The organism is Bacteroidales bacterium, assembly GCA_013314715.1.
Classification (GTDB): domain Bacteria; phylum Bacteroidota; class Bacteroidia; order Bacteroidales; family GWA2-32-17; genus Ch61.
Genome location: JABUFC010000003.1, coordinates 1 through 57,671, shown reverse-complemented (window position 1 = coordinate 57,671; position 57,671 = coordinate 1). Strand labels below are relative to the sequence as shown.

Sequence of the window (57,671 nt, the reverse complement as noted above, 5' to 3'; positions counted from 1 at the left end):
GTATTTATGCACCTTGCGCCTGCATATGGTGGAAGTATCGACGTCCCTCGTCATATAATGCTTTCACACTTTGACGAAAAAACAAAGGGCAGAATTCCCATCATCGTCGGCAATTATCTTCCACAAGCCAGGGTTGAAAAAATGGTAACTATGCTTAATGATGAATATAGCAAAATATTTGTTGGATCGTTAAGCGATGAGGGTGTATTTTTTAATAATGAATATTTTTACAAAAACCCTGAACACGATCAAAACGTTAAAATTATTTTACGTAACCCCGAAGTAAACATTGCCATTTTCCAACATACTAAAGACGACATTTACGACTACGGTATTCTACATCAAGGAGCCGATATTGTTATTCTCGACGAACCTAGTTATTCCGAAGAAAAGGTTTTACAAGAACAACTACTAAAAGATGGTTTACTGATTGTTCTCGAAGAAGATAAGGGTATTGTTTATAGAAACGATGATGAAATAGACCGCTTTACATTTTATTCTGAAGACGAAAAAGATAAAGTATTAGCACAATTGGTTACTGACGAAATGGAAAAACTTTTAAAGAAATACGATGTTTAACTATAAAACGATGAACTATGTTTACATTATTTAAAAATGCCGATGTTTATGCACCCGAATTTATTGGCAGAAAAGACATTTTAGTAGGCGGCGGCAAAATTTTAGCCGTAGGCGATAATTTAGAAGCTCCTACTGGTTATGATTGCGAAGTAATTTCAGCTGAGGGTTTAAAAGCTGTTCCCGGATTTATAGATGCTCACGTACACATTGCAGGTGCGGGTGGCGAAGGCGGACCATCTACACGCACCCCCGAATTGCAATTGAGTATGTTGGTCGAAGCTGGTGTTACTACCGTTATTGGTTGCCTTGGTACCGATGGCATGACCCGCACCGTTGAATCGGTATTGATGAAAGCTAAAGGCTTACGTGCCGAAGGAGTTTCGAGCTGGATTTATACCGGTTCGTACCAAATACCTACACCAACCATTACCGGCGATGTAGGTCGCGATATTGCCCTTATCGACGAAGTGATTGGCGTTGGCGAAATCGCACTTAGCGACCATCGGTCATCGTGGCCCAATACCGACGAATTGCTCCGCTTAGTAGAACATGCACGCGTTGGCGGCATGTTAGGAAGTAAAGCCGGTATTGTAAATATTCACTTAGGCGACCAGCAAGAACCTTTTCAACCCATGTACGAGGTTATTGAACGTAGCCATGGAATGCTTAAATTAACCCAATTCTTCCCAACACATTGCAACCGCAACGATTACACCCTCGAATCGGCAAAAGAATTTGCAAAACGCGGTGGATATATCGATATTACAACCAGTTCGTATCCGTACTTCCCCGAATACGAAGTAAAACCATCGAAATGTATCCCTATGCTTCTAGAAGCAGGAATCCCCATCGAAAAAATAACCTTTACTTCGGATGCTTGCGGTTCGCTTCCGGGATTCGACGAAAACGGCAACTTGATAAAACTCGAAATGGGCTTGCCATCTGCCAATTTCCGCGAATTGATGGATGCCGTTAACCAAGAAGGTGTACCTCTCGAAATAGCTCTTAAGGTGCTGACTTCTAACCCTGCCGACATTCTTAAATTGCATCAGAAAGGCCGCATAGCAGTTGGTAAAGATGCCGATTTGGTTTTCATCGACAACCAACGCATTTACCACGTAATGGCAATGGGCAAATTTATGATGAAAGACGCTCAAATACTAAAAAAAGGTAGCTACGAAAAATAATATATAATAATGTATCACAAAAAAAGAGGCTATCTCCTATTTGAGTTAGCCTCTTTTATTTTTAAATTAGGGTTAGCATTTATTTCAATATTCGCAGAAATTTGAATTTACTACTCATTAGCCTTAATTTTTTTAAATGTAAACCATGTTATTATCTACGTCTTTTATGACCTTTACCACCACTTTCGCCGAGCCAAAAACCTAATTTGAAATCAAAAACTTCGCCATGTCCAAATGAGTATTGAATATTTTCGTATCGGAATGAAAAATCTGTATTACCAAATTTAACTCCAGCACCTAAAGCAAAAGCAAAATTTGTAGTTGACAGTTTAATTTCTATTAATCCCTTTGTTTTACTTTCTTCATGTACAAAGCCTAGATTGGCAAGCGGATAAAATCCATCTGTTCCTCCACTTACAAAATATCTTGCTTCTGCCATAACTGGAATTCTAAATGAAGATATGCCAGAACCCGTATAAAATTGTAATCCCAATAAACCACCTGCACAAAAACCATTATCAATTTCTTTCATTAATACTCCAGATAAGCCAATGTTGGGCGAACCTTTAAACTTAGTTCCTATAACAAAGTCACCATTTAATGAAAATTGTGAAAATGAACTAACATAAATACCAATAAAACCAAGTAAAAGAATAATTTTTTTCATAACATTTGATTTTTAAAATTAAACATTTACTACTAATACAAATATAACAAATTACGATAAAAATAAACTATGACTTTTGTCATACTTTTGCAATATTTTTTGATTAATTACAAAAGTTTATTTTTATTATTTTTGATTGAAGCTGAAAACATTCTTTTTGTTTTGGGTGAGCAAAACAAAATGAAATAGCTAAGCTTGTAGTAAATATTTTCAAATATAACCATTATCTTTGGGCAATCGTCTATCATAAATTATTATGGAAACATATGCCATCTATGCGGGAGGAGATTTTGTTCGTACCTCCGAACCATTAACTATTAGAAATTCATATACAAACGAAGTAGTTGCAACAACTTTTTTAGCTTCTAAAAACGAACTTGAAAAAGCCATTCGGCAAGCTATGGTTGCCCGCGAAGTGATGAAACAATTACCTTCGTTTAAGCGATACGAAATTTTGATGCAAATAGCCCACGAGCTAAAACAAGAGCGCAGCCGTTTAGCCGAGCTTTTGGCATTAGAAGCATGTAAACCCATTAAATATGCTTTAGGCGAAATAGACCGAGGAATTCAAACCTTCATTATAGCAGCCGAAGAAAGTAAACGTTTACCTTCCGAATATTTGTCGATAGATTGGACTGCTGCGGGTTTAGGCAAAGAAGCTATTGTCCGTTATTTTCCGTTGGGAATCATTGCTGGCATTGTGCCTTTTAATTTCCCACTCAATTTGGCTGCCCATAAAATAGCTCCTGCCATCGCCTCAGGCAACTGCATTATTATTAAGCCAGCCCGCTCTACGCCCATTTCTACGTTAGAATTAGCTAAAATCATCGACAAAACCGAACTCCCCAAAGGAGCATTTTCGGTACTACCTATGGATCGAATTGCCGGTCAGCAGTTGGTCGAAGACCCACGCATACAAATGCTCACTTTTACAGGTTCGCCTGAAGTAGGATGGAAAATGAAAAGCCAAGCCGGTAAAAAGAAAATCACCCTTGAACTGGGAGGCAATGCCGGTGTCATAGTAACCCCCACCGCCCCCATTGATTTAGCTTTGCAGAAATGCTTAACAGGTGCATTTTCATATTCAGGACAAATTTGTATTCACACTCAACGCATTTATGTTCATCGCTCTATTTTTAATTCATTTTTAGAACCATTCTGTACAGCAGCTTCTAAATTAAAAATTGGTCATGTTTTAGACCCCGATACCGATATTTCGGCCATGATAGACGAAGAAAATGCTATACGAGTTGAGGCTTGGATAAACGAAGCTGTTTCACAAGGAGCTCGCATTGCTTGCGGTGGCAAACGCCATGGAAGTGTGGTAGAACCAACCGTATTAACTAACACTCAAAGTAGCATGAAAGTATGCGGCTTAGAAGTATTTGGACCTATTGTAAACATAGAACCCTACGATAATTTTAAACAAGCCATCGAACAAATTAACGACAGCCCTTATGGTCTCCAGGCAGGAGTGTTTACCAATGCCATCGACGAAATGAATTATGCCTTTGAACATATCGAAGCAGGTGGAGTGATAATCAACGATGTACCCACTTTTAGAGTAGATCATATGCCCTATGGAGGCATTAAAGACAGTGGTTTTGGACGCGAAGGAGTAAAATATGCCATTTACGAAATGATGGAACCCAAAATATTAGTAAAACCTAAATAATGATAGACGAATACATTCACAATCCTAAAAGTCCAAAGTATTATGTAAAAAAATACTTTGATTCTATTAAAGACAGCTTTAAAGACAAAGTGGTAGTTGATTTACCAGCCGGCAATGGCGTTACATCAAAAATTCTTTATGAATACGGTGCAAAAGTCATGGCCTTTGACCTTTTTCCCGAGTATTTTATGTTTGACCGTGTAAAATGTAGCCGTGCCGATATTGACCACCCCCTACCCATCGAAAATGCGACTGCCGATATGGTAATTTGCCAAGAAGGAATTGAACATTTTAGCGATCAACTAAAATCGCTTAAAGAATTTAACCGTATTCTTAAACCCAACGGGCAATTAATTATTACAACTCCCTCATACTCGAATCTTGCAGCCCGCTGGAGCTATTTACTATTCGAAAGCGAAACCAGCAAACAAATGCCTCCCAATGAAATAGACGATATTTGGATGTCGGACCAATCGCTAACAAAAAATATTTATTACGGACATATTTTTTTAATAGGGAATCAGAAATTACGAATATTAGCAAAACTTGCCGGTTTTGACATTAAAGAAATGAAATATATGCGTTTGAGCAAAGGTTCGTTAGTACTTTTTCCTTTTCTCTACCCATTTATTTGGATAAGTTCGTATTTACGCTACTTCCGTAATTTAAAGAAACACAAAAACATCGATCTTAGTATGAAAAAGAAAGTATATCAAGAACAATTGAACATGAATATTGCGGTTAAAAATCTATTAAACAAACATACTTTCGTCATTTTACAAAAAAAATCGGAACTAAACGAGATAGACTTCAGACAAGACTCGATTATAAAACCCTTCGATAAACTCATGTAATCTTTTTGCTATTATCAAAAGTTTATAAAATCGAGCATTTTATCGAACTTAACTACTTGGGACAAACACAAAAATGTTATGGGATATTCGATTTAAATTGTTTTACATAATTTTCCCACGACATTTTTTTAAAAGCTTCTTCGTTGAAGAAGTGAATTAACATTTCGAAATTTTTTGTTGGAAAAAAACCTGGAACAAGCGATAATAATTGATTTTGTTCGTTAAGAAAAACCATTTGAGGCAAGTTAATTTGTCCGTTGGTAAGTGCAACCGCTAATTGATGAAATGGATATTGATTTGAATTGAAATAATATTTTGTGCCATTAAAATCAATTGTATCGTTCGTTAAAATATTAAACTGTATGCATGAAAAATTATGATTCAAATAATTTGCAATTGTATCGTGTTGCAATGATGCTTTTAGCATTATATTGCAATCAATACAACCATAATGAGTTAAAAAAATAATTTTCTTTTTATTGCTTTTCAGTCCTTCTGCAAATGTTTTCCATTGAACATGTTCTTTAAAGGTAGAGTCTTTAAAAGTTTTATTAAAATCGGCTTTAAAATTTTCGAAAGGGTAAATTTTGTATAAATTTCGAGAGAAAAAAATTAATACAGGTTCAATATCAGCGGCATTCATATAACCAGGTACGGCACTAATAAGATTTAATTCTTCGTCTAAATATACTATCGTTGGATACGACATTTTGTTATTCATAAGCTCAATTGCCAAACTATGAGGTGAACGATAAGTGGTACCCGAATTAGTATATTTTTTCCCTTTAAACTCAATTGTATCATGAGTTTCGGCATTAAATTTTACAGGATAAAAATTATTTTGTATATAATTGGCTATGGCAGGGTGCTGAAAAGTTTCGGCTTCCATTTTTTTGCACCAACCACACCAGTCGGTGTACATGTCAATAATAAATTTACGGGGTTGTTTTTTGTTTAATTCAATCGCTTCTTTTAACGAATACCATTTTAAATGCTCGTTTTGAGCAAATAAGTTTAATGTTAATAGAATACTTAATAGTACTGAAAATAGTTTATTGTTCATCATTGGTAAATAGACTTATGAGTTCATTAAAATCGAGTGTTTTTTGTTCGCCGTTAAGCATATTTTTCAATGTATATAGCTTTTGTTTTATTTCGTTATCCCCCACAATAAGTGCAAAAGGAATCTTTTTTTGACTTGCAATGGTAAGTTGTTTTTTTAGTTTCACAGAACTATCGGGGAACAACTCAAGTGCAATTTGTTTTTTTCGCAATTCGAGGCAAAGTTGCAACAGTTCGTTTTCAATTTCGGGGATGAAGTTTGTTACGAATAATTTTACTGTTTGTAATAAATTCTTTGGAAAACGTTGAAGATTTTCAAGTACATCGTAAATACGGTCAGCGCCAAACGACATACCCACTCCCGAAACATCGGGCATCCCAAAAATGCCCGTCAGATTATCATAGCGCCCTCCACCGCATATACTTCCCATAGGAACTTCGGTTGACTTAACTTCAAGTATTGTACCGGTATAATAATTTAATCCACGAGCTAATAAAAAGTCGAAATGAATTTCAGTTTTTAAATCTAAAACTGAAGCCTTCTCAAGCAAAAATCGCATCTCTTGAATTCCCTTCTGTCCTATCTCACTTTGAATGAATTGTTCAGCCAAATTTAATTTATCTATAGCCGACAAAGCTTGATCGCTTTGATTTAAAAATAAATGTAGAGCATTCAAATTATTTTCAGAAATTCCCAATATCCTTAATTCTTCGAATACTTTCTCAACTCCAACTTTATCTAGTTTATCTAGTATTGCCGAAAACTCAAAAAAACGTTCCGTCATTTGTAAGCGATCAGCAATACCCAACAATATTTTTCGATTATTGAGTAATACTTTAACTTTTAAATTTAATTGTTCAAAGGCTTCATTAATTATAAGCAACAATTCTACTTCATTCATCAATGAAGGGCTTCCAATAATATCCACATCGCATTGGTAAAATTCACGATAACGACCTTTTTGTGGCCGATCGGCTCGCCAAACTGGTTGTATCTGAAAACGTTTAAACGGGAATGTAATTTCGTTGCGATGCATTACGACAAAACGAGCAAATGGTACTGTTAAATCGTAGCGTAAGCCCTTTTCGCAAATTTTGGCTGCTAACGACGGTAAATTTTTATTTAGAATATCTTGCTCAGAAACATCTGATAAAAAGTCGCCCGAATTCAAAATTTTAAACAACAACTTATCGCCTTCTTCGCCATATTTTCCCATTAAAGTAGAAAGCTGTTCCATTGCAGGTGTTTCGATTGGCACAAATCCATATCGAATGAAAATTGATTGAAGGGTATTGAAAATATAATTTCGTTTTAATACTTGTTCGGGTAAAAAGTCTCTTGTCCCTTTGGGTATTGCTATTGACTCTGCCATAAATATCACTGTTTCAATAAATCACTACTAGTTTTTGCTCCTTTTGATATTAAATATTTACGAATGGATTCATCGGTAGCAAGATCTAATACCGAACGTCCATTCTGATTTACATCATTTACTTTAGCTCCATACTTCACTAAAAATTCAACCATTTTTAATTGATTTGCCTTAACCGCCCACATAAGAGGACTCATACCCATTAAATCGGGTATATTTACATCAGCCTTATTTTCAATTAAATAAGAAGCTATATCGAAATGACCTTCGAGTAATGCTACCGCTAAAGGGGTAGAACCCGTATTTATTTGCTCATTAACATTGGCTCCTTTTTGAACCAAAAATTTTACAACATCGATGTGTCCATATTTACAAGCATAGCCCAAGGCATTCCAACGAGCTCTGTTTTTGGCATTAATATCGACACCTTTTTTTAATATAGTCGATACTTTAGAAATATCGCCATTAGCTGCTGCTGTTACTAACTTATCAACAAGCTCAGGAGGCGATTGCAACAATAATATTGTAAATATCAAAATAACTGTTTTCATCTGTAATTATTTTTAATTTTTTAATTAAGCTTCATATAAAAATAACGGAATAAAAATTCTATCATGGTTATTTTACTTTATCAACTTTTTATATTTAATTCTTTTTGGACCTTCATCGCCAAGTCTTTTTTTCTTATTTTCGAGATATTCGGAATAAGTTCCTTCGAAATAATATACCTGCGAATCGCCTTCGAATGCTAAAATATGCGTAGCTACTCTATCTAAAAACCATCGGTCGTGGGAAATAATAACAGCGCAGCCGGCAAAATTTTCCAAGCCTTCTTCTAATGCACGTAAGGTATTAATGTCAATATCGTTGGTAGGTTCGTCAAGTAACAACACATTTGCTTCTGATTTTAATGTTAAGGCTAAATGTAATCGATTTCGCTCACCTCCTGAAAGAACCCCACATTTTTTTTCTTGGTCTGCCCCACTAAAATTAAAGCGAGCTACATAAGCTCTTGCATTTATTTGTTTACCCGAAACATTAATCCATTCGCTATCGCCCGAAATTACCTGAAATACTGTTTTATCTGGATCAATAGCTTGGTGCGTTTGGTCGACATAGCCCACTTTAACCGTGTCGCCAATAATAATTTCGCCGGTTGTTGGTTTTTCTAATCCCATTATCATTCTAAACAATGTAGTTTTACCGGCACCATTGGGTCCAATAACTCCAACTATACCCGCTGGTGGCAAATCGAATGATAAATTCTCGAATAATATTGTATCATTAAAAGCTTTCGAAACATTTTTAAATTCAATAACTTTTGAGCCTAATCGAGGTCCATTGGGTATAAATATTTCAAGACGTTCTTCGCGTTGTTTAATATCTTCGTCCATGAGTTTTTCGTAGGCGGCCAAACGGGCTTTGGGTTTTGCTTGGCGTGCCTTGGGCGACATTCGCACCCATTCTAACTCACGTTCTAGTGTTTTCATGCGTTTACTTGCTGCCTTTTCTTCTTGTTCAAGGCGTCGAGCCTTCTGCTCTAACCATGATGAATAATTTCCTTTCCATGGTATTCCTTCGCCTCTATCGAGTTCAAGAATCCACCCCGCCACATTGTCGAGAAAATAACGATCGTGTGTTACTGCTATTACCGTTCCTTTGTACTGTTGCAAATGCATTTCGAGCCATTGTACAGATTCTGCATCGAGGTGATTAGTAGGCTCATCGAGCAGAAGCACATCGGGTTCTTTAAGTAATAAACGGCACAATGCAACTCTACGTGCCTCGCCACCACTTAAAACCGATACGGGTGTATCGGGGGCTGGACATCGTAAGGCATCCATAGCACGTTCGAGCTTGCTATCTAATTCCCAACCTTCGTGCTGCTCTATAAGCTCTGTTAGCTCGCCTTGCCTTTCAAGAAGCTTATTCATTTCGTCATCGGACATAGGTTCGCTAAATCGCATATTTAGTTGCTCATATTCTTTTAATAAATCAACAACTTCTTGTACCCCTTCTTCAACAATTTCTTTTACTGTTTTATGAGGGTCTAATTTGGGTTCTTGTTCTAAATAACCAACCGAATAACCTGGCGAAAAAACAACCTCGCCCTGAAACGAAGTATCAACACCAGCAATAATCTTCAATAGTGATGATTTTCCACTTCCATTAAGACCAATAATTCCTATTTTGGCTCCATAAAAAAAGCTTAAATAGATATTTTTTAAAACTTGTTTGTGAGGAGGATATATTTTATTCACTCCCACCATCGAAAAGATTATTTTTTTATCATCGGCCATAACTGATTATTTTACCATTTTTTTAACTTCTTTTTCCAATAACACATCAGGATTATTTTCGTCGACGGTATGATAGTCGTAAAAATAAATATTGGCATCGGCTGTGCCTAATATAATTTGATAAGTACGGTAACCATGCTTTTTCCCAGGTCCGACTTTATGTAAAAATACAACATCGGAAGCTTTTTCGTCAATGGCTTTTTCAATATCATCTTGACTTACAAACTTAAAAGGATATGGATATATTTGCTTGAACGATGCTTGATGGTTAATTTTTTTTTCAACTTCATTGGCATTTAAATATAATGTTTTGTTTTGAAGCTTACCTTTGTTGTTGTTATAATAATCAATGATATTAGTTTTTTTTAGGTTTGGATTATTTTTTACTAACTCGATATGATTTTGTACAAATAACAATAGTGTACCTAATTTATAGGCATATTCATTTTCTTCTTGTTCGGCATAAGCAAGTGGGATAGTACATAACTGTGGCATTGTGCTTTCGTTTTTATAATTTCCACCTAAATACACACAAAGAAATTTATACTTTGTAGCGTTTTTATCTGAATCAAAGTAAACATCGTCAACAGAAACAAACGAATAATTATTTGATTTTTTACGTTTTTCAAATTCTTCTACATTAATAAACTCAAAAGGTGTTAATTTCCAGAATTTTTGGGCTGCTGATTTTAATTGAATATTAGTTTCCGAAAAAGGATTATCGTCAATAATAAAACAAGTTTTGGTTTTAAAAAAATTATGTATTACATCGGCAGTAGGCACTTCGAACTGTGCAAAAGTATGCTCGGTTAGAAAAAATAAACAATATATTATATAAATCTTTTTCATTTGTAGAGAATTAAAGGATGTTTATCATTATATTTTCGCAAATAATAAAAAATCATTTCTTTTTTTTTCTTTTTTTTGAGTGCGTTGTATTCGTTAAATAGTTCGTTATCGTCAGCCATTAAAGCCAACATCGCTTCTGGAGAAAAAGGATATATCTTACCCGTTTTAAAATCAATGATATTTTGGGTAATATTTGTTGTTTCGTATGTTTGCATCGGATAGGGCGAATAATATCCATAATAAGGGTCGTAAGGTGTAGCATAATTTCTTACCGTTTGTGTTGCTAAAAAGTGTGATATTGTTCCCAAGTAAGATACTCGATAAAAATCCTTGTTATAATTTACAAATAGCACATTATTTAAAACATATCCCCAAATGGTACGAGTATCGATGGTTTTAGCAATACCGTATTCGTCTAATATTTGTATATTTTTCTGTTTAAAAAAAGATTCTTTATCGGTGTAGTTTTCGTAATTTAAAATTTTAACAAACGGAAGAGGTTGTTGTTTTAAAAATCGGTCATACGAAAAATAAACTCCGTCTTTTAATACAGCATTAGGAGTTAAAACAAAAGTTTTACTTGTATCGTTTTGTCCAAACACAGAATAAGATATCAACGATAAAAAAAGAACAATAACAGCCATGATTACATTCTGATTCCAATAATTAAAATATCATCTACCTGTTCCATTTGTCCCTTCCATGTTTCAAATGTTTCATTAAGAAAATCTTTTTGTTTAGCAAGGGGTAAATTATGAACGGATACTAAAAGGTGTTGAAAACGACGAAATTTGAATTTCTTTTGAAATGGACCTCCAATTTGATCGGCATATCCATCAGAGAATAAATAAATCATATCGTTATTTTCATATTCGAGCGTATGTACATCAAAACGCTTATTTTCATTTCCTTCAATTTTTCCAATAGCAAATCGGTTACCTTTTATTTCAATCAATTCTTTATTTCTTATCAGGTACATTGGATTAAAGGCTCCAGCATAATGTAATTGTTTATTAACTCTATCGATAACAACTAAGCTAACGTCCATACCGTCTTTAATTTCGTAATCGGTAGATTGCTTACTAAAAGTATCGGCAACTCCTAAATTAAGTAAATTAAGTATTTCGGCAGGGTCTTCAACATTTTGTTCGCGTGTAATATTTTTAAGTAAGTCATAACCAATAATACTCATAAAAGCTCCTGGCACTCCATGTCCTGTACAATCGACCGCAGCAACAAAGATTTTACTTTCTTTTTCGGTTATCCAATAAAAATCGCCACTAACGATATCGCGAGGTTTATATAAAATAAATGAATCGGGCAATAATTTTCTAAACAGATATTCAGATGGGAGTAAGGCTTCCTGAATTCGTTTGGCGTAATTAATACTATCGGTAATATTTTTGTTTTTAACACTAAGTTCTTCTTTTTGTCGAGCAATTTCGAGTGATATAAGCTGCTTTTGGCGTAGTGCTTCGTTGGCCTCTTGTAATTTTTTGGTTCGTGAACGAACATATAAGAAAATGATGCCTCCCAGAATCAAAGCATAAATAATAAATGCCCAAATAGTTTTATAAAGTGGAGGTTTAACTATTATTTTAATATTTGCTTCTTGTTCATTCCAAACACCATTATTGTTGCTACCTTTAATATGAAGTATATATTCACCCGGTGGTAGAATACCAATATCGATAAAATTTTTATTCCCAATATAAACCCAATCGTTCATTAAGCCTTCAATCCAATACTTAAATGAGTTCTTTTTGGGGTTTGTAAATTCTAATGCAGCAAACCAAAAAGTTATTGAATGATCGTCATAACTAAATACTACTGTATTTTCGTCGTATAAATTTTGATGCGTTCTTTTACCTTTTGAGTTGCTTTTTTCAAAATACGTAAACACCACATTCGGAATAAATGGGTTGTTTCTTTGATTATTGGGATTAAAACTAGTTAAGCCGTTAATTCCACCAAAAAATATTTCGCCATTCGAAGCGATAAATGAAGCACCATTATTAAATTCTAAACCTTGAATTCCATCTTCGGGATCGAAGGCAGTAAAATATTTCTTAGATACATCAAAAAAAGCAAGTCCTCTGTTGGTACTCATCCACAAATTACCATTCTTATCTTGTATGAGTTCATATATTGTTCCATTAGGTAAGCCATCATCTATTGTATAATACTCAAATGTATTGGCTCTTTTATTAAATTTGTCAAGTCCAGAACCCGTTCCAACCCATATTATATTTTCATCAAACATATCTTCAATAATATGGTATATATAGGGGTTACTTGGCACATAATACGTTCTTGTTGTTCCTGGAATTGGCTTTTTTGATTTATTATATCCTATTCGAAAACATTTGTTGGTATTATAGTCATAACGATTTAAGCCTGTTTGCGTACCTATCCAAACAAATCCACTTCTATCGCAAGCAACACAAACAACGGTATTGTTATACAAGGATAAGCTATCGTTTAAATTCGAAGTAAAGGTATTCACTGTCTTGCTATCAAAATTAAAACGATGCAATCCATTACGCGTAGCAATCCATATATTACCTTTATAATCTTCGGTAATGTTGTAAATTCTAACTCCCTTTAGTTTAACATTTAATTCGATATTAAAGTAATTATCTAAGTCAATAAATTTTTTTGTTTTTTTATCGTATATTGAAATACCCGATTTAGTACCTATCCAAATTAAGCCATGACTATCGGCATATATACTATGAACATTATTACCAATTATGGCAGGGGTTGTTTCGGTGGTGATTATTTTTATTGTATTCGCATTTCTATTAAAAATATTTAAGCCATTTTCCCATGTACCTATCCAAAGAGTGGAATCATTTTCTAAATATACCGATGCAATGTTATCTGAACTAAAGTGAAGACCATCTTTTCCTTTTGAAGAAATATATGTTTTAAATTTTTGTGGCTTTAAGTCAATTTTATTTAATCCATTAGCATCTAAACCTATCCATAAATTAAGCGACCGATCTTCATAAAGTGATAGAACATAATCGTATGCTAATGAATTATTGTTTCCATCTTCGTGTTTATAATGATAAAATTGTTTGGTTGTAAAATCGTATGCACTCAAACCTCCTCCAAAGGTACCTATCCACAAAATATTATTACTACTTTTGCAAACAGATGATATATTATTAGATGAAGGACCTTGTTTTGGATTCTTTTCGTCAGAAAAATAACGAACAAAGCGATTCTTTTTTTTATCTAATTTATTTAATCCATTTTGCGTTCCTATCCATAAATTTCCATTATCATCAAAGCATAAACCAGTAATAAAATTATTTGATAAAGAATTGGGATCTTCTTCGATATGCTTGTAAGGTTTAAATACTTCTAATTTTTTAATAAAGTAGAACAAACCATTGGCTGCGCCTAACCAAATACCTTCGTCATCTTCCAATATTGGAAATCCTTTATCTGATTTGTTATTTATAAAAAAATCCTGAGGTAAATCGAATTTATCAATTTTATTTGTTGTTGGATCTAGTTTATAAAGCGTTTGCGATGTTTTAAACCAAATAAAACCATCACTACCAACTAAGACAGCAAATATTTCTTCGTTTACATTGGCTTTTTTTGATGTTGAGTAATGTTTAAATTGATTTGTTTTAGGATTAAAAGCATTCAATCCATTTTGTGTTCCAACCCAAATAATGCCGTTATCGTCTTCGTCGATAGAATATACCCAGTTTGCTGATATGGTATTGGTATCGAGCGGATTATGTTGATAAACAGTGAAACTATATCCATCAAACATATTTAAGCCATCTTGCGTACCAATCCATAAAAAACCTTTTTTATCTTGATATATACAATTAACAGAACTTTGAGACAGTCCCCTATCTACAGTATAATACTCATACGAATAACCATTATTTTGAGCATAAGAAGATACCGCTAATAGCCAACATATCAATAAAATATAACAACAAATTTTCATTCAATAGTACTCACAAATTTCTATGCTAAAATAGTTATTTTTTTAATTCAGAATTATGGTTACTTTCATTTTTATTTAAACTTGCTAAATATCCATCTCCATAGTTAAGCTTTTTAAGTATTAATGAAGGAGATTTTATAAATGATAATGGAAGCAAAGATGACCATTTTTTGTCTATTATATCAATAGTTTCTTTATTGCTTATAGTAGTATTTGGTGTTATTCTTTGATTATTTATTTTTATTGATCCATTAAATATTAAAATTTTATTTTCTATTATATTAAAATCGACAGAAGGATCGAAATTGGCCATAAAATGCCATGCAATATATGACCAATCGAGCCCTTCGAGATTTTTATCAACTAAAAAAACTCTAACTTCTTTACGATTTATTTGTTTTAATTCATTAAATATAGAATGTTTAAAAACATCAAATTCGGGTTCAACAAATAAAATCAAAATTCCATAGCTTAAAAAGTTAGTATAAATAGGCTTATAACTAAAAACAATATTTTCAATATTCATATTTTCTGTAAACTGAGTTGAATGATTGAATACCGCATCGAAAAACATTTTTCCTCCTTCGGTTGGCTTTAAGCCCGAATGTTCAAGAACATCTAAAGGTCCAAATGACAATTGAATTCTATCTGCCCAACTTTCTAAAGTTATTATTTTTTTAAACAACTTTTCAGGTAAATCTATTGGTTCATTGGTAATAATTAATATTTTATTAAGCATCATTTGACCTATCCCCCACAATGCATGAGCAACTTTTGCAGCGTGTTGAGGATAACGTGGTTTTATTTGAGTTAGTACCAAATTATGAGCTACTCCATATGCTGGCATTCGCATATCAATAATTTCGGGCAATAAAGTATTTTTTAGAAATTGTAAAAAAATACGCTCCGATGCTTTAATAAACCCGTAATCTTCTTGAGGTGGAATGCCTACAATAGTAGCAGGATAAATAGCATCTTTTTTATGAGTTATAGCCGTTATATGAAATATTGGATATAACCCAGTTAATGAATAAAAACCGGTATGATCTCCAAATGGTCCTTCGTTTGCCAAAGGTTCGTTTGGGTCTATATAACCTTCTATCACTATATCGGCATCTTCTGGTACTTCAATATTCTGAGTAAGGCACCTAACAAGTTTTACCTTTTTTTTACGCAATAAACCAGCAAGTATATACTCATCTATTCCCTCTGGTAATGGTGCTGTTGCACAATAAGTATAAACAGGATCGCCTCCTAAGCAAACTGCCACAGGTATTTTTTTGCCTTGCTTTTTATATTCATCAAAATGTAGAGCCCCCGTTTTATGAATATGCCAATGCATGCCTGTTGTATTATTAGAAAACACTTGCATACGATACATACCGACATTTCTTTTACCATCAATAGCATCTTTAGTATGTACTAACGGTAAGGTAATAAATTTCCCTCCATCGTGTGGCCAACATTTTAGTATAGGTAAAATATTCAAATCAGGATTAAAATGCACAACCTGTTGGCATTTGCCTTTACGTTTAATAAATTTTGGCATATATGAGCCTATTTTTGCTAATTTTAATATCAATGACCACTTATCTTTAATTGTTTTTGGTGGCTTTAGTATTTGAAATAAGCTTTGAATATTTTCTTCAACTTCGTATAAGGAATTAGCATGTAAAGCATATGCTATACGCTGTTCGGTACCAAAAGCATTGATTAGCAAAGGAAATGAAGTACCATTATTTGTAAAAAGTAAAGCTTTATTAGTATTTGATTTTGATAAACGATCGACTATCTCGGTTATTTCAAGTTCGGGGTTTACATATTCTGATATTTCTATCAACTCGCCTTTTCCCCTTAAAAGTTCAATAAAATGTTGCATATAAGATTACCTGCGATATTTAAAAAATTGCCCGTGATAATTAGACGAACCTCCTAAATTTTCTTCAATACGAAGTATTTGGTTGTATTTAGCAACTCTTTCCATTCTACAAGGAGCACCACTTCTTAAAATACCAGAATTGGTAGCAATACAAAGTTCAGCAATAAAAGTATCTTCGGTTTCACCACTTCGGTGGCTTATTACCGGATAGTAACCATAATTAGTCGCTAGTTGTATTGTATTTAAAGCTTCAGTAACAGTGCCAATCTGATTTAATTTAATAGAAATGCCATTGGCTACATTATTAGTAATACCTTGAATAAAACGTTCGGTATTGGTAACAAATAAATCGTCGCCAATTAAAAGGATATTATCAGCAAGGGCATCGCTTAATGCTTTCCATGTTTGCCAATCGTCTTGACTTAAAGGGTCTTCAATAGCAATGATAGGATATTTCTTTATAAGCTCAATGCAATATTTTAACCATTCTTGTTTATTTAAAACGCGATTTTCCTTTTTTAATTTATAGGAATCGTTTTCAGCTTGATAAAAATGACTAGCTGCAAAATCGAGTGCAATAGCGACATCTTCGCCTGGTTTATGGTTTGATTTTTTTATAGCTTCTACTACTAAATCCAATGCTTTTTCATTTGACTCAAGATTAGGAGCGAGTCCGCCATCGAGCGATACTTGCAACCAATAACCTTCTTTTTGCAATAATTCTTGTAAATAAAAATAAATTTCTACCCCCACCCGATAAGCATCTGTAAAAGTATTAGCGGTAAGCGGTAAAATCATTATATCTTGAATATCAATATCGTTATTGGCATTAACTCCACCCGAAATCATATTCAACATAGGAATAGGTAACATATTGGCATTTACACCTCCCAAATAACGATATAACGGTTGATTGGTGGTCATTGCTCCTGCACGTGCAACAGCCATCGAAACAGCCAAAATCGCATTAGCCCCTAGATTGGATTTATTGTCGGTACCATCTAGCTGGTTCATTATCATATCTATTGCCACCTGATTGGTTATATACTGCCCTTTTAACTCATCGTTTATGGCTTTATTTATATTATAAATAGCCTTTGTAACACCTTTTCCTAAAAAACGACCTTTATCCTGATCACGTAATTCAGAAGCTTCATATTTTCCATTGCTACTACCGCTGGGCACACTAGCTCGTGCTATAATACCTCTATCGGTATAAACTTCGGCTTCGATAGTTGGAATACCCCTCGAATCTAAGATTTGTCTTGCATGAATTTGTGCTATATATCCCATAAAATATTGTTTTTGTAAAAATACATAAAATGTTAGATAAAAAAAAGAATCCTCTAATCGTTAATAATAAGTTCAAAACTATTCTTAAGAAACCATTTTGAAAATAGCAAATAATTGCGTACGTTTGCCCTCTTAAAAAAACGTATCTATGGATAGAAATACCATTATAGGAATTTTCTTAATTTTTGCTATTTTTGTTGTATTTGGAATTATAAATAAACCTTCGGAAGAAGAACTAGCAAAAGCACAACATCGAAAAGATTCCATTGAGCAAGTTATTAAAGATTCGTTGGCTCAAGTGGCTCAAAAAAAACAAACACTTCTTAACCAAGAATTCAAAGCTACTGACACTATTTCAAAACCCGACACACTTTTAAAAAAAGAATTAACAGAAAAATATGGTTTGCTAAGCAAAGCAGCTTTAGGCGACACAACACTCTATACACTCGAAAATAATAAACTCAAGATAATATTTACCAATAAGGGAGGATGCCCTTATCAAATAATTCTAAAAGAATATAAAACATACGACTCACTTCCAATTATTTTATGGCAAGGCGATTCAACTATTTTTGGATTAAACTTTTTTGCTCAAAACCGTAATATTCAAACACAAAACTTTTATTTTAAAGCGTTAACCAACGATTCGATAATTGAAGTTAAAGACAAAGCTCAAAAAATAACGTTCCGTTTAGAAGCCGATTCTAATAAATATATCGATTTTATTTACCAACTAGAACCCAATTCGTACAAACTCAATTTTACAATACAATCTAAGAACTTTAACGAAATAACCGGCAACAAGCTCGATTACATGGTCTTAGACTGGAAAATGTATGCACATCAATTTGAAAAAAATGCTGACTTTGAAAAATCAAATTCTACTATTTACTATAAATACGACGCAGATGAAGTAGATTACTTAAGCGAAACAAGCGACTCAAAAGAAGACTTAACTACAAAAGTTAAATGGGTTGCCTATAAACAACAATTTTTTAGCTCAGTATTAATGGCAAAAGAAGCCTTTTCGAGCGCAACCGTTGAATCTAAAATTTATAATGGTACTAACCCTCGCATTTTAAAAGAATTTAATTCCGAACTTACACTTAGTTATGAAGCCAAATCTTTAGAATCGAAAGATTATGTATTTTATTTTGGTCCCAATCATTTTCATACGCTGAAAGATCAAAATATACCCGATTTAGAAAAACTTATTCCACTTGGATGGGGTATATTTGGTTGGATTAATCGTTTTATTGTGATTCCTGTTTTCAACTTTTTCGACAATTATATTGGCAGTTATGGTATTATTATACTCTTACTCACCATTCTCATTAAAATCATACTTTTCCCTTTAACCTATAAATCATATTTAGCAACCGCCAAAATGAGGGTACTAAAACCTCAAGTAGATGAAATTAATGCCAAAATTCCTAAAGACAAACCGCTAGAACGTCAACAAGCTACAATGGCACTATATAAAAAAGCAGGCGTTAATCCTATGGGTGGCTGCTTACCCATGCTGCTCCAATTACCTATATTATTTGCAATGTTTAAATTCTTTCCTACATCGTTTGAATTAAGACAACAACCCTTTTTATGGGCAACCGATTTATCGTCATATGATTCAATTTGGGATTTTGGCTTTAACGTTCCCTTCTATGGCGACCACATGAGCCTTTTCTGCTTACTAATGACTATAAGCACTATTATTTATACTTATCAACAAAATAAATTAAATCCTCAAAATACTGCCATGCCCAGCATGAAAATTATTTCATACATGATGCCGATTATGTTCTTATTTATTTTCAACAACTATTCTGCTGGTTTAAGCTACTATTACTTTTTAGCCAATGTTATTACATTTGGACAAATGTATCTTATACGTCGCTTTGTTAATGAAGAAAAACTATTAGCACAAATAAACGAAAACAAAAAGAAACCTGTTAAAAAAAGTCGCTTTCAAGAACGATTAGAAGAAATGGCTCGTCAACGTCAACAAATGAATAAAAAACGATAATATATGAGCCTATTCGATGGAATTTCTAAAAGCATAGACTCATTTTTTAAAGCAATCCCGTTTACTTTTAAACATTTTGGAGTATTTTTGTTTGTCCCTTTATTGTTGTTTATCTTATTGTTTATCATTACTGTATTAATTGGCGACTCAACTTATCATTATATTTCGAATCACTTTTTAAGTCAGCTTCAAAACAACTCAGACAGTGGATGGTTTTATAACCTATTAAGTTACTTGCTGCGTGGCATTTTGTTTATACTTTTCAAATTACTGTTTTTCTTTATTTTTTTCTTTTTAAGTGGTTACATTATTTTAATAATCTTATCTCCTCTATTGTCATATATATCTGAGAAAACCGAAAAAATTACTAACAACAAAACTTATCCTTTTTCTGTAAGCATTTGGATGCAACAAGTTGGACGGAGTTTGTTACTTTCTATACGAAACATGGGTATTCAACTATTACTTACAATACTTGTGCTAATTTTAAGTTTTATCCCTATCATTGGTTGGATACTTTCGCCTTTTGCAGCCATTATTATTTTCTTTATCAATGCATATTTTTTTGGATTTTCTTTTCTCGATTATTCATTTGAGCGTAAAGGCCTATCAATTGCACAAAGCATCGCCATTATACGTAAAAATAAAGGATTAGCATTAGGTTTAGGCATGTTGTTTTATTTAGCTTATATCATACCCGTATTGGGCAATTTTTTGGCGCCATTTGTTGCAATTTTCTTAGTTGTTGCTGCTACCTTCTCGGTCGAAAACATTGTTTTAAATGAATAAAATTGCTGCTGTATCGTATATTAATACATATCCATTTATCTATGGAATTGAACAATCGGGTATATTTAACCCTCATGAATTTAGTTTAAACAAAATATACCCATCTTTATGCTCACGAGCTTTTCATAATAAAGAAGCAGAAGTTGTTTTGATGCCCTCTGGAGCTATTTCAGATTTTGACGAATCAATTACAATACCAGGCTATTGTATTGGCGCTACTCAAAACGTAAGGTCGGTTATGTTGTTTTCGCAAGTGCCCATTGAAAACATAAAAACAATTCTTCTCGATTATCAATCGACTACATCTATCAAACTACTAAAAATATTATTTCATTACTTTTGGAAAAAAGAAGTAACTTTTATTGCAACTCAAAGTGATTTTGAACAAGAAATAAACGGCAATACAGCAGGACTCATTATTGGCGATAGAGCGTTATACTTAGAAAACAAATTTTTGTTTAAAACAGATTTAGCACAAGCATGGGTCGCTTTCACCAATTTACCTTTTGTTTTTGCTTACTGGGTAAAAACTAGCCCAATAGACCATCAATGGTTAAAAAAATTTATTGACTCTTTAAAATGGGGTGTTGAACATAAAAAAGAAAGTTTGGTTCAATATACAAATTTTAACCAAGCATTATATGAATACTTAAACTTTAACATAAGCTTTCATTTTGATGAAAAAAAAATAGAAGGCTTAAAAGCCTTCTATCAATTAGCAAAAAAAATATAGATTATTAATTTAGCTTCCAGTCTTTTAATATTTGCATTATTTTGTTTTTAGCAGCAAATATATTTTTATCTTTATTATGTGGATTAGCTACCGCAGCCGATACTACTTCAACTTGACTAAATCCCATGAATTTAAATTCAATTTTTGACAAAAAGGTATAAGTATCCCATTCGGGGTAGTTTAAACTTACTTGACAATTGGAATATTCGCCACCACTTGTAAAAATAGTTAAAGCTTTTTTATTTTTGAATAAACCTATTGGTCCTTTTTCGCCGTAGTCAAATGCCACACCTTTTTGCATAACAGCATCAAACCAAAGCTTCACAATTCCAGGCATTCCAAAATTATGCATAGGCGAAGCTAATATAACCACATCGGCTCTTTTAAGCTGCGACACTAACTTGTCCATAGCAAGCATTTTACTACTTTCGTCTTTAGATAATTCCTTGCCCTGATAGTTTCTACGATAATAATTCATCAATATACCATAATCAAAATAAGGCGGAGGAACTGTCTCTAAATCTAATTCTTCAATTTGATGACTACCATTTATTTGCTGTTTTGCACAATTTAAAAGAATGGCAGTATTCGAAAATTCTCTTGCAGGCAGGTACTTTACAATTAATATATTCATAACAAAGTGTTTTTAAAATTAATGTTCAATCCAATTAATAACTTTTTCACTCATAGGACTTTCACGAGGTGCAAGCACTTGATCTATCTGCCCCTTTTCATTGATAAGAAATTTCTGAAAATTCCATTGAACAGGAGCATCTATTAGTCCGTTTTTTTCTTTTTGTGTCAACCACTGATATATAGGGTGCATATCTTTACCTTTTACACTAATTTTTTCCATCAATGGAAAAGTTACCCCATATTTAGTTGAACAAAAGGCTTTAATTTCTTCGGCTGTCCCAGGCTCCTGATTTAGAAAATTATTGGCAGGAAATCCTATAACTAAAAAATTTTTATCCTTATATTTATCATACAAGGCTTGTAGTTGCTCATATTGTGGCGTAAATCCACACTTGCTCGCTACGTTAACTATCATTATTTTTTTGCCTTTTAAATCATTAAATTTAAAAGTTTTACCATTAATATCATTAACAGTAAAATCATAAATAGTTGTTTGACTATTAGAAGTATTTATAAAAATTACCCCTATAATAAGAATTGCTAGTTTCATACTTTTAATTTTTTCGATTTTTACAAATTTATTTAGAATTATTCTAAATACAAATATCTTTCATTACATTTATATATTTTTAACATCTTTTTATTGTACTTTCAAAAAGTATAAAGTTTTTTTCAATATATGCTCACATAAATTTGTAAATTTGTCAAAAAATAAGTACGTTTGCAACTTCAAAAAAAAGAATCATTTTGAATATGGAAGAAAACAATAAAAGCATTGAAAATAAGGAACTTGAAACCGAAGAAAGCACCCTTTCAAAAACCGAACAATTTATAGATAAAAATAAAAAAAGTATTACATATGTAGTAGCGGGTTTAGTTATTATTATAGCCTTATACTTTATATATAAGAAAAGTTATTTGGCACCTTTAGAAGACGAAGCACATCAAGAAATGTTTATGGCCGAAAATTATTTTGCAAAAGATTCCTTTAAGTTAGCTCTTAATGGCGATGGTCAATACCCTGGCTTTATAAAAATAATTGAAGATTATAGTTCTACCAATGCTGGCAATTTAGCAAACTATTATGCAGGTGTATGCTATTTACATTTAGGACAATTTGATAATGCTATAAAATATTTATCTGACTATAACACCGACGATCCATTGCTTTACACCGCTGCAAAAGGTGCTTTGGGCGATGCTTACTTAGAAAGCGGAAAACTCGATGATGCTATCTCAAATTACAAAAAAGCTGCATACGATAAACCCAATCAATTTTCATCACCATTTTATTTAATGAAATTAGGCTTTGTTTATGAAAAACAAGAAAAATGGGATAAAGCATTAGAAATATACGAATATATTGAAAAGGAATATAACCGAACCAATGAAGGACGCAAAATAGAAAAATATATTACGCGTGCTAAAATAAAGTTAAATAAAGACGAACTTTAAAAAAATGGCTACATATTTAAAAAAAGACAAAAAAGGAGAACTACTTAATGGTTCTCCTTTTTCATTTGGAATAGCAGTTGCCGAATGGAATCCCGAAGTAACCGAATCCTTATTAAAAGGAGCACTCGAAACTTTAAAAAAAGCTAAAGTAAAAAAATCAAATATTACAGTAGTGAAGGTACCGGGCAGTGTTGAACTTACTAAAGCTGCACAATGGCTTGCTAATACAATGAAATACGATGCTATTATTATGCTGGGATGTGTTGTACAAGGCGAAACACGACATTTCGACTACGTTTGCAATAGTGTTACGCAAGGAGTTACCGAACTTAATCTGCAATACGACATCCCTTTTATTTTTGGAGTTTTAACAACTTTAAATCAACAACAAGCACTCGAGCGAGCCGGAGGCAAATATGGTAACAAGGGTAGCGAATGTGCCGAAACTGCTATTAAAATGGCTTGGATTAGAAAAAATAATCAGTTTTAATTTTTTTTACAAAAGGTATTTTTTTAATTTTATGTAATTAAAATTCATATTGTGTTTAGAATTATTGTAATAGTATTTTTAGTCTTTGTTAGCACAAAAAATATTATTGCTCAAAATTATAATTTTAAACACTATACTATTGAAGACGGATTATTACACGAATTTGTTAACGATATTATTCAAGATAGTAAAGGAAATGTATGGTTAGCAACAGGAGGTGGTCTATCTAAATTTAATGGAGTTGAATTTTTGAACTACACGTCTAAATTTGGATTAAATTATTCAAGATTATTATCCGTATCCGAAGACTTTAGCGGCAATATATGGATTGGTTCGTCACAAGGAATAAATGTTTTCAATGGCGATCATTTTTTATCGTGCCAAGACCCCAAACTTGGGAAAACTGTGCTGGCATTAGAAAAAGCCAATAACAACCTTATGTGGATACTGACCGATAGTGGGTTAAATATAGCAACACTGGTAAATAATATTATTAAATTCAAGCATTTACCATACAATTTAGGACATAAAAACGAAATAAGTATTTTTCAACAACGCGATTTAAATAATTTCGTACTACAAACAAAAAATATCGGAACTTTCATTGGTTATGGTGGATCATTATTTTGGTTTCATAATAAAAGAATGAATAAAATTATAATGCCAGATTCTATTCGAGTGTTTTCGGCATGTGAACTCGATAATAACGAAATTCTAATTGGAACCAATAAAGGTTTTTTTTTATTTAACAACTTATCTTTAAAACCATTCAGAAAATATTTTACCCAAAACGCATCTATCCTTAAAATAAAAATAAGCAAATTTAAAATTTGGGCAATAGCAAAATGGAAAGGTGAATCAGAAAGTTATTTAATATGTTTAAAGTTATCAAACCCCGATTATTTTAGAAAAATTGGAAAAAAGAATGGGCTCATAAACGATCCTACCTCCCTATTCATTGATCATGAAAATAATGTATGGTGCAGTTCTTTTGGTGGATTAAGCATATTAAGAGGTGAAAGTTTTATTAATTATCACACTAAAAACGGAATGATAGGCAACAAAATATGGGGCGTTACCGAAGATTCCGAACATCGTATTTGGGCTGGTACCATTGGCGAAGGACTTTCAATTATTTCTAAAGATACTATTATACAACGCTTTGGCTTAAAAGAAGGCTTACCCGATTTATTTATAGGAAAAATTTTTGAAATTAATAAATACAAAATGCTCTTAGGTACGGCTAAACATGGGCTATGCATGGCTAATTATAACCCTAAAATAAATACATGGACATTTGAACAGCTAAAAATAAAACTTAACCAAGGCGAAACAAGAATAGACGACATTATTAAAGACCATAACGATACTATTTGGATTGCTTCGAGCAAAGGATTATATTTTTGTTTACCTAATAAATTAGACCCTATTCATTACCCATTATTCGAAGGAGATACCGGTCAAGTTTTTGTGCAAAAGCTACTTTTCTCTTCAAAAAAAGAATTATGGGTTACTACACGCAACAAAGGAGTTTTTGTTAAACGCAATGGTAAATTTTATTCTGTGTTAGAAAATCATTTAAAAAATAAAATAATCGCTTCTATATGCGAAGATTGCTTTAGAGATATTTGGATTGCATCGCAAACCGATGGTGTAATGAATATTAGCACAAAAAATCCTGTATGGCTAAATGAATCGCATGGACTTTCTTCAAAGCTAGTTTATTTTTTACAAGCCGATAATCATTGTAATTTATGGATTGGAACTAATTTAGGACTCGATAAAATGATATTATATCCCTACAATAAAAATCATCAAATTGTAATTCGACACTACGATACCGACGACGGTCTACAAACATTAGAAATGAATCTCAACGGTTCTATTATGGACCATCGCGATAATTTATGGTTTGCTACTAATAATGGGCTCTTAAAATATAGCTATAACGAAGATATTATCAATAGTGTTCCACCCATTACGCACATCACCGACATAAAACTTTTTTCAAAAAAAACAAACTGGAATAAATATCATTTTAAAACTACCTCGTGGTATCATATTCCCGAAAATCTAAAGTTATCTTTTAAAAACAATCATATAACATTCGAATTTGTAGGAATTAGCTACAAAAACCCTAAAAAAGTTACCTACTCATGGATACTTGAAGGATTTGATAAAAAATGGAATCCATCTACATCTAGCCGACAAGCTATTTATTCTAATTTAGAACCAGGAAAATATACATTTAAACTTAAAGCATCTAACGATGAGGGATTATGGACAAAAAATGAAATTGTATATTCATTTGAAATTGTACCTCCATTTTGGACAACTTGGTGGTTTAGACTTTTAATTGCTATTCTTTTTATTTTTAGTCTTTATTATGCCTATCGCATAAGAACTTTATCTTTACGTAAAAAACATATTGAACTTGAAAAACAGGTCAAAGAACGTACAACTGAAATTCTAAAACAAAAAGAAAAAATCGAAGAAATATACCACGTTTTAAATCAAAGCATAGAGTATGCACAAAATATACAAAAAGCTATTTTACCAGATGAAAAAACACTCTCAAAATATTTTAACGATCATTTTATACTCTTTATGCCACGCGATAAAGTAAGTGGAGATTTTTACTGGTGGACCCACATGAAACACGAAAACACATTAGTACTAACAGTTGCCGATTGTACGGGACATGGAGTACCTGGAGCATTTATGAGTATGTTAGGCATATCGATGCTTAACGAAATCGTAAATAAAGAATTTATTACATATCCGGCAGTAATTCTGCGTCGATTGAGGAAAGATATTGTAAAAACGCTTCGACAATCTACTGAAGTCGGCGAATTAAAAGATGGAATGGACATGGCTGTTGTAAGCATTCATCTCGACTCACTTTTACTGCAATATGCAGGAGCCAATAATCCTATTTATATAATTAGACCCATAAACCATGATTCCAATCAATTTCATTTATTCGAATTAAAGCCCGACAAAATGCCTATCTCTATATACGATAAAATGGACAAATTTACACCTCAAGAATTTCAGTTAAATAAGAGGGATAGAATCTATGCCTTTTCAGATGGCTTTGCCGATCAGTTTGGCGGCGATAAAGGTAAAAAACTAATGTACAAGAACTTTAAACAGCTTTTAATTAACACCTCTATGCTTCGAATGAAACAACAACACGAATCTATGCTCGCTTTTTTAAATGAATGGAAAAAAAATTTCGATCAGGTTGACGATATCACGGTGATAGGTGTCGAAATTATTTAATGCTTACAATGATTCTAATAATATCTGAATTTTTTCTTTCTCGTGTTTTTCTTTATTTTTTTGCCAATTGGCATATTCAAATTGCAAATTTTGCAGTAATTGAGTATTACCAGAAATATATTCAAGTGTTAAATAAACATTATTAGAAACAAATAATATGTTATTATCGAGATCAACTATCTTTAAAGGCAATTCAACATTTATAGGAAGTGCATATTTAATTTCCAATAACTTAAAAATTTCATCCTTCTGATTGGTAGTTAAATAAGGAAATATTTGTATGCCATAGAAAAAAGTATGATTGTAAAAATGTAATTGCGAACGGTTTTTTAATAACTGAATTGAATTTTTATAGTGTAAAATATTATAATTGTAAATATTATCATATTGACTCGTAAATCTAGGTTTACCTATATATTCTTGAACTTCTTTAATAGACATGTTAAAGGCAATTTTGCCTTTAAAAAAAATTAGCTGATTATAATAAAATTGATTATCAAAAGATTTTATTTGAGTATATCGCTCAAAAAAATCGAAATTATAAAAACTATTTTTATAATAATAATTTTTATAATAATTTTTTGACTTATGCTTTTCAATATAAGACAATAAAAAATTCATAATGCAAATTAAGTATTTTTTCTAATACATGTCAAGTATTTTTACGGTTAATATTAAAATTAGTTTCCAAAAAAAAAGCGTCAGATATTTTCTGACGCCCAATTATGTGGTAGAATTTCAAATTTTAAATAAAAAAATAATTTTGACTAACGATGCTTTTATATAGTCGAAAATTCTAATTTTGATAATTTATATTCTTCAATCGGTGTGCAAGTACATACTAAGTTGCGATCACCATATGCATCGTCTATGCGAGCAATGGCGGGGAAAAATTTATTTTCTTTAACCCAAGTCAATGGATATGCTGCTTTATTACGTGAATAGCTATGATTCCAATCATCGGAAATGATATCTTCGGCTGGGTGTGGTGCATTAACTAAAACATTGTCTTCGAAATTATATTTTCCATCTTTAATTTCCATTATTTCATGATAAATATTGATCATAGCATCAATAAAACGATCGAGTTCTTGTTTTGACTCACTTTCGGTAGGTTCAACCATTAAAGTACTATGCACTGGAAACGATACCGTTGGCGCATGGTAACCATAATCCATAAGTCGTTTGGCAATGTCGATCTCAGTAACATGAGCTATATCTTTAAACTTATGGCAATCTAATATCATTTCATGAGCGTTAAAGCCACTTGTACCAGTATATAAAATATCGTAATACTTTTTAAGGCGAGCAGCTAAATAATTTGCATTCAAAATAGCATATTTGGTAGCATTGGTTAAGCCCTCAGGTCCCATCATAGTTATATATGCATGTGAAATAAGCAATACTAATGGACTTCCAAATGGAGCAGCAGCAACAGCTTCGACACCATTTTTACCACCCGTTTCAATTATGGGGTGTTGTGGTAAAAATTCAGCTAATTCTTTGCGAACTAATATGGGTCCAACTCCTGGTCCACCGCCACCATGAGGGATAGCAAATGTTTTGTGTAAATTAAGATGGCAAACATCAGCATCAATATCGGCTGGACTTGTTAAACCAACCTGTGCATTCATATTAGCACCATCCATATACACTAGACCACCGTTTTCATGGACAATATGAGTTATGTCTTTTATAGCCTCTTCGAAAACACCATGAGTCGAGGGGTAAGTAACCATTAAACCAGCTAATTTATCTTTGTATTGTTCGGCTTTAGTTTTAAGGTCTGTTACGTCAATATTTCCCATTTTATCGCAATTAACAACCACAATATCCATACCCGCCATGGCGGCACTTGCAGGGTTAGTTCCATGAGCTGATGAAGGTATCAACATCACGGTTCTATGACGATTTCCTTGTTTTTCATGATATTTGCGAATAACCATTAAACCTGCATACTCACCTGCAGCACCAGAATTTGGCTGAAAACTTATAGCATCAAAACCAGTAATTTCTTTTAAATAATTACCTAACTCATCAATAATTTGATAATAACCGTCTGCTTGGTCTTTGGGAACAAATGGGTGAATATTGCCAAATTCGGGAAAACTTAAAGCAAGCATTTCGGATGCAGCATTCAATTTCATTGTACACGAACCAAGCGAAATCATACTGTGAGTAAGTGAAATATCTTTTCGTTCCAATTTCTTAATGTAACGCATCATCTCGGTTTCGGAACGATATGCATTAAATACATTTTGATTTAATATTTTATCGCTTCTTAACGATGGAATATACAATTTTGAAGATAGGCTATAATTAGTTTTTGCTTTATTTTGAACGCTTGCAAAAATATCTACTAAGTCATTTACATCATCAATGGTTGTAATTTCATCTAACGACAAACGTATGGTAGCATCGTTTATATAAGCTAAATTTATTTCTTTAGCTAATGCCATTTCCTTAATTTGTTCTGCCTTTACATTTGGGGGTAGTTGAATGGTTAAAGTATCGAAAAATGTTTCATTAGTGGTATAACCTAATGCAAGCAATTGTTCTCTTAAAGTAGCAGTAAGTGAATGAATATTCAAAGCGATATTCTTAATACCTTCGTATCCATGATATACTACATACATACCAGCCATCGTAGCTAATAATGCCTGTGCTGTACAAATATTAGAAGTTGCTCGCTCACGTTTTATATGTTGTTCTCTTGTTTGCAATGCCATACGCAATGCAGGACGCCCTTTAGCATCTTTTGAGACACCAATAATGCGTCCAGGCATATTGCGTTTAAATTCTTCTTTCGAAGCAAAATAGGCAGCATGAGGACCACCAAACCCCATAGGAATACCAAAACGTTGGGTTGAGCCAAATACGATATCAGCTCCCCAATCACCTGGAGGAGTTAAAAGAGTTAGGCTTAAAATATCAGCTGCCACTGCTAACATTTGACCTTTTTCGTGCAATTGTTTTGCAAATGTTTCGTAAGAAGGAATAGAACCATCGGCAGCAGGGTATTGTACTATGGCACCAAAAAATGTATCATCTGTGTTTACTTCATTAAAATTTCCTGTAACAACCTCTATTTCAAAAGGAACTGCACGCGTTTTAATAACAGCAAGAGTTTGTGGAAAAATATTTTTATCTACAAAAATTTTATTGGCATTGCGTTTAACAGCATCGCGAGAACGGCTATTATACATCATAATCATAGCTTCAGCTCCAGCGGTTGCTTCATCTAAAAGAGACGCATTCGCTATCTCCATCTTTGTTAGCTCAATTATAACTGTTTGAAAGTTCAAAAGGGCTTCTAAACGACCTTGCGAAATTTCTGCCTGATAAGGAGTGTACGAAGTGTACCAACTAGGGTTTTCTAAAATATTGCGTTGAATAACGGCTGGCATGTGAGTTCCGTAATAACCCATACCAATGAAAGTACGGTACATTTTATTTTTTCCAGCAACTTTTTTTATACGTTTTAAATATTCGGTTTCATTTATTGCAGGAGGAAGATTTAATTTACTTTTACGTAAAATATTTGTTGGTACAACTTTGCTTATAAGTTCATCTAAATTACTTACTCCTATTGTTTTACACATTTCTTCAACCTCTGTTGAACGAGGTCCTAAATGACGAGATTCAAATACATCTATTTCCATATTTTATAAAAAATTATTAGTTTTACAAATTATTTTATGCGGTAAAGGTATAAAATATATATAAAAAATTTCCTAACTCTAACTCAGTAAAAATGAATTTTAATATTATTTATATGAAACTATTTGTTTTATTAACTTTTTTTGTGTGGTTATACAATTTAACCTCTTATGCACAAGAAGACACCATTTGGTTTCTTAGCGGTGAACGATTAATAAGTTCACAATATACCATTAATGTTGAAGATGGTATTTTAACATACATAAACAAACGAAATAAGAAAAAACAAATTGGTTTAGAATATGTATTTTCAATCGTTGACTCAAAAAATAAAGAAAAAGTTTTTTTCGAATCAACTACAATTGGCAAAACGTATTTTACTGTCGAACAAATGCGCAGTTTTATCAGAGGTGAATTTATAGCTCATGAAAACTATCATTCACCATTTTCAACCGTTTCGGGTATTATTACAGGAACAGGTTCAATATATGCAGTACCTTCATTACTCGGATTGAATGTTTTTTTTGCTCCGCTTGTACCAGCAGCCAATTCTACTATTGTCGGATTGTTTAATTACAAAGAAAAAAAAGTAATCGAAAAATATCCTGAACATAAAGACGACAATTATTTTATTGCAGGATATCGCGAGGTAGCAACTCAAAAACGGATTAACAATACCATTAAAGGCGGACTTATTGGTTTAGGATTAGGAGTTGCTAGTGCTATTATCATCAATCAGGTTGTTAAATAAACTATGAGTAAAATTATTTTTGAACGTTTACTTTTAACTAATGGATTAACCGTTCTTTTGCATCAAGATAAAAACACTCCACTGGCTGTTGTAAATATTCTATATAAAGTTGGCTCACGCAATGAAAACCCTCAACGCACAGGCTTTGCTCATTTATTTGAACATTTAATGTTTAGCGGCTCACAAAATGCTCCCGAATACGATAGTATTGTAGAACAAGCAAGTGGCGAAAATAATGCTTTTACTAATACCGATTTTACAAATTATTATATTAATCTACCAGCCACAAATATTGAAACCGCTCTTTGGCTTGAAGCCGATCGTATGTTTCTGCTTAATATCAACGAAAAATCACTTTCGACACAACGTAAAGTTGTTGTTGAAGAATTTAAACAACGATATTTAAACAAACCATATGGTGATACATCATTGCTTTTGCGTCCCCTAATTTACACCCAACATCCGTATCAATGGCCAACTATTGGCAAAGATCCTTCTCATATTGAACAAGCAACCTTAGACGAGGTTAAAAAGTTTTACCAAAAATGGTACGCCCCCAATAATGCCATTCTTTCTATTGCTGGAAATTTTGATGTAGATAATGTAAAAAAAATGGTTGTAAAATGGTTTGAAGATATTCCAAAACAATACATTCAGCCGTTAAGTTTACCCAAAGAACCATTTAAAAAAAGTCGAACTTTTTTGCAAGTAAAACGCGACGTGCCTGCTTCTGCCATATACATAGCATTTTTAATGACGAACCGCCAAGATCCTCATTATTACGCATTCGATATGATTTCAGATATTTTAGGCAATGGCAAATCGTCGAGGCTTTATCAAGAACTTGTTGTTAAAGAAAATATCTTTCAAGACATCACTTGTTATATTTCAGGATCGTTAGATCAGGGATTTATTATTATTGAAGGTAAAATTCACGACCACTACACGCTCGAGCAAGCAGAAGCAGCCATCTGGAAAGTAATAAAAAAAACTAGGAATTCTATTAATCAATACGAATTATCAAAAGTCAAAAATAAATACGAAACCAATTATTATTCGTCGCTTGTAAATTTAATGTCAAGAGCCGAAAATCTCGCTTTTTATGAATTTATTGGCGATGCTGAACTTATTAATCATGAAATGGAAAAATATTCTAATGTTTCATTAGAAGCTATTTTTAACATATTTGACAGCGAAATGATAATAGACAAATCGATTGTATTATATTATCAAAAAGAAAAAGCATGAAAGACCGTTCTATCATACCAAACATAAAAAAAATAATCGACATACCTATTCCCCAGGTTCAGAGATGCTCATTGGCCAATATTCCCTGTTCAATAATAACCGGATCTAGTCAACCTCTTATAAAATTCGACCTATCAATTTCAGCTGGTGAAGCCTATAACGATAATCCTTTAGTTTCATTATTTACCAATGCGTTACTTATAGAAAGCACACATAAACATAGTGCCACCGAAATAGCAGAAATGATCGATTTTCTAGGCGCTGAAATAGTTCCTTCTAATGGCATTATTTATTCAAACCTTACAATGATATGCCTATCTAAGCATTTCAATAAAGCCTGGGATATTTTATTAGAACTAATTAGCTCACCTAAATTTGATGAAAATGATTTCAATACACTTAAAGCCAATAAGCGTAAGCAATTTCAAATTGAACTCAACAATGTAAACCAACTTTCACGCCGATTTTTTAAACAATTAATTTTCGGCAACGATCACCCTTACGGGCGTTTATACGAACTCAACGACTTTGATATAATTACTACAAAGCAACTCAATGAACATTATAGACGTCTATACCATAAAGATAATGCTCGCATTTTTATTTCTGGCGATGTAATGGAAGAACATTTAAAATACATAGAGAATAGTATTTATTTTTCGAATTCTACCAATACTTTACCATTTATACCAAAACTTAATCCGAACACTTCACAAAAACTTTTTATTAAAAAAGAAAATGCCGTTCAAAGTGCTATTCGAATAGGTAAGCTTACCATTTCAAAACATCATCCCGATTTTAATGCCTTACAAATTGCTATTACCCTTTTAGGAGGTTATTTTGGTTCAAGACTTATGCAAGAGCTTAGAGAGCGAAGAGGATATACATATGGTATTGGAGCATTTATAATAAGTCTCAAAGAAACTGGATACATAGTAATTACAACCGAAGTCGCTTCTAAACATACTCAAAATGCACTTAATGCAATTTATGAAGTAATTCATCAATTCTGTTCCGAAAAAGTAAGTAATGAAGAATTAGAGCAGGCACGTTCATACTTAATGGGAGAATTTCTTCGTACTTTCGACGGGTGTTTTAATATTATGGAAGCCTATAAATCATTAGACGACCTAAATCTTGGAATGGAACATTTTGAACAATATCTAAATCATTTAAAAACAATAAGTCCAGAAGAAATATTATCCATAGCTCAACGTTATTTAAAAGAGGGTTATAGCGAAGTGATAGTTGGTAATTTCTGTTAATATGAGAGGGAGTTTTTTAATAATATTCATGCTTAGTTTTGCATTCAAAATCAATGCACAAGACACTATTCCACCTGATATACCCAAAATTGACAGCGTAAGTGTTTACGATATAAATACCGGAAGTATTATTGTTTCATGGTTTCCATGCGACTCTCCCGATGTAGCGGGATATATAATATATCGTTCGGTAAATGCTTTATGGCAAATTATTGCCAATGTTCCTGCTCCAGCAACATCTTATATTGACAATACTGCTGCTGGTAATTTTCACCCCGAATTATATCGCATTGCATCATACGACCATGCGGGTAATTATAGCCCTATGACTCCTGCCAATGCTTATCATAATTCAATTTATGTCTTCCCTTATCAAGATAGCATCAATTGCCATTTTGCTATACGTTTAAACTGGAACCGTTATATTAATTGGACCGAAGGTGTCAAAGAGTATCAAATATTTGTAAGCCAAGATTTCGGCAACTGGCAATTATTAGCTACCGTCAATGGTAGTACTAATCAATATTACCATATGGACGTGCAAGACAATACCTCTTATTGTTACATTATACGTGCTATTAGCAATGACTATAAAACATCATCGTCCAATAAAACTTGCTTCTTTACAAACTTACCTAATTTGCCATCATTTATAAATGCCGATTTTGCAACGGTTGAAAATAATTCAATTAAAGTAAGTTTTACGCTCGACACTAATGCAACCATATGCCGGTATCAATTGTGGCGATCAACCGATGGCATTAATTATAGTTCTATAACCTCCTTTAATTTATGTGGTAAAGCTCATTTTGAATATACCGATCCGACTGCTAATCCAGAACATAATTATTATTACAAACTAGTTTCATTCGATCAATGCAATAATATTCGTTTAGAATCGAATATAGCTAGTAATATTGTTTTAACTGCTCAAGGAAATGAAGAAGTACAAAACTTACTCCAATGGAATCATTACCAAGCATGGTTAGGGAATATCGATTCTGTTTATATTTACAGACTCACCGATAATAATTCAAATTTGATTTACGCTCAAACAGTCGGAAATACTTCCTATCTTGACGACTTAACAAATATTGTAATGCAAAACCCAACTACCAATAATAAATTTTGTTACTATATTGAATACATCGAAGGCACATCGAATCCATACGGTATAAGAGGGCATTCCAAATCGAATATTGCCTGTGCGTACCAATTTCCTCGAGTTTTTATAGCCAACACATTTAGTCCAAATGGCGATGAATTAAACGATGTATTTAAACCATCTACTGCTTTTGTTGATCATGATGGTTTTGTATTTAAAATTTTTGATCGCTGGGGCAATGTTGTTTTTAGCACTCAAGATCCTGCAATCGGTTGGGATGGAAAATCGGGAGGGCAAAAAGCTCCATCGGGCATGTACACTTATTATTTAAAATATAAATCATTAGACGGTGGTATTCGCGAAAAAGTTGGAAGCGTAACCGTTTATTTTCCATAATAAAAAGAGGCTGCCCTTTTGAGACAGCCTCTTTTTTGTTTTTAAGATCAATCTATTTTACTATAAACTTATAAATATTTGAACCTTTGTCGGTATTAACTTTTAATAAATACAAACCTTTATTCATTTGTTGTAATAAAAGTGTCGATTTAAAACTATCCACATTTTGACTCATTATTTCTTGTCCCAGTTGATTGATAACTTGAATAGAACGAATATTTTCAGTTGACTCAACATTTAAATATTCAGAAGCAGGATTAGGATAAATGCTAATATTTACCAATTGCTGAATAGATTGAACCGAAGTTTGAGCGTCCCATTTAAAAACACCACTCGTAGTTGCATTGGTGCTAAAGCCACCAGCCCATCCGGTTTGATCGTTCAAAAATTCTACACAAATATATTGAACGCCAGTATCAATTGGTGTCCAAGTTGCTCCAAAGTCTAACGAATATGAACTTCCGTATTTTGCAGAACCAGAAGCAGCACCATCGGTACCAACAGAATAATATTTACCTGGCATATCGGGAACTGCACAAATATCAGATTTCCAGAAATTAGCACCAGGAGTAACGCTACTCCATGTTGCACCACCATCTGTTGTTTTCTTCATAGTTAAGGAAGTAATTGCCCCTGTAGAAGTATTGTAAACTATTTGTTGAGCAATACCATTCATTTCATTATTGAAAGTTACCTTTTGAATATCAGTTAATCCAGGAGTTAATACAGTCCATGTTTCTCCTTTATCGGTAGTTTTAAAAATACGTCCTTTATTCGTTCCAAACCATGCAATATTATTGTATGCATCGTAAACTCCAGTCCATCCCATTTCACCACTTTGAGCAGCAGGATTATTAGCACTAGCAACAGCCGTCCATGTGGCACCACCATCGTGAGTATAATAAATTTCAAACTTACCGCTAATGGGATCGCCCATACAAAAACCATCGTTTTCATTAAAGAAATGAACAATATTTAAGAAGCTTGCTGAATTAGTAAACATAGATGCGTTATTTTGGTTTACCCATGTAGCCCCTCCATCAGAAGTAGCATAAACTTTACCACCGACTCCACTGGTAGGATATTCTGCAACCCAAGCCTTAGTAGCACTTACAGCAGATATATTTGCTGGAGCCAATGCACCATTTACAGTAATAGTTCCTGGTGTCCAAAGATTACCGCCATTAAGTGTTTTAGTAAATTCATTTACTGGTGAACCATTAGTTCCATCAACAGCAGTAGCCCATGCAATAGTATCGTTAACAATAGAAATATGATATACCCCTCTGTACATAGTTGTAAAGCCACTAGCTTGTTCAATCCATGCAGTATTAGCAGGTTCTTGTACTGTAATATAAGCGGTTTTTGTTTCTGTACTGCTATTTGTACCATCCGATACGGCTAAAGTTACAGCATATGTACCTGGAGTATTGTAAACAATGTTTTGAGGATTTTGTTGAGTGGACGATGAAGGGTTACCACCAGGGAATTGCCAATTCCAAGAAGTGATATTACCAACAGATTGATCGGTAAAATTAACATATCCACCCGCATTGATAAAATTACCAGAACAAGTAAAGTTGGCATATACCGATTGCATGCTATCTTGTACCATTTTAACAGCTTTAAAAGCATTGATACGTCCGGCTCCTACCATGCCTTGATGATTGGCATCTTGTAATGATTCAATATTATCGCACGAAGCTTTTAAGAAATAAGTTAATCTGTCAACAGAAATATTAGGATCGACCGATTTCATAAGAGCACATAATCCAGCTGCAATAGGACAAGCCATAGAGGTTCCTTGCATTTTGCCATAACTATTACCAGCAAATGTACTATAAACGCTATTATTTAAAAGGATATCCAAAAATCCACCATCATTTTGATAACCACCTGGTGCCATCACGTCAATCCATGTTCCATATTCAGAAAAAGAGGCTGCCTTATCATTACCATTGGTGGCACCAACAGCTATTACATGATTACATGCAGCAGGATATCCAACATAATTAACATTATTGGGATCTTCAGCTCCATCACCATTATTGCCAGCAGCAGCTACTAAAACACAACCTTTGTTATATGCATAATCGATTATCATTTGCATGGTTTGAAAAAACGAAGGTCCGCCAAACGACATGCTAATGATATCAGCGTCATGGTCGGCAGCCCAAGTAATACCTTCGAACATAGCCGATATACCTTGACCACCATCGGCATCGGCTCCTGCCTTAATAGCTATTAATTTACAATCGAAGCCAATTGAAGAAATACCAACACCATTATTGGTTGCAGCAACTGCAAGTCCAGATGTATGAGTACCATGCGACCAAACCATATCAGATGTACTGGGAGGCGTAGGATCATTGTCGCCATCGCCCAAGTCTATAGCTTGATCTACTTTGGGAGCAATATCGGGATGGTTAATATCTATAGCATTATCAACAACAGCAACTTTAACAGTTGCACTTCCATGAGTAATGTCCCATGCTTGTTGTGCACTAATCTTGGTTAAATGCCAATTATTACCCGCATTAGTTCCATAATCGTTTGGAGTAAAACGAATAGGAAAATAAGGTGCTTTTTCGGCATATTCTACTTCTGGTTGTGAAGCCAAATCGCGAATAAATTGCTCTACCATTTCTTTTTTCTCGAATTGTACTTTAAAAATTCGATGAAGTTTAGGATCGGTAGTCTGCCAAAAGGTGTTGCGGACGGAAATAATTCCGTATTTGTCTTTTAGTTCGCTCAAAAATGAAATGTTTTCGGGCAATACCTTACCGGCTTTAACCGAAAAATTCATTGGAACATTGTCTTTAAATTTAAAATAAAGAGCTCCATCTAAAGCATAACGATCGATGGTTTGAGCCCAAAATGCTTGAATGCCAAATATTAGCATCGAAGCCAATAACAACATTAAAAACTTAAATTTTTTAATCATAAATAAACTTTTTTAGGTTAAACATTGGGTTAAATATAGATATTTTTTTTTCAATTTTTGAACATTTTCTTAAATTATTTTTGATTATTTTTAAGTTCATCCCAATACTCGACTGCTCTACGCATATGAGGAATTACAATGGTACCGCCTACTACATTTCCTACAGCAAAAACTTCAAAAAGCTCATCATCGCTAACTCCAAGCTCGAAACAACGCTCTAAATGATACTTTACGCAATCATCGCAACGTAAAACTAAAGAACTAACCAATCCAAGCATTTCTTTTGTTTTTTTGTTCAATGCTCCATCTTCGTATGTAAGTGTATCTATACTGTAAATTCTTTTTATAACTTTATTATCAGCAGCCAATATCCGCTCATTCATACGTTTTCTAAAGGTTCTAAATTCTTCTATTTTGTTCATAACTATTTTCTTTAAATAATTTTTCCTATAAGAGTTGCCGAGGTGTACTTTTCAACTTTTACCATAACTTTATCGCCTACTTTTAATGTTATTTCTGAAGGAAATACAATCACTTTGTTTTGTGAGTTTCTTCCCATAAATTCTTTATCAGACCTTTTCGATTTTCCTTCAATTAATACTTCATATATTTTTCCTACGTCGTTTTGTTTTGAAATTTTACTTAATTCATTTTGTAAAGCAATAACTTCATTAAGTCGTTTAATTTTTAACTTTTCTGGCACATTATCAGTCATATTTTTGGCGGCATAGGTGCCACTTCTTTCGCTATATTTAAACATAAATGCAAAATCGTAGCCTACTTCTCTCATGAGCGAAAGTGTTTGTTCATGATCGTGCTCTGTTTCGTCGCAAAAGCCAACCATAATATCGGTTGAAATAGCACTATCAGGAATGTATTTTCGAATAGCAGCAATACGTTCAAGATAATACTCGCGCGTATAACCTCTATTCATAAGCTGCAACATATGATTACTTCCTGATTGTACAGGCAAGTGAATATGATGACATATATTAGAATATTGAGCCATTACATGCAATACATTGTCGTTTAAATCTTTTGGGTGGTTGGTACTGAATCGAATTCTAAGAGATGGAAAAGTTTTTGCAACTTTTTCGAGCAATAATGAAAAATTTACATCATGATACTGATAAGAATCTACATTTTGTCCAATAAGTGTAACCTCTTTGTAATTTTTTTGTTCAATATCTTTGATTTCATTTATTATTGTTTCAGGTGATCGACTTCGTTCAACTCCTCTAACATAAGGAACAATACAATACGAACAAAAATTCTGGCAACCACGCATGATAGAAACAAAAGTCGAAACACCATTACTATCGTAGCGAACAGGAATAATATCTTCGTAAGTTTCGTCGTCTGAAAGCATCGCTTCTACCATTCTTTTTCCAGAGCGAGCCTGCTCAATAAGTTGAGGCAATAAACGATATGAATCAGGACCAACCACCATATCAACCGTTTTATTATGAGCAATAAGTTCTTCTTTTAAACGTTCTGCCATGCATCCCAAAACTCCAACTATTGCATGATTGGCATTTTTATATTTCGAAAATAAACTCAATCGTCCTTTTACTCTTGTTTCGGCATTTTCGCGAATACTGCATGTGTTAATTAAAATAATATCAGCTTCTTCTAACTTTTGGGCTTTAACATAACCTTGCTGATTTAAAATAGATGAAACAACTTCGCTATCGGCAACATTCATCTGACAACCATAAGTCTCAATAAAATATTTCATAATCTATAAAACAATTAGACTCCAAAAATAATGTTTTGATAGCATTAAAAACAAGATTTTGATATATGACTCAATAATTATTGAAAACGTTGCACAGCATACGATAAAATTGTATTCACAAATGTTTGTTTATCATTTTGTTTAAAAGACAATATTTCATCAGCACTTGAAGCATTGTTGGGTGGATAAAAAAGACTGCAATTGGGATTTAGTTCTAAAAAATATAAATTGTTATGTTTATCGATTCTATAATCAAATCGAGCATAACCACTTCCATTCATGTTTTTATAAATAGCAATACTCTTCTCCATTAACAAATCTGCTACGCCCTTATTTGGGCAAGGAATATATTTCATTTTATGGTGATTTTGCCATTTAAGATCGAAATATTTAAAATGCTCACCATGAGGAAAAATTATTTTGGCAGGATAATATGCTTTCACTTCATTTTTGCTTACCGATGCAACTAAAACCGTATATTCATCGCCTTCTATATACGACTCAAGTAATACTTTTTTATAAAGCTTTAACATACGCCGAGTTTGCTGCTGAAGTGAATCAAAATCAAAAACTACCGATTCTTTAGTTAAACCAATGCTACTATAACTATTAAAATGTTTGACAATAATTGGGAACTGTAATTTTAAAGTTGAAAGCTCCTCAATTTTATGTATATATTGATATGCAGGAATCATGACTTTACTTTTTAGAGCGGCATCTTTCATTGCGATTCGCGATGGTTCATAAAATGCTGAGCCTGCACCTGTAAATGGCATTGTTTTTTTTTCGAGAAACTGCACAACTTCAATTCCTGGACGGTCGTCACCTTCGGCACCATCACACAAATTTAAACAAATATCATAATGGCGATAAATGTTTTCTAATATTTGAAAAGAATTATTCTTTGATAAAAAAAACTGTTTAGTTATATATTCTTTTAAATAAGGTAAAGGATTTATTTCAGGTTCGTTTTTACTAACTTGTGAAATACTATTTTGATTATCTACAGTTAAAACAGCTATTTTATACATATTCCAAATAATTTGTAAAATTAATCATTAAATTGTAACGAAATTTGATATATCTTCGTAAAAGTTTTAAAACAATTTTAAAATGAAGTTATATTCATTTTTAATACTATGTTTATTTATTTCGACGTACTTGTTTTCACAATGTTATTTAAGAATAGATGGGGGTCGAATAATATCAGGAACAACAGGATATATTGTATCTAATAATTGTCATTGGTTGAATAATAATTCTAGTGCAAATATTACACTAACAAATAATACAGTAAAGTTTATTGGCAACACTACAACACAGATAGGAGGATCGCAAGCCACTCCATTTTACAATTTACGAATTGCAAAAACTTCGGCTGATGTTTATTTAAATCAACATCAACAAGTAAATAATCAAATTTATATGGAAAGTGGCGATTTAGATTTGCGAAATTATAATATTACACTTAGCTCATCAGCTTCATTAGCTAACGAAACTTACGATAAACGTATTAAAGCAACAAACGGCAGCAACGAAGGTTATGGGACCGGATATTTAACCACAACTCGAACCAACCCCTCGGGCAATGTTGCTAATTTCGGACTTAATTTTACACCCGCTGGTAATTTGGGTAGTACCGAAATAAGAAGAGGACATTTACGCTTACAAGGTACTGGCAGTTTTACAAGCAACTACAGCGTCTATCGTTATTATCGAATAATACCAACAACCATGCAAACCCTTACTATTAATAATTTCAATTATTTTGTTGATGGGGCTAATCCTAGTGCCGGCATTGCAGAATTAAACATACATCCCGAAGCAAACCTCCAAATGTTTCAAGAAGTACAATACGGAACACCAATTTATTGGCAACCTCGCTCTACAAGCGTATTTGCTGCTTCAGATTATGTTACAAGTACTACAGTACATCCAGGATTATTAAATTATATTTTAATAACATTAGCCAGTACAACGGTACCACTACCTGTTGAATACTTATCTTTTTACGGAAATTGTAATCAAAACCATGTAGATCTTTTTTGGCAAACAGCCAGCGAAACAAATAACAGCGGATTTTATCTAGAAAAAAGCAACGACACTCAAAACTGGACGACCTTGGTATATGTTGATGGCAATGGTACGACTAACGCTATTCACTCATATACAGCAACCGATAACGACCCATATACTACTAACTATTATAGAATTAAACAAATAGATATTGATGGTACCACTTCCTTTTCCAATGTAATTGCCGTTGATTGTTCAACCAATGAGTGGGTAGAAGATATTTTACCCATTCAACCCAATAACGAATCTCAAAATTTTATAGTTCGTGGAGAGCCTAATAAAACTTATGAGCTAATATTCACTAATATACTGGGTCAACAACTACTATCAAAACAAATTCATCTAACATCGAGTGAGGAGATTATAAACTTATATGAAAATGTTTTTTCAACAGGTATGTACTACGTAACCATGTTGGGAGCCAATAAACGAATTACCAAGCCATTTGTTTTCAATAGACAATAAAAAAAGCCCCGGATTGAGGCTTTTTTTAAATTAACAATGCTAGATTATTAATGCACATGTCCATGAGCAAGCTCTTCGGGAGTTGCCTCGCGAACTTTTTCTATTTTTCCTTCAAAATAAAGATCTTCGCCGGCTAAAGGATGATTAAAATCGATACTAATAGCATTATCATTGATTTCAACAATAGTACCTTCCATTTCGTTACCCTCTTCGTCTTTAAAAGGAAGAACAGAACCAACATATAAATAATCTTTATCAATATTTAAGGCAGAAGGAGGAAAATCGATAATTGCCTCTTCGTCAACTTCGCCATATGCTTCATTAACAGGGATCATAAACTTAAATGCTTGACCTTCAGAAAGTCCACTTAATTTTTTTTCAAAGCTTTCCAAAAGTTGACCAACGCCAAAAATAAATTTAAAAGGTTCTTCTTTAGCAAACTCTTGAATAAGTTCACCATCGTAACCACTTAAATGTAGCTGAAACGATAATTCTACTACTTTGTTTTTGTCAATATTCATGAAAAAAAGGTTTAAAAATTTATTTGATAAAGGTAAGAATTATTTCTTTTAAAAAAAAGTATTTTTATTTTTCCAATTTATAATTTTACAAAACGAATATGCCTTATTAATTTCTAAATACATCTTTCTTTTTGAGTTTGTTAATTTTTCCAAATTGGGTTAATTTTTTCATATCAATACGTTTTTCATCGCCCACAATAACAATTACCATCGGTTTATTTTGAATATTTTCTTTGTAAAAACGATACATTTCATCAAATTTCATATCGTAATACACAGGTATTTTTTCTTGATTGGGATCGTGCTGATAGCCCAATAATTTCCATCGTACAACGGTTTCGCTTAAACTACGGAAAAAAGGTCGATCGCTTAACGATGATTTAACTAAATAATTGATTAAAAACGACCATCTATCAGTTTTTTGAGGCATAAAACGCACCAAAGAGTCAAAAACTTGAATTGCCTCAATCGTTTTATCTGATTGTGTACCAATATAACCCATAAAAACACTTTCTTTTCCCGATTTTGACGGAATGGTGAAACGAGCACCAGCAGAATATGCCATAGACCGATACTCACGAATTTCTTGCAAAACCAAACCACTAAAATCGCCACTAAAATATGCATTGAAAGCGTCTATATAAGGTTCAAAATCGTTGTAAAAAGGTTTTTGATTCATAAAGAAATAAATTTTGCTTTGAATAGCTTTGGGATCGTTAATAAAATAAACAGTGTTTTCGCTATATTGATTTATGTTAACATCGGCAGGAGCTAAACTTGCTTTAGGATTTGGAGTCCAACTTATATTATTTTTTAATATAGAAATAACTTCTTCGAGCGATTTTTTGCCAATATAATGTACATCGCATTCGAAAGTGGTAGCCAATTTAAATACTTTTATTAACGAATCGACGCCAACTTTTTTTAGTTCGCTCATAGTTGGTCTATCAATAAAAGTTGATTTTCGCCCAAATTCAACCCATTGAAACAAGGCTTGTGCAATTTGTTCGGGTTCGGACATTTCAATTTTACGATTCGATTTTTCGCCCTGGAGTATATTTTCGAGCTTATTTGCATCAGCTTTAATGGATTGTACAAAATCATTCAACAATAATACTGCTTGTTTTAAGTTATCTTCAATTCCAGACATTTCAATAGTGGTATAACTTCTATCGCTTAAAATATTTAAATTACATCCCAATTTAGCAAGTTCAAATTTAAAATCACTAACGGTTTTGTTCGTTGTTCCAGATAAATTTGCTAATTGACAAGCATATTTTAATAATGGATGATAGTATTCACCCATGCCATATTTTATTTTCAAAGTAAAAATATTGTTGTATGGGTTTTCGACTCTGTAAATATTGATACCCTTCTTGATACGATTAAATTGCACATCGTTTCGAAAATCAATAAATTTTTCTTTTATGGGTAATGTTGGCATTTCTTCTATTTTTTGGGCAAAAGTTGAAGTAGCATTGGTATTTGATACTACCGGTTTAAACCCTGGTTTTTCTAATTTTTCTTTTTTCATTGACCCCATACGCGAATAGAAAGCGAGGTAATTGCCGTTTAAATATTTTTGGGCAACATTTATAACATCTTGTTTGGTAATTTGCTTAATCTTATCAAGGATCGTATATATTTCGTTAATATCAATATTTTGACCCATCATTTCGGCTAATAACATGGCTTTGCCTTCATTGCTTTCTAATTGTTGTGAAAAATCTATATATTTTTCAAGTTTAATAGCTTGTAATAGTTCGTCGCTAAAATTACCTTTACGAAGATTTTCTAACTGTTCGAGTATAAGCTTTTCGGCATCCTCAAGTTTTTGTCCAATTATTTTTGGAACGGCAAAAATAATAAATTGACCATAATCGTTATAGCTTTCATAAAATGACATTGCCGCTAAGAGCTTATGTTCAATGGTTAATTTATCTAACAACCCTGTTTGGCTTGAATTAGAGAGCATAGAAGCACATATTTCCATCGCAATTTCGTCTTTATCGCCACTTTTGGGAGCACGAAAACCTAACATTTCTAGTTTTATGGGGCTTAATTTTTTTTCTATAAATTCACGTCCATTAAAAGGTTTTTCTTCCCAAATTTTTGGTTGAGGTAATTCTTTTGCTTTCCAAACTCCAAATTTTTCTTTTATAATGGGTAACACTTTTTCGGTTTCAAAATCGCCCACTAAAACCAATGCCATGTTATTAGGAACGTAATAAGTATTGAAAAATTCATACATTTTGTTTAATGAAGGATTCTTTAAATGCTCTATAGTTCCAATAAGAGGTTGCTGACCATAAGGGTGATTTTTAAAAAATACTTTATTAAATTCCTCAAATAAATTGAATTGAAACATGTCGGAATAAAGATTCTTTTCTTCGTAAACTGTTTCCAATTCAGACTGAAAGCTTCTAAAAACAGGCCTCATAAATCGATGACTGTATATCTCAATCCAACGTTCTATTTCATTAGATGGGAACGCATTATGAAATACAGTTCGATCAAATGAAGTATTAGCGTTAACATCCGTAGAACCAATTTGTTTTAAAACTTTGTCTAATTCATTTGGAATAGCATATTTATTAGCCTCAACCGATGCTTCGTTTATTTTTTTCTGAATTTCTTTACGTTTTTCTGCATCCGTTGTTTTTCCTAATTCTTCATAAAGCGAAATTATTTTATCAATATATGGTTTTTCTTTTGACCAGTCGATAGTACCCAATTCTTCTGTTCCCTTAAACAACATGTGTTCCATATAATGAGCCATGCCTGTAGCATCGGGTGGATCGTTTTTGGAACCCGCTTTCGTTACCACAACCCCATAAACAGTTGGTTGGTTATGGTCTTCGCTTAAAATCACCGTTAAACCATTATCAAGCTTAAATTGATTAATTTTAAAATTTAGGTCATTTTGTGCCGATAAACGACTTATTAACCCTAAAACAAAGCAAATAATAATCAATTTTAAACGCATGCGTTTCATATAAATTTTTTTAAATAAAACATTCAAATTTTGACTTCAATTATACAAACAAATATTGAAATTTAAAACACTTTTATTATAAATTTCGTAAAAGCCTATGATAAATTAAAAAAAAATATCTATTTTCGTACTTTAAAAAATATTGTTAATGCGTGTAGACAAAAAATTATTTCTTATAATTTTAATTTTGCATTGGTTTTTGATAGGAGGTTTAGTACACGCACAAACCAACGACGACAAAATTACTGAACAAAAGGCTTTTCAATATTTTCAAGAAAAAAATTATTCTGAAGCTCTTCCCTTATTTTCTCAATTATTAAGCTTATATCCCAAAGACGATCGCTATAATTTACACTATGCAGCATGCTTAATTGAAACCAATCAACTTATCGAAAAAGCCATTAAATATCTTCAATTTGCTGATAGCAAAAGCAACGATCCCATTATAAAATATTATTTAGGTCGTGCTTACCATTTAAATTATCATTTTAAAGAAGCCATTGAAAACTATAATGCTTTTCAACAATTAGCTACTTCTAAATTAGTAAAAGAACTTCAGGTAGAGAAACTTATTGAAATGTGCCAAAACGGTTTAGACCTTATAAAATTTATAAGCGACTTAACGGTGGTTGATAATCGCCGTATCAAAAGCGAAAATTATTTTTATTCTTACGATTTAAAAGAATTTGATGGTAAGCTAGTAATAAAACCCAAAGAGTTAAAAAGCTCTATTGATAAGAAAGAAGAGCCCGTCAATATGGTTATCTTCTTACCTAACAAATCCAACGTTGTTTATTACGGCAGTTATGGTAATAACAAAAATAACGGAAGAGATATATACCGTATCGAACGCTTGCCCGACGGCAAATGGAGTAAACCAGAAAACATAGGCAATATCATCAATACGCCATACGATGAAGACTATCCGTTTTTACATTCTGATGGCAAAACCTTATATTTCTCGTCAAAAGGTCATAATAGTATGGGGGGATACGATATTTTTAAGTCTGAATTCGACAGTACTGCTATGACTTGGACGAAACCAATCAATTTGGATTTCCCCATAAATACCCCATACGACGATTATTTATACATCACTGACAAAGATAATTTTTATGCATATTTTACATCGAATCGCGAAACACGAGACAATAACATTACCGTTTACAAAATAATTGTCGATAAAAACCCTATAAAACGTGAATTTAAAGACATTGAAGAAATTATTAATGTTGCAAGACTCGAAACCTCGTCCATTGCCGCAATAAAAAAAGCTGAAGAATCGAAACAAAAAAATAAGTCAAACGAACAGAACATCATTTTTGCTTCAAACGAGAACAACAATAACAATATAACTATAAGCCCATATAATTTTAAACCTATATCTTATAGTCCCAATTTAACAAGTCAAGAAGTGGCTAATAATCTTAAAGCCGATAACGAAAAAATATTAAAAAATGCTAACGAAATAAAACGTCAAAGCCAATTAGCCTACATAAAAGCTAAAGAGACAAACGAAAAAGCAAATCAAAAACGCAAAGAGGCATACGAAAAAAATGCAAAAATTAAAACCATAACCGATCCGGTTGAGGCAGAGCAAGCGAAACAAGAAGTTTATCAACTCATTAATGATGCTGAGGAGCTAGAACGACAAGCTATTACTGCCTACAACGTTGCTCAAAATTTTGAGCAAATTGCCAACGAAATGGAAAAAGATGTAGCCAAATCGCAAAACTTTATAAATGCTATCGAAAAACAAGGCACCGTAGATGAAGCCATTGTAGATGCCGCCAATAAAAACAAAGAACGTCTTGAACTAAGTCAAAATAAATATTCGTCTTTACAAAAAGCATACGAAGAAAGAAAAACATTACAAAAAAATAAAGAAAATGAGCTCGCCACATACGAACAACTGCTCAACAACACCTCTGATAGTATAACTCTCATAGACGAACAAATTAAACAAATCGAAACAAAAATGGCCAATTCAAATTCCGAAACCGAAAAAAACTATTTATCATTGCAACTCGACGAACTCAATAAACGTAACGATTTTTTAGATGCCAAGCAAGTAGAAATAGCTGAGTTAATTGAAAAAACCAAAATCGACATCGAAAATCTAAATAGTGAAAATCAATTTTTAAACGAATTTGCACAACAAGTAAGCACCGACAACCGATCATACGAAGAACTATCGAAAGAAAATATTACCAAAGATCAACTTAAAAAAGATATTTTTGACAAAGAATTATCAGCAGATATAGCTGTTGCTCAAACCGTCAAAGAAAAAGTTGGACAAAAAAATAAAAACAATACCAATACAAAAAACAACAACAGTTTAACACCCAAAAACAATAAATCTTTTAACAACATCACTCCCAACACAAATACTACTAATACTGTTTCAAATAATATAAATCAACCCATATTACAAAATAATACTATAAACACATCCGAAACCAACCAAAATAACCCATATGTCATAAAAGGTGTCAACCCATTAATTCCAAATTCAACCATCACAAACTCTGCCACCGTAGAAAACATTGAAAAAGAACAATTTAATGTTCAATACTATACCAATATTGTCAATGAACAACAAAAGAAACTCGAGATAATAAACAACGCTATAAATAAAACTCGAGATAAAAAAGAAAAGCAATTACTAGAACAACAAAAAAGTTATTTAACTGAAGAACTTCAATCAAATAAAAATGCGTTAAATCAATCGCAACAAAAAATTGCCGAATACAAAAAAGCACTAGCCAACAAAGTTGACACCGCCATGAACTATTCAAACGAAGAACTTATATTGCAAGCAAGTAAATACGAAAATAAATACGAAATAAATTTCACATTAGCTCAAAAACAACAATTAGCTAATGCAGTAAATATACAAAACGAACTAAAACAAAAAGAATCAAAACTTTTTGAAATAGCTAAAGAAATAAAACGTCTTGAAACCATTAAGACTTCATTAAACAATAATGCCGACCAAAAAGCTACTGAAAATGACATAAATAAATTGAAACTCCAACAATCTCAGCTTTTTAGAGAATATACCAACATGATAGACAAAAGCAACAACAATACAATTCAAATATACGATCAAATAATTAACAACATAAGAAACTATAATGTCGAAAATCCAGAAGTAAAAACAGCTATTCTTGTTGAAAAAGAAATAGAAGCACTTAAAGAGAAATCATCTCAACTAAAACAACAAGCGAACTTAGTTCAAACTCCCGAAGATAAAATTAACCTATACAAAAAAGCCAATATTATAGATCAAATTGCTATTCAAAAACAAAAATATGCGATCGATCTCTATGTTTCATCTCGTCAAAATATAGCACAAGTAACACAAACCAATAACGACTCTACCACTACCAGCAATACAAATAATAATAGCATCAAAACAAAAGAAACAATCAGCGTAGAATTAACTCCTGAAGAAAACAAACAGATTGTTCAATACCAATCCCAAATTGCAAAAGCTGAAAACAAACTCAATCAAGGCAAATCTCTTTACCAAGAAATTGAAGAAAAACGACAGCTAGCATCAAAAACCTATTCCAATAGCAAAAAGAAAGAAATATTAAAAGATGTCGATAAAAAAGAACAAGAAGCCGTTCAGTTATTAATTGAAGCACATAACATGTACGAAAAAGCCAATCAACAAAAACACGATGTATATCACAACAAAGTTACTCAACTCCTTAACAATGAAAATGTTATCGAAGACAACAAAACCATAGCAATACAATTTTTAAAAGAAGCCGACTTTTATTACAACGAAGCTCAGCAAGTACGACTAAACAGCAAAGCAGCTGCAACAAACGAAGATAAAATAGCTCTTCTGAATAAAGCAATGGCACTTGAACAAAAAGCTATTAACAACTTAGAATATGCACTCGATGCCATTACCCAAGCCGAACCGGTTGAATTTGTAGCCACCAATAACCTCACAAAAATCGACAAACTCGAAGCACTCGATAACCCAGTCAATGTCGACGAGGTTATTCGTATAAAAACCGAACGTGTAATTGCCAATCTTAATCTTAGCGAAATTGAAAAACAAGCTTTAGACGATGCTATTGCCAAACATCAAACCATAAACCAACTAATAACCGAAGCCGAAAAATACGAAAGTAAACTCAATTTGGCAAAAGAGATGGCTCAACATTCTACCAACAAAAGCGAAAAGAAAAAAGCCGAAAAATCTATTCCTAAGCTCGAAAAAGAATATTTCTCAAGAAAATTTACTGCTGCCGAACTCACCGAAAATGTAAATGACGCATACTATAAATTATACGAAAGTAAATTTACCGAAATACGACCTAAAGATAAATCAGAAGAAACCAAACAAGGAAAACAACTCGAAAAAAATGCTAATAAACTCTATATACAAGCAAAACAACTACGAGAAAAATCGTTTATTACCGAAAACCCTTACATCGCATATAATTACTTATTGCAAGCCGATTCACTCGAAAAATCTGCCATCGAACAACAAGAAAAAGCATTTGGATTATATTTAAAATTAAAACCACTCGAAGAAGAAATTAAAGAATATGCAGAAAAACATCCCAAAAAACAATCAATCAATGAATTAATCGTCATTAAAACACCCGCTAATGTAACTCCTATTACTAAAGATGAACTTGCACAAATAGAACAAGAAAATGCTAAAAAAAATAAAACACAAAATACTAATGATAACGCACCACAAAATCTAAACATCAATAACGAAAACAATAACGAGAAAAACGAAATATTAGCGCAAAACCCCACAAATAACCAACAAGATAACCCGCCACAAAACCAAAACATCAATAACGAAAATAATAACGAGAAAAACGAAATATTAGCGCAAAACCCCACAAATAACCAACAAGATAACCCACCACAAAACCAAAACATCAATAACGAAAACAATAACGAGAAAAACGAAATATTAGCGCAAAACCCCACAAATAATCAACAAGATAACCCACCACAAAATCTAAACATCAATAATGAAAATAATAACGAGAAAAACGAAATATTAGCGCAAAACCCCACAAATAACCAACAAGATAACCCAGCACAAAATCAAAACATCAATAACGAAAACAATACTGACAAAAATAAAATATTAACTGAAAATTTAAATAATAAAAACGAAGAAATACTTCACCCCGAAGATAATGAGATTAACACAAACACATCAACTACAAAAACGAATCAAGCTACCATCAACAAAAACGCAAGCATAGTACCAACCAATATTACCACCCCCATGGGCTTTAGCTTTATGCCCACAAGTCCTTACAACGAAGCCAATCCTATTCCCATCAATCCGCCATTGCCCCAAGGTTTAGTATTTAAAGTTCAAATTGGAGCATTTAACACTCCTGTTAAACCAAATGCTTTTACCGGATTATCGCCTGTTAGTGCCGAAAAACTTGAAGGCAGTAAATATTACCGATATTTCGTTGGTATGTTCTACTCCGAAGCAGCTGCTATTATGGTACGCGATTATGTCAGACCAATGGGATACAAAGATGCATTTGTAGTTGCTTTTTATAATGGTAAACGGATTAGCCTTTTTGAGGCTCGTCAAATAATTAAACAATCTTCATCAAGCGAGTACGAACAAATAGTTCAAAACGAAGCCGAAAAAATTAAAATGGTTACCTCCGTTGCACCCAATATAGCAGCAATAAACGCCCCCAACAATCTTCAAAACAAAAATGTAAATGCCCAGCCTGTATTAGGAACCTTAGTTAACAATACCCAAGAACTTTTTTATACTGTTCAGATAGGCGTTTACAAAACTCCTGTAACTCACGCATCACTTAAAAATTTAACTCCATTGTACGAAGATCATGCATACAACTTTATTCGATACCTTGTAGGTAAGTTTAATAATCGCAAAGATGCTGAAAACGAAAAGAATAAAATTGTTGCTTTAGGAATCACCGATGCTTTTGTCTCTGCATATTACAAAGGACAAAAAATAACCCTTGCCGAAGCGGCAAACATCGAAGCAATGAACCCCAATGCAGTAATTCAACAATCTGATGTTATAAATACTCTCCCTACTACTCAAAACACTTACGAACCCGTTAATGTCAACAATGTTGCCAATATAAACATTAATAATCTATTTTATAGAGTACAAATTGGTTCATTTAAAGAAAAAGTTCCATTTGATATTGCTGCTAAGTTTGTACAAATTTCAAGTCAATATGGTATTGATCAACAGTTAGAAGATGGAGCAACCATTTATTATGCTGGTAAATTCAAAACATACAACGAAGCACTTCAATGTAAGAACAATTTGCTAAACCAAGGCTTTTCCGATGCGTTTATTATTGCTACCGACGGCAAACAACGTATCTCGGTTAAACAAGCCAAGGAATTGCTAAATCAATAATCAACCATTATTCGTATATATCTGACAATATGTAAGTTATAATTTTATAATTTTTCTTAAAAATATTTTTATTTTCAAATTTTAATTGTATATTTGTAAAAATTGAATTTTATGAGAACTTCTCCTAAAAAACAGTCAACAATATACGAATCTACTCAACATAATCATCATTATTTAATACTTCACAATGATTCCATTAATACATTTGAGTTTATTATCGAAACATTAGTAGATTTGTGTCATCACGATCCTTATCAAGCAAGCCAGTGTGCACTTATTGCACATTACAAAGGCAAATGCGAAATTAAAAAAGGGGACTTAAATGACCTTAAAAAACTTGCTCAAAGCTTTAAAGAAAAGGGTATTATTGTAAGTATTGAATAAATTATACCTTATTTTTATATGTTAGGAATTATATCCGCTTTAATTTTAATAGGTATTGTTTTAATTATACTCGAAGTTTTAGTTATACCAGGTACAACTGTCGTTGGTTTCTTAGGCTTTACACTAATGGTTGTAGGTGTATATTTATCTTACTCTAAAATAAATACAACAACAGGCCATTATACCCTAGGTATAAGTTTAGTAGCTTTTATAATCATCTTAATTATTTCTTTAAGACCAAAAACATGGAAACGCGCCATGCTTAATACTTCCATTGATAGCACTGTAAATTTTCTAGGCGAAGACAAATCAAAATATATTGGCAAAGAATGTATAACCATTACTCGTCTAAACCCTTTTGGAAAAGTAAATTTTGAAAATGAATATTACGAAGCAAAATCGTACAATAATATTATTGAACCCAATACAATAGTAGAAATAATTAATGTAGAAGGCAATACTCTAATTGTTAAACCAAAATAAATAAATAAATTATGTTTGAAGGAAGTGCTTTAATTTTGTTTTTGTCCGCTATTGGACTAATTGTATTATGGATACTTTTATATTTTGTACCCATCGGCTTATGGTTTTCTGCATTAGTATCTGGAGTGCATATTTCTCTATTACAGCTCATACTTATGCGTTGGCGAAAAGTTCCACCTCGCGTTATTGTTAATGCTATGATAGAAGGGACCAAGGCAGGATTAGTTCTCAATCGCAACGAACTTGAAGCACATTACCTAGCAGGCGGTAGAGTAGCCCAAGTTGTTCACGCTTTAGTATCTGCCGGCAAAGCGAATATCGATTTAAACTTCAAAATGGCAACAGCTATTGACCTTGCAGGTAGAGATGTATTTGAAGCAGTACAAATGTCAGTAAATCCAAAAGTCATCAATACGCCTCCAATAGCTGCTGTTGCAAAAGATGGTATTCAACTTATTGTAAAAGCTCGAGTTACTGTAAGAGCTAACATAAAACAACTTGTTGGCGGTGCTGGCGAAGAAACCGTTATTGCCCGCGTTGGCGAAGGAATTGTTACCTCTATAGGTTCAGCCGAATCGCACAAAGCAGTTCTTGAAAACCCTGATTCTATTTCAAAAGTTGTTTTAGCGAAAGGCTTAGATAGTGGAACAGCATTCGAAATTTTATCCATTGATATTGCCGATATTGATATAGGCAAAAATATAGGGGCTCAATTAATGATGGACCAAGCCGAAGCAGACAAAAATATTGCACAAGCTAAAGCCGAAGAACGTCGTGCTATGGCAGTAGCTTTAGAACAAGAAATGAAAGCAAAAGCACAAGAAGCTCGTGCAAAAGTTATCGAAGCCGAAGCACAAATTCCCATGGCTATTGCTGAAGCTTTTCGCAATGGTAATCTGGGCATTATGGATTACTATCGAATAAAAAATATACAAGCCGACACCAATATGCGCGATTCTTTATCAAAAGGAAATAATATTGATTCAAAATAATTTTTTTTTAATTTAAAAAATTCCTATATTTGTGCCCGCGTTTGGAGAGGTGGGTGAGTGGCTGAAACCAACAGTTTGCTAAACTGTCGTACTGGGTAACCGGTACCGGGGGTTCGAATCCCCCCCTCTCCGCTTAATTAAAGTTAAATTTATTTAATAACGCTTAAAACTCATATACCATGTTTGATTTTGAAAAACTCGATGTTTATCAGGTTGTAAAAGAGCAAAACAATAAAGTTTTGACTTTCTTAAAAAACAACAATCAGATTGATCCATTATTAGCTGAACATTGGAAAAAAGCTAGTTTAAACAGTGTTATCAACCTAGCTGAAGGAACTGGTCGTAAAAACACCAACGAGAAAAAAGACTTCCTAACAGCTGCTCGTGGTAACATTTTCGAATCAACTACTATTTTACAAATTTGTAAAGATTTAGGACACATCGATGAAAACACCTACAACGAATATTACGAAGGTTACGAAAAAGCTTCAAAAATGCTTTTAGGAATGTTTCGCAGTTATAATAAACGCGAACAATCATATCAAAACGCTGAATATCAAAATCAAGAAGAAAATTTTAATATTTAGCACTCTCGGGGTATAGCGCAGTTGGCTAGCGCACCTGCTTTGGGAGCAGGGGGTCGTCAGTTCGAGTCTGACTACCCCGACTAATAACAAAAGGGTTTCAGACGTTTTAAGTTTGAAGCCCGTTTTTAATTTGCACACGATTTGCACAAAAAAGCTGCTTTTATGTAACAACTATTCTTCCATTTATTGCTTTACAAATTTACTTATATAATTTTCTTGCTCATTCCGAACTATATATAAACCCGAAGGTAGATGCAAAATAACAATAGAAGACTTTTGCAAAACTTTTTTTTGTTCGAGTCCAACCTTTTTGCTCGTCATTCTGAGCTTGTCGAAGAATGACCCCAATGTTTATTTAGGTTTGTGAATGGTTATACCTCGACAGGCTCGGTATGACGGTGGGTTTAGGTTTTATTCTTCTAAAAATATTACTTTTTTATTAGACTGATTGAATTTGTTTATTCATTCTACTTTGGTTAAAAATGTCTCAAAAGAGATCTTTGCAAAACTAACAACAATTCGTTATAGCGATAAAAAAAATCAATCTTATTTTAATTATTTATAAATTTCTTCTTCTCAATTACATAAGATGATTCGCAATGATAAAAAAGGAGATATTCAAAAGTCTTATTTTAAAATAAAAACAAAAAAAGCCCACCATATCGGCAGGCTTTTTTGTTTAAAAGAATATTCTTTTTTATTAATACATACCACCCATATCAGGAGCAGCTGGCATAGCAGGTTTTTCTTCTTTAATTTCTGAAATAGCGCATTCGGTAGTTAAGAAAATACTTGCAACCGAAGCAGCGTTTTCTAGTGCAATACGTGAAACTTTAGTTGGGTCGATAACACCAGCAGTTAATAAGTTTTCAAATTTTTCAGCTTGTGCATTGTAACCAAAATCGTCTTTACCTTCCTTAACTTTATTTACAATTACTGACCCTTCTAATCCGGCATTAGCTGCAATCTGACGTAATGGTTCTTCGAGTGCACGTTTAATAATATCGATACCGGTTTGTTCGTCTTCGGTTTCGCCTTTTAATTTTTCTAAGTCGTTAATAGCACGAATATAAGCGACACCGCCACCAGGAACAATACCTTCTTCAACTGCAGCACGAGTTGCATGTAATGCATCGTCAACGCGGTCTTTCTTTTCTTTCATTTCTACTTCAGTAGCAGCACCAATATAAAGAACAGCTACACCACCACTTAATTTAGCTAAACGTTCTTGTAATTTTTCTTTATCGTACTGTGAAGTGGTGTTTTGTATTTGAGCTTTAATTTGTTGTATGCGAGCTTTAATATCATCTTTCTTTCCACTACCATTAACTATAGTTGTATTTTCTTTGTCAACAATAACTTTTTCGGCTGTTCCAAGCATATCGAGTGTTGTGTTTTCGAGTTTAAAGCCACGTTCTTCAGTTACGACTGTTCCACCCGTTAAAATAGCTATATCTTCGAGCATTTCTTTTCTACGATCGCCAAAACCAGGAGCTTTAACAGCAATTACACGAATAGAGCCGCGTAACTTATTAAGAACTAAGGTTGCTAAAGCTTCGCCTTCAACATCTTCTGCTATAATCACCAATGGACGCCCTGTTTGTACAGTTGCTTCGAGTATAGGCAAGAATTCTTTCATGTTAGAAATCTTCTTGTCGTGGATAAGTATGTAAGGATTATCGTAAACAGCTTCCATTTTTTCTGTATTGGTTACAAAATAAGGTGATATGTAACCACGGTCGAATTGCATACCTTCAACGACTTCAACAGTAGTTTCAATACCTTTTGCTTCTTCAACAGTAATAACACCTTCTTTGCTAACTTTTTTCATTGCTTCGGCAATGAGTTTCCCAATTTCGGCATCGTTGTTTGCCGATACGCGAGCAACTTGTTCAATTTTATTATAGTCGTCGCCTACTTCTTTCGACATTTTTTTGAGGCTTGCTATAACTGAAGCAACAGCTTTATCGATACCGCGTTTTAGTTCCATTGGGTTGGCACCAGCGGTAACGTTTTTAATACCTATATTAATAATAGCTTGTGCTAAAACAGTAGCCGTTGTAGTTCCATCGCCAGCATTATCAGATGTTTTCGAAGCCACTTCGCGAAGCAATTGAGCCCCCATATTTTCAAACGGGTCTTTTAATTCTATTTCTTTTGCTACTGTTACACCATCTTTAGTAACTTGAGGAGCTCCGAATTTTTTTTCGATTACCACATTACGTCCACGAGGACCTAAGGTTACTTTAACTGCGTTTGCTAGTTTGTCAATCCCTTTTTTTAAGGATTCTCTGCTTTCGATGCTATACAAAATTTCTTTTGCCATAATCTATAAATTTTTAAATTTTAAATTAATTATTCTTCTATAATTGCTAAAATATCCGACTGACGCATAATTAAATATTTATCGTTTTGGATATTGATTTCGGTACCAGCATATTTGCCATAAAGTACAATATCGCCCACTTTCACTTTCATTTCTTCATCTTTGGTACCTGTACCAACGGCTAAAACTTTACCTCTTTGAGGTTT

42 protein-coding genes and 2 tRNA genes (1 of these 44 running past the window's edge) are annotated in these 57,671 nt (G+C 32.9%); 22 read left to right on the top strand and 22 right to left on the bottom strand.

All coding sequences use genetic code 11. The annotated features are described in order from the left end of the window. A protein-coding gene (locus tag HPY79_01245) for an acetate--CoA ligase family protein (GenBank protein ID NSW44442.1) crosses the window boundary here: on the top strand, positions 1 to 579 show its 3' portion. The gene continues 1,314 nt to the left of window position 1, outside the view; the window shows 579 of its 1,893 coding nt (coding positions 1,315–1,893); the start codon falls outside the window, past its left edge; it ends in the stop codon at positions 577 to 579. A gap of 17 nt (positions 580 to 596) precedes the next feature. Further along, positions 597 to 1,766: a beta-aspartyl-peptidase gene (locus tag HPY79_01240; GenBank protein NSW44441.1), complete on the top strand. Its 1,170-nt coding sequence runs from the start codon at positions 597 to 599 to the stop codon at positions 1,764 to 1,766. A 151-nt stretch (positions 1,767 to 1,917) separates the two neighbouring features. Here HPY79_01240 and HPY79_01235 read toward each other — a convergent pair whose 3' ends face one another. Next, a complete protein-coding gene (locus HPY79_01235) occupies positions 1,918 to 2,433 on the bottom strand; it encodes a hypothetical protein (protein ID NSW44440.1) in 516 nt (171 codons plus the stop codon). A gap of 256 nt (positions 2,434 to 2,689) precedes the next feature. Here HPY79_01235 and HPY79_01230 point away from each other — a divergent pair, with 256 nt between their 5' ends. Further along, positions 2,690 to 4,108, top strand: a complete 1,419-nt coding sequence (locus HPY79_01230; protein ID NSW44439.1) for an aldehyde dehydrogenase family protein — start codon at positions 2,690 to 2,692, stop codon at positions 4,106 to 4,108. Then, entirely contained in the window at positions 4,108 to 4,962 is an 855-nt protein-coding gene (locus HPY79_01225) for a class I SAM-dependent methyltransferase (GenBank protein NSW44438.1), read from the top strand. Before HPY79_01230 ends, HPY79_01225 begins: the two co-directional genes overlap by 1 nt. 76 nt (positions 4,963 to 5,038) lie before the next feature. Here the strand turns inward: HPY79_01225 and HPY79_01220 are convergent, their stop codons facing one another. The 9 genes from HPY79_01220 to eno all read right to left on the bottom strand — a co-directional run bounded on the left by HPY79_01220 (position 5,039) and on the right by eno (position 17,697). Further along, complete coding sequence (locus HPY79_01220; protein ID NSW44437.1) at positions 5,039 to 6,028, bottom strand: thioredoxin fold domain-containing protein; 990 nt, start codon at positions 6,026 to 6,028, stop codon at positions 5,039 to 5,041. Continuing rightward, a complete protein-coding gene (locus HPY79_01215; GenBank protein ID NSW44436.1) occupies positions 6,015 to 7,397 on the bottom strand; it encodes a histidine--tRNA ligase in 1,383 nt (460 codons plus the stop codon). Before HPY79_01215 ends, HPY79_01220 begins: the two co-directional genes overlap by 14 nt. A 5-nt stretch (positions 7,398 to 7,402) precedes the next feature. After that, the gene (locus tag HPY79_01210) at positions 7,403 to 7,948 is read right to left on the bottom strand and encodes an ankyrin repeat domain-containing protein (protein NSW44435.1); all 546 of its coding nucleotides are present in this window, start codon (positions 7,946 to 7,948) and stop codon (positions 7,403 to 7,405) included. A gap of 72 nt (positions 7,949 to 8,020) precedes the next feature. Continuing rightward, positions 8,021 to 9,697, bottom strand: coding sequence for an energy-dependent translational throttle protein EttA (gene ettA, locus HPY79_01205; protein ID NSW44434.1), 1,677 nt, complete (start codon positions 9,695 to 9,697; stop codon positions 8,021 to 8,023). 6 nt (positions 9,698 to 9,703) lie between these two features. Beyond that, positions 9,704 to 10,546, bottom strand: a complete 843-nt coding sequence (locus HPY79_01200) for a hypothetical protein (protein NSW44433.1) — start codon at positions 10,544 to 10,546, stop codon at positions 9,704 to 9,706. Further along, complete coding sequence (locus HPY79_01195) at positions 10,543 to 11,190, bottom strand: hypothetical protein (protein ID NSW44432.1); 648 nt, start codon at positions 11,188 to 11,190, stop codon at positions 10,543 to 10,545. Before HPY79_01195 ends, HPY79_01200 begins: the two co-directional genes overlap by 4 nt. A 2-nt stretch (positions 11,191 to 11,192) precedes the next feature. Next, positions 11,193 to 14,525: a SpoIIE family protein phosphatase gene (locus HPY79_01190; GenBank protein NSW44431.1), complete on the bottom strand. Its 3,333-nt coding sequence runs from the start codon at positions 14,523 to 14,525 to the stop codon at positions 11,193 to 11,195. 34 nt (positions 14,526 to 14,559) lie between these two features. Next, entirely contained in the window at positions 14,560 to 16,404 is a 1,845-nt protein-coding gene (locus HPY79_01185) for a menaquinone biosynthesis decarboxylase (GenBank protein ID NSW44430.1), read from the bottom strand. 6 nt (positions 16,405 to 16,410) lie between these two features. Further along, positions 16,411 to 17,697, bottom strand: a complete 1,287-nt coding sequence (gene eno, locus HPY79_01180) for a phosphopyruvate hydratase (protein ID NSW44429.1) — start codon at positions 17,695 to 17,697, stop codon at positions 16,411 to 16,413. A 148-nt stretch (positions 17,698 to 17,845) separates the two neighbouring features. Between eno and yidC the strand changes: the two genes are divergently transcribed. Genes yidC through HPY79_01165 form a run of 3 tightly spaced genes read left to right on the top strand, consistent with a single transcriptional unit; the run spans position 17,846 to position 21,242 of the window. Continuing rightward, positions 17,846 to 19,720, top strand: a complete 1,875-nt coding sequence (yidC, locus tag HPY79_01175; protein ID NSW44428.1) for a membrane protein insertase YidC — start codon at positions 17,846 to 17,848, stop codon at positions 19,718 to 19,720. A 3-nt stretch (positions 19,721 to 19,723) separates the two neighbouring features. Further along, complete coding sequence (locus tag HPY79_01170; protein NSW44427.1) at positions 19,724 to 20,509, top strand: EI24 domain-containing protein; 786 nt, start codon at positions 19,724 to 19,726, stop codon at positions 20,507 to 20,509. Beyond that, positions 20,502 to 21,242, top strand: coding sequence for a menaquinone biosynthesis protein (locus tag HPY79_01165; protein ID NSW44426.1), 741 nt, complete (start codon positions 20,502 to 20,504; stop codon positions 21,240 to 21,242). The genes HPY79_01170 and HPY79_01165 overlap by 8 nt, the downstream gene beginning before the upstream one ends. A 4-nt stretch (positions 21,243 to 21,246) precedes the next feature. Here the strand turns inward: HPY79_01165 and HPY79_01160 are convergent, their stop codons facing one another. Then, entirely contained in the window at positions 21,247 to 21,876 is a 630-nt protein-coding gene (locus HPY79_01160) for an NAD(P)H-dependent oxidoreductase (protein ID NSW44425.1), read from the bottom strand. 18 nt (positions 21,877 to 21,894) lie between these two features. Beyond that, the gene (locus HPY79_01155; protein ID NSW44424.1) at positions 21,895 to 22,428 is read right to left on the bottom strand and encodes a glutathione peroxidase; all 534 of its coding nucleotides are present in this window, start codon (positions 22,426 to 22,428) and stop codon (positions 21,895 to 21,897) included. Between the two features lie 203 nt (positions 22,429 to 22,631). On the opposite strand from HPY79_01155, the gene HPY79_01150 reads away from it, so the two are divergent. The 3 genes from HPY79_01150 to HPY79_01140 are packed head-to-tail and all read left to right on the top strand — an operon-like array spanning position 22,632 to position 27,108. Continuing rightward, positions 22,632 to 23,333: a tetratricopeptide repeat protein gene (locus tag HPY79_01150; protein NSW44423.1), complete on the top strand. Its 702-nt coding sequence runs from the start codon at positions 22,632 to 22,634 to the stop codon at positions 23,331 to 23,333. A 4-nt stretch (positions 23,334 to 23,337) separates the two neighbouring features. Next, the gene (locus HPY79_01145) at positions 23,338 to 23,823 is read left to right on the top strand and encodes a 6,7-dimethyl-8-ribityllumazine synthase (protein ID NSW44422.1); all 486 of its coding nucleotides are present in this window, start codon (positions 23,338 to 23,340) and stop codon (positions 23,821 to 23,823) included. A gap of 51 nt (positions 23,824 to 23,874) precedes the next feature. Beyond that, on the top strand, positions 23,875 to 27,108 hold the full coding sequence (locus HPY79_01140; GenBank protein NSW44421.1) for a SpoIIE family protein phosphatase: 3,234 nt from the start codon (positions 23,875 to 23,877) through the stop codon (positions 27,106 to 27,108). 3 nt (positions 27,109 to 27,111) lie between these two features. Here HPY79_01140 and HPY79_01135 read toward each other — a convergent pair whose 3' ends face one another. Both HPY79_01135 and gcvP read right to left on the bottom strand, forming a co-directional pair. Beyond that, positions 27,112 to 27,549 (bottom strand): hypothetical protein, encoded by a 438-nt coding sequence (locus tag HPY79_01135; protein ID NSW44420.1) that lies wholly within the window; start codon positions 27,547 to 27,549, stop codon positions 27,112 to 27,114. A 338-nt stretch (positions 27,550 to 27,887) separates the two neighbouring features. Continuing rightward, positions 27,888 to 30,770 (bottom strand): aminomethyl-transferring glycine dehydrogenase, encoded by a 2,883-nt coding sequence (gene gcvP, locus HPY79_01130; protein ID NSW44419.1) that lies wholly within the window; start codon positions 30,768 to 30,770, stop codon positions 27,888 to 27,890. A 113-nt stretch (positions 30,771 to 30,883) separates the two neighbouring features. On the opposite strand from gcvP, the gene HPY79_01125 reads away from it, so the two are divergent. The 4 genes from HPY79_01125 to HPY79_01110 are packed head-to-tail and all read left to right on the top strand — an operon-like array spanning position 30,884 to position 35,533. After that, complete coding sequence (locus HPY79_01125) at positions 30,884 to 31,519, top strand: hypothetical protein (protein ID NSW44418.1); 636 nt, start codon at positions 30,884 to 30,886, stop codon at positions 31,517 to 31,519. Positions 31,520 to 31,522: 3 nt separating this feature from the next. Beyond that, positions 31,523 to 32,767: an insulinase family protein gene (locus tag HPY79_01120; GenBank protein ID NSW44417.1), complete on the top strand. Its 1,245-nt coding sequence runs from the start codon at positions 31,523 to 31,525 to the stop codon at positions 32,765 to 32,767. Continuing rightward, on the top strand, positions 32,764 to 34,032 hold the full coding sequence (locus HPY79_01115) for an insulinase family protein (protein ID NSW44416.1): 1,269 nt from the start codon (positions 32,764 to 32,766) through the stop codon (positions 34,030 to 34,032). The genes HPY79_01120 and HPY79_01115 overlap by 4 nt, the downstream gene beginning before the upstream one ends. Positions 34,033 to 34,060: 28 nt before the next feature. Further along, positions 34,061 to 35,533 carry a gliding motility-associated C-terminal domain-containing protein gene (locus HPY79_01110; protein NSW44415.1) on the top strand — a complete coding sequence of 491 codons (1,473 nt, stop codon included), beginning with the start codon at positions 34,061 to 34,063 and terminating at the stop codon, positions 35,531 to 35,533. Positions 35,534 to 35,585: 52 nt separating this feature from the next. Here HPY79_01110 and HPY79_01105 read toward each other — a convergent pair whose 3' ends face one another. The 4 genes from HPY79_01105 to HPY79_01090 all read right to left on the bottom strand — a co-directional run bounded on the left by HPY79_01105 (position 35,586) and on the right by HPY79_01090 (position 41,246). Then, on the bottom strand, positions 35,586 to 38,477 hold the full coding sequence (locus tag HPY79_01105) for a S8 family serine peptidase (GenBank protein ID NSW44414.1): 2,892 nt from the start codon (positions 38,475 to 38,477) through the stop codon (positions 35,586 to 35,588). A gap of 74 nt (positions 38,478 to 38,551) precedes the next feature. Then, the gene (locus tag HPY79_01100; protein ID NSW44413.1) at positions 38,552 to 38,899 is read right to left on the bottom strand and encodes a carboxymuconolactone decarboxylase family protein; all 348 of its coding nucleotides are present in this window, start codon (positions 38,897 to 38,899) and stop codon (positions 38,552 to 38,554) included. Positions 38,900 to 38,910: 11 nt separating this feature from the next. Next, complete coding sequence (miaB, locus tag HPY79_01095; protein ID NSW44412.1) at positions 38,911 to 40,215, bottom strand: tRNA (N6-isopentenyl adenosine(37)-C2)-methylthiotransferase MiaB; 1,305 nt, start codon at positions 40,213 to 40,215, stop codon at positions 38,911 to 38,913. 77 nt (positions 40,216 to 40,292) lie between these two features. After that, positions 40,293 to 41,246 (bottom strand): hypothetical protein, encoded by a 954-nt coding sequence (locus HPY79_01090; protein NSW44411.1) that lies wholly within the window; start codon positions 41,244 to 41,246, stop codon positions 40,293 to 40,295. A gap of 82 nt (positions 41,247 to 41,328) precedes the next feature. On the opposite strand from HPY79_01090, the gene HPY79_01085 reads away from it, so the two are divergent. Beyond that, positions 41,329 to 42,756, top strand: a complete 1,428-nt coding sequence (locus HPY79_01085; protein ID NSW44410.1) for a hypothetical protein — start codon at positions 41,329 to 41,331, stop codon at positions 42,754 to 42,756. A 47-nt stretch (positions 42,757 to 42,803) separates the two neighbouring features. On the opposite strand, the gene HPY79_01080 is transcribed toward HPY79_01085, so the two are convergent. Both HPY79_01080 and HPY79_01075 read right to left on the bottom strand, forming a co-directional pair. Beyond that, positions 42,804 to 43,277 (bottom strand): FKBP-type peptidyl-prolyl cis-trans isomerase, encoded by a 474-nt coding sequence (locus tag HPY79_01080; GenBank protein NSW44409.1) that lies wholly within the window; start codon positions 43,275 to 43,277, stop codon positions 42,804 to 42,806. Positions 43,278 to 43,383: 106 nt separating this feature from the next. After that, on the bottom strand, positions 43,384 to 46,272 hold the full coding sequence (locus tag HPY79_01075; GenBank protein ID NSW44408.1) for an insulinase family protein: 2,889 nt from the start codon (positions 46,270 to 46,272) through the stop codon (positions 43,384 to 43,386). A gap of 148 nt (positions 46,273 to 46,420) precedes the next feature. Between HPY79_01075 and HPY79_01070 the strand changes: the two genes are divergently transcribed. The 7 genes from HPY79_01070 to HPY79_01040 all read left to right on the top strand — a co-directional run bounded on the left by HPY79_01070 (position 46,421) and on the right by HPY79_01040 (position 55,219). Then, entirely contained in the window at positions 46,421 to 52,693 is a 6,273-nt protein-coding gene (locus HPY79_01070; protein ID NSW44407.1) for a PD40 domain-containing protein, read from the top strand. A 111-nt stretch (positions 52,694 to 52,804) separates the two neighbouring features. After that, positions 52,805 to 53,077, top strand: coding sequence for an ATP-dependent Clp protease adaptor ClpS (locus HPY79_01065; protein ID NSW44406.1), 273 nt, complete (start codon positions 52,805 to 52,807; stop codon positions 53,075 to 53,077). 18 nt (positions 53,078 to 53,095) lie between these two features. Then, entirely contained in the window at positions 53,096 to 53,560 is a 465-nt protein-coding gene (locus tag HPY79_01060) for an NfeD family protein (protein NSW44405.1), read from the top strand. An 11-nt stretch (positions 53,561 to 53,571) separates the two neighbouring features. Next, on the top strand, positions 53,572 to 54,552 hold the full coding sequence (gene floA, locus HPY79_01055; protein ID NSW44404.1) for a flotillin-like protein FloA: 981 nt from the start codon (positions 53,572 to 53,574) through the stop codon (positions 54,550 to 54,552). A 43-nt stretch (positions 54,553 to 54,595) separates the two neighbouring features. Further along, a tRNA-Ser gene (locus HPY79_01050) sits at positions 54,596 to 54,684 on the top strand. Positions 54,685 to 54,731: 47 nt separating this feature from the next. After that, on the top strand, positions 54,732 to 55,139 hold the full coding sequence (locus HPY79_01045) for a four helix bundle protein (GenBank protein ID NSW44403.1): 408 nt from the start codon (positions 54,732 to 54,734) through the stop codon (positions 55,137 to 55,139). 6 nt (positions 55,140 to 55,145) lie between these two features. Beyond that, a tRNA-Pro gene (locus HPY79_01040) sits at positions 55,146 to 55,219 on the top strand. A 620-nt stretch (positions 55,220 to 55,839) separates the two neighbouring features. Here HPY79_01040 and groL read toward each other — a convergent pair. Next, complete coding sequence (groL, locus tag HPY79_01035) at positions 55,840 to 57,465, bottom strand: chaperonin GroEL (GenBank protein ID NSW44402.1); 1,626 nt, start codon at positions 57,463 to 57,465, stop codon at positions 55,840 to 55,842. A gap of 29 nt (positions 57,466 to 57,494) precedes the next feature. Continuing rightward, on the bottom strand, positions 57,495 to 57,671 hold a 177-nt coding region (locus HPY79_01030), incomplete at its 5' end, for a co-chaperone GroES (protein NSW44401.1).

Coding starts and splice junctions, on each gene's coding strand:
- HPY79_01240 (NSW44441.1), top strand. CDS start 597: ATGTTTACATTATTTAAAAATGCCGATGTTTATGCACCCGAATTTATT.
- HPY79_01235 (NSW44440.1), bottom strand. CDS start 2,433: ATGAAAAAAATTATTCTTTTACTTGGTTTTATTGGTATTTATGTTAGT.
- HPY79_01230 (NSW44439.1), top strand. CDS start 2,690: ATGGAAACATATGCCATCTATGCGGGAGGAGATTTTGTTCGTACCTCC.
- HPY79_01225 (NSW44438.1), top strand. CDS start 4,108: ATGATAGACGAATACATTCACAATCCTAAAAGTCCAAAGTATTATGTA.
- HPY79_01220 (NSW44437.1), bottom strand. CDS start 6,028: ATGATGAACAATAAACTATTTTCAGTACTATTAAGTATTCTATTAACA.
- HPY79_01215 (NSW44436.1), bottom strand. CDS start 7,397: ATGGCAGAGTCAATAGCAATACCCAAAGGGACAAGAGACTTTTTACCC.
- HPY79_01210 (NSW44435.1), bottom strand. CDS start 7,948: ATGAAAACAGTTATTTTGATATTTACAATATTATTGTTGCAATCGCCT.
- ettA (NSW44434.1), bottom strand. CDS start 9,697: ATGGCCGATGATAAAAAAATAATCTTTTCGATGGTGGGAGTGAATAAA.
- HPY79_01200 (NSW44433.1), bottom strand. CDS start 10,546: ATGAAAAAGATTTATATAATATATTGTTTATTTTTTCTAACCGAGCAT.
- HPY79_01195 (NSW44432.1), bottom strand. CDS start 11,190: ATGGCTGTTATTGTTCTTTTTTTATCGTTGATATCTTATTCTGTGTTT.
- HPY79_01190 (NSW44431.1), bottom strand. CDS start 14,525: ATGAAAATTTGTTGTTATATTTTATTGATATGTTGGCTATTAGCGGTA.
- HPY79_01185 (NSW44430.1), bottom strand. CDS start 16,404: ATGCAACATTTTATTGAACTTTTAAGGGGAAAAGGCGAGTTGATAGAA.
- eno (NSW44429.1), bottom strand. CDS start 17,697: ATGGGATATATAGCACAAATTCATGCAAGACAAATCTTAGATTCGAGG.
- yidC (NSW44428.1), top strand. CDS start 17,846: ATGGATAGAAATACCATTATAGGAATTTTCTTAATTTTTGCTATTTTT.
- HPY79_01170 (NSW44427.1), top strand. CDS start 19,724: ATGAGCCTATTCGATGGAATTTCTAAAAGCATAGACTCATTTTTTAAA.
- HPY79_01165 (NSW44426.1), top strand. CDS start 20,502: ATGAATAAAATTGCTGCTGTATCGTATATTAATACATATCCATTTATC.
- HPY79_01160 (NSW44425.1), bottom strand. CDS start 21,876: ATGAATATATTAATTGTAAAGTACCTGCCTGCAAGAGAATTTTCGAAT.
- HPY79_01155 (NSW44424.1), bottom strand. CDS start 22,428: ATGAAACTAGCAATTCTTATTATAGGGGTAATTTTTATAAATACTTCT.
- HPY79_01150 (NSW44423.1), top strand. CDS start 22,632: ATGGAAGAAAACAATAAAAGCATTGAAAATAAGGAACTTGAAACCGAA.
- HPY79_01145 (NSW44422.1), top strand. CDS start 23,338: ATGGCTACATATTTAAAAAAAGACAAAAAAGGAGAACTACTTAATGGT.
- HPY79_01135 (NSW44420.1), bottom strand. CDS start 27,549: ATGTCTATTAAAGAAGTTCAAGAATATATAGGTAAACCTAGATTTACG.
- gcvP (NSW44419.1), bottom strand. CDS start 30,770: ATGGAAATAGATGTATTTGAATCTCGTCATTTAGGACCTCGTTCAACA.
- HPY79_01125 (NSW44418.1), top strand. CDS start 30,884: ATGAAACTATTTGTTTTATTAACTTTTTTTGTGTGGTTATACAATTTA.
- HPY79_01120 (NSW44417.1), top strand. CDS start 31,523: ATGAGTAAAATTATTTTTGAACGTTTACTTTTAACTAATGGATTAACC.
- HPY79_01115 (NSW44416.1), top strand. CDS start 32,764: ATGAAAGACCGTTCTATCATACCAAACATAAAAAAAATAATCGACATA.
- HPY79_01110 (NSW44415.1), top strand. CDS start 34,061: ATGCTTAGTTTTGCATTCAAAATCAATGCACAAGACACTATTCCACCT.
- HPY79_01105 (NSW44414.1), bottom strand. CDS start 38,477: ATGATTAAAAAATTTAAGTTTTTAATGTTGTTATTGGCTTCGATGCTA.
- HPY79_01100 (NSW44413.1), bottom strand. CDS start 38,899: ATGAACAAAATAGAAGAATTTAGAACCTTTAGAAAACGTATGAATGAG.
- miaB (NSW44412.1), bottom strand. CDS start 40,215: ATGAAATATTTTATTGAGACTTATGGTTGTCAGATGAATGTTGCCGAT.
- HPY79_01090 (NSW44411.1), bottom strand. CDS start 41,246: ATGTATAAAATAGCTGTTTTAACTGTAGATAATCAAAATAGTATTTCA.
- HPY79_01085 (NSW44410.1), top strand. CDS start 41,329: ATGAAGTTATATTCATTTTTAATACTATGTTTATTTATTTCGACGTAC.
- HPY79_01080 (NSW44409.1), bottom strand. CDS start 43,277: ATGAATATTGACAAAAACAAAGTAGTAGAATTATCGTTTCAGCTACAT.
- HPY79_01075 (NSW44408.1), bottom strand. CDS start 46,272: ATGAAACGCATGCGTTTAAAATTGATTATTATTTGCTTTGTTTTAGGG.
- HPY79_01070 (NSW44407.1), top strand. CDS start 46,421: ATGCGTGTAGACAAAAAATTATTTCTTATAATTTTAATTTTGCATTGG.
- HPY79_01065 (NSW44406.1), top strand. CDS start 52,805: ATGAGAACTTCTCCTAAAAAACAGTCAACAATATACGAATCTACTCAA.
- HPY79_01060 (NSW44405.1), top strand. CDS start 53,096: ATGTTAGGAATTATATCCGCTTTAATTTTAATAGGTATTGTTTTAATT.
- floA (NSW44404.1), top strand. CDS start 53,572: ATGTTTGAAGGAAGTGCTTTAATTTTGTTTTTGTCCGCTATTGGACTA.
- HPY79_01045 (NSW44403.1), top strand. CDS start 54,732: ATGTTTGATTTTGAAAAACTCGATGTTTATCAGGTTGTAAAAGAGCAA.
- groL (NSW44402.1), bottom strand. CDS start 57,465: ATGGCAAAAGAAATTTTGTATAGCATCGAAAGCAGAGAATCCTTAAAA.